The sequence below is a fragment of the Salinicola salarius genome (assembly GCF_003206135.1).
Lineage (GTDB): Bacteria > Pseudomonadota > Gammaproteobacteria > Pseudomonadales > Halomonadaceae > Salinicola > Salinicola salarius.
This window is the reverse complement of record NZ_PZJT01000015.1, coordinates 57,672-114,674: the sequence shown is the minus strand read 5'-3', so window position 1 is coordinate 114,674 and position 57,003 is coordinate 57,672. Positions and strand designations below refer to the sequence as shown.

The window sequence follows — 57,003 nt, the reverse complement described above, 5'->3', positions numbered from 1 at the left end:
CGTCGAGGCGATGATTGACGAGTACATCGACAAGTACAACATGCCACACCGCCTCAAGCGCGCCTATGACGCCTTGACCCGCACCATCGAAGTCGGCCTGAACGAAGCCGAACTGATCGAGCAGATTGGTCAAAGCAAGCGACAACTCGAACAGCTCAACGAAGAGATTCAGGCACTACGGCAACGCCAGGAAAAGGGCTTCGATACAGCGGCCTACAAAGACAAGCTGGAGCGGGAGGGGCGAGCACTGCCTCAGCAGACAGTAGATAAGCTCGTTGAATTACAGGGAAGCTTTATTCCGCTTCTTCAGGGCTTGAAAAAAGAATTTTCCGATGATAAAGCAAAGCCGCATGTTGCCAAAGAAAAGCTTCAAGAGGCGGAAAAAAACCTAAAGTTCGAGCATGACAAGCTAATTAACGAGTACGAAAAGCTTTTTGTTACAACCCAAGAAGCCATTCGTAACGACCTACACAATGAGTATCAACGTTATATTTCCGATTTATTCGAAGGTGTTGAAAGCTTAAATCTTCCGATATTAGAGGGAGTTAAACAATCTGCTTCAAACATCTCACTCAACCTATCACTAGAGCAGAAGGATGTAAAGGAAGACCGTAGAAGGGTAAGTGTCAGCAAATGGTACAACCCCTTTAGCTGGGGAAAAACAGAGTTACGTAGTTTCGGGGAGTATGTCGATCTAAACGAGGCATGGACAGAACGGGCCACCCGAGTTAACGGGTCATTTAATGACCTTATTGAGAAAGCTAGCGAACATATTGAAGAAAGCAACAACCGTCTTATCGAACAATTCACGGCATTCATGACTCGTAAGTTTTCTCATAAGTTTGATGAATTATTGAAGGATTTACAGAGGAAAACAAATGATCGTGAAGCGCGCGAACGTGCCTTCATGGCGGCTAAAGAGCAACATGCTTGGCTTGTAGATTTTAGAACCCGGCTTGACAAGACCTTGTCCATATCGACTGAGGGCGAGGAATAACAATGGATTCGCTAGAGCTAGAAAAGGCCAGAAAATCCTACCTTGATTCACTCCAAGATTCTCGGGTGACACCTGAACTGCTGCGGGAGATGCTAGTCGAGCTAGAGAAGAAAGTACCTGCGCTATACCAACCAGGGAGCGGCGAAAATGGCGTAGACCCAGATCCTCTGAACTGGAGTGCCGAATACTTTAGCCGGCATCGGACTCTGGCTAGGCAGAACTTCTCTCGCGAGCGGATAGAGCACTTGCTAGACGTTCGAGCACACCTACGTGCACAGAAGGTAAAAGGCTTTGTACCCAAAACTGAGGTATACGATTCTCGAACAGAAAGCGCTGATGGCATGGCTTCACACTATATCCCATCCGACAACCTGCAGAAATTTGTCAAGGAAGGAGAGCTAAACACCATCCGAGCTGCACTGATGATGGAGTTGCACGATAACAGTCAAACTAGCGCTGATTTAAGGAACGCAATAGACTGGACCAAGAAGAAAGTTCCCGAGTTATTTAAAGTCTATACACAAAAGGCTTTTGCCCGAAAAATAGATACTGATAAAAGCCAATGGTCAAGCGACTATTACAACAAGCAAGTGGTTTACCTGGAGCATAATTTCTCCGAAAAGCGCTTTCTACATGTCATTGATGTACGCGAACGACTACGCCAACAGAACGTGGAAGGCTTCGTCCCCTTGCCTCCAAAGCCACGCACCAGTCAACCACAGAGCAGCCAGTCTCCCCCCGGTGGTGACTCACCCTCCCGGCCTGAGCACAATCCGGTATTCAAGACCGCGCTGATGGTGGGGGGTGCCGTCGCCGCCCTGGCGATACTCCTGATTGCCCTGATGAAATGAATTTAGGTGGACAGAACCGATGAGCGATACCCCTTCAAAACCACTGGCCGTTCGAGAGCTTCAGGAAAATGCTGCCCTTTCCCTGGCAGCTTCCCAAACCCTGATCAACCGTAGCTACCTGGCGGAACTTGGGCAGTACCCGGTGCAAGCGACGGAGACGTCCGAGGCGCCGTTCAGCCGCGCCGCCGATATGCGGCTCTTCCATATCGAACGCATCGTTCAGGCCAACAAGCAGTCCGTACTGGAGAGCACGACGGCGGCCTATACCGCACTGGGAGCCGCCGGATATACGGTTTTCATGCTGCTGAATTCCGATGGCCAGCAAACCGAGCTTTACCTCGGTACTCGTGGCGAGCCGGGCAAAATGCTGGGCCTTAATTCAGGCGAATTGTTGCGCGAAACCTTCAAGGGGCATTTCCCAGGTAGTGCTTTGCGCCCTCTGCCTTTGAAAGAGACCAATCAGTTGCTCGATGCGGTGCAGGAGCAGCGGGATAACCCTTCCGCCTGCGTCACATCCGTGACAGGCGTTCCCGCGCTTTCCACCGATAACCGCGAACACTTCATGCAGGGACTGGAGCGTTTCATTGATGCCGCCGAAGGCCGCGCCTATCAAGCGCTTATCCTGGCCGAACCGATTTCCTCGCAAAATCTCGATCTGATTCGCGCAGGTTATGAGCAGGTGGCGACGCAGCTTTCCCCACTGCTAAAGCAGCAGTTGTCGTTCGGCGAACAGGAAAGCGATAGCGTCGGCCTGAACATCAGCAAGAGCCTGAGCGAATCGTTGGGCACAAGCCTGGGGCTGACCGAGACCAAGGGCACGACGGAGACTAAGGGAACATCCACAACGGAAACGACTGGCAGTTCCGTGTCTTTAAGCTCGCAAACGGCGCTCTCAAAGGGAGCTGCGGCGATATTGCCCGCGGCAGGAGCCAGTCTGGGAGCGGCTGGTGGACCTCTCGGCGTCATGATTGGCACCCAACTGGGAAATACAGTGGCGGGGTTGCTCAACGAACAAAAAACCACGGGGACGAACCATTCGACGGCCTATGGCACGAACGAGAGCCATAGTACCAACCAAAGCACCGCCACCTCCCAAACCACCTCGTCCACTCAGACCACGGGCGTTACCGATAGTCGTTCGCTAAACAAGACATTCGGGTCGAGCAAGCAGGTTTCGATTGAGGCCACCGATAAGAGTATCGAGCAGCTACTGCGTAGAATCGACCACCATCTGGAGCGTATCGACGAAGCCAAGACCTACGGTGGATGGAACTCCGCAGCCTACTTCATTGGCGATAGCCAGGCGTCTTCTGAATCGTTGGCCAGTATTTTTTTGGGGTTGATTCGGGGCAGCAAATCTAGCCATGAAGATTTCGCCTTGAGTACCTGGAACTCAAAGGACAAGAAAAACATCATCGACTGGCTGGCAACCTTCCGTCATCCCCAGCTCAAGACGAACTTCTCGAAACAGATTCCTATCACCTACCTGACGCCCGCCACGTTGGTATCAGGCAAGGAGCTGGCGATTCAACTGAGCTTGCCGCGCAGCTCTACTTCAACGGTTTCAGTGGTAACGACAGAAACCTTTGGTCGCAAGGTTCAGCGCCTGGACGACACGCCAGACGATACCGATGCGGAGAGAAGCCTGACCTTGGGGAAACTGCGCCATCTGTGGGAAAACCTGCCCCAGAACATCTCGCTGAACCTCGACCACCTGAGCAGCCATGTTTTCGTCAGTGGCTCTACCGGCTCAGGCAAAAGCAATACGCTCTACGGCATGCTGGGGCAGATCAGCGCGGCCGATATCCCTTTCCTGGTCATCGAACCGGCCAAGGGCGAGTACAAGAATGTCTTCGGTCATGTACCTGGCGTTCGCGTGTTCGGTACCAACCCACACTATACCGAACTGCTCAAGATCAACCCGTTCCGCTTCCCTTCCGGCATCCATGTGCTGGAGCACATCGATCGTTTGGTCGAGATCTTCAATATCTGCTGGCCCATGTATGCGGCCATGCCCGTAGTGCTCAAAGATGCGGTGCTAACAGCCTATCGAGATTGCGGTTGGAACCTTGATGACTCCACCAACCGTCATGGTCACGACGTTTTCCCCACCTTTATCGATCTGCTTCATACGTTGGAACGAGTCATCGAGGATTCGGCTTATTCACAAGAACTCAAGGGCAACTACATTGGCTCGCTTTCCACACGTGTCAAGTCTCTCACCAACGGGATGAACGGGCAGATTTTCACTAATGACGAGGTTGGCGACGAAGCGATGTTCGACAGTCGCGTCATTGTCGATCTCAGCCGTGTCGGTTCTTCCGAAACCAAGGCGCTCATCATGGGGCTTTTGGTCATGCGCTTGAGTGAATATCGCATGACGCAGGGAGGCATGAACCAACCGTTGCGCCATGTAACGGTACTGGAGGAGGCCCACAACATACTTCGCCACAGCCCGGACAGTGGTAGCGAAGGGGCAGGCGTTGCCGCCAAGGCTGTTGAAATGCTGACCAATGCCATTGCCGAGATGCGCACTTATGGCGAAGGTTTCATTATTGTCGACCAATCACCTAACGCCGTTGATATCGCCGCCATTCGTAATACCAATACAAAAATCATCCTGCGCCTGCCCGAAGAGGCTGACCGGCGCTTGATAGGCAAATCCGTAGCCTTGCGTGACGAACAGCTCGACGAGATCGCCAAACTGCCCAAGGGCGTTGCCGTTGTCTATCAGAATGACTGGTTGGAGCCGGTGCTCTGCCAAGTCAACAAGTTTTCTGGAGATGAAGCGCTTTATCGTAAACCGCAAGAAGCAACACAATTCAACCGTAAGCGTTTTAATAAGGAAGCATTGAAGCTCATCCTCAGAGAACGTATCCAGAGTGATATCAACCTTCCTATCATAGAGCAAGGACTGGCTGACCCAGCATTGGACCATCACGTAGGGAAACAGCTAAGAACAGAGTTAGACGAGTATAAAAACAATACGAAGAGCACAAAAGAAACACTCGAGAGCTTCTCTCTAGCTGCCCGAAAAGTGGTACACCTGCTGGAATGTCATAACCTGATAAGCCAGATCACCAAGCACCCACTTCCTCCAGGCCGGCTTGCTGATAAACTCGACAGCATGGTAAGCACACTTGTTGGTGACATACCAACTGAGCTACGCCTCTCAATTCAACAATGTCTTCTAAACGACACGGTTCAACAGAACCATAAGTGTAGAAAAATGTATGCTGAATGGCGCAACCATATCGAACACAGGGGCTTCTGATGGAATTCAGCACATCATTTTTGCCTAAAGAAACACCATTTACCTCTCCCTCTTCCATGGAGGCTGGTGAACTACCCAGCTTAGAGGATTTGAACAAACCCATAACCTTTTTCTCTTCTGAGGGGAATGTCGATACGTCAGACCTGGATGAAAAAATAGTCCTCTCGCCTTCTTATACGGAAGTGACAACCCAATATTTTTCCGCAGAAGGAAGATATTTACCAGAAACGGGAGGCAAATGGAGCGGGGAAAGAGGAAACTCTGACTGGATGCCTGATGGCGACATCATTCCCAAAAAACACAATCCAGAAGGAATGACATGGCAGCAGATCATGGATAAGCTTGGTTTTGGTGCCATTCCTTTTGAAGAGGGAGAACCAGATTTTGAGTCAGTTAGTGAAGCGACCGTAGAGATAGATGACTTTACACCTGACAGGAATGCCAACTTCACTCAGGCTGACGAGGCCTGTGCCAAGCAGTGGACGGAGAAAGATGAAAATGGCAAGGTCTGGACTCCAGCGGACGTAAAAGCCTATCGTAAAGAGAACAGCTTAAGCTGGCATGAACGCAGCGACCAGAAAACCATGGATCTTGTACCCTCAATAGTTCATGGAAACATTCCACACTCTGGCGGCATTTCAGAAGCAAAGAAGGGGATTGCATAAATGACTAAAGATGCCAACACCATTACTCTTGATGATCCTATATTTGGAAAAATGGCGTACAAGCACTCTTGGTATAGGAAACAAAGAACCCACTGGTGGAAGAACGCTGGCCTGGATGTTCAAATTACAGCTCATGCCTATAGCGGAGAAGGCATTTCTGACCAGCAACGAGCAGCCTTCTCCGAATATCAAAAAATAATCGAAGATGTTATTAAAACATCAATCCCTAATGTTGTCGAACATATAAAAACCAATTACAACAAAACCTATACCAAAGAAGAAATCTTCGACGCACTCACACCACGCAATGTCTTATTCATGGAGAATGGTGACTGGGGAGTCCTGTTTGATGCAGATATCGATATTGAGCATGGAATAGCCATATACAAGGAAAAGGGAACATTTAAAGTCGGCTCTCAGGATGAATTTTTATAAAGTAGCCAGTCGCCATGACTACTTTACATTGTCACTGACTCACTCCACCACCGGATAGCACGCATCGCCCCATAGGGCATGCGGGTTATCCATCATTACTGTAATCACCAGTGGAACAAGCTGGCTCATGAGTTTGACGCAATCGCGTAGCTGATCACGATTGACGGCGCCATTCCAGGTGGCACCTCCATGAATCAGTTGGTTGCGCAAGGTGTAGATACGGTTGAAGACGACGCCGAGCAGTTCAGGGGTATTGCCGTTGGCAAGCGCTTGGTGGGCACGCCGCTTGCCCTCCGTGAAGCGTTTCTGCCATTCGGCCTCGTCTATCTTGCCACTATGGAAATCCCAGAAACTCTGGAAAACATAAGGATTATCCAGCAGCACCCGAATGGCGCCTGGGAATGTCTGCCAGACTAGATTGGAAAGGCATTGGCTGGTGTCGAGATCGCAGAGCTTTTTCAAGAACTCCCTGAATGTCGCCTGTTCGGAAAGACGGTAGCGCTCGTCGATTTCCGTGGCATAGGCGGCATTGAAGGCGATCCACAAGAAAATGAAACGTCCGTCGTCATCCTCGAACTGTTCGGCGCGGTTGAGCCAGCTCAATGCACGATGCAATCGCAGGCTGAGATTCACGGGCTGGCTATCTCGTTCCTGGCGGTGGCGCTGTTTCAGGGTCGCGTATTGCATGTGACGTTCCTTCACGGAGAGTCACACAACGATATCAAACAATAGGCGACAAGGCGGCTTTTCGAGGCTTTGAATGGAGCGATTCGCGCGACACAGCTTGCCGCCCTGTGCTGGCATAGTGGCTATTGAACCGGCAAATAGCGCGTAAAATCTCCCACTCTGACATTCAAGCAGGTAACGAGGAAGCCGAATGAGCCAGGCCAATTCACCTTTGGTCAACTTCTATCGAGGAGAATCTCCAGACCATAAGGGACGCTACATCGAAGTTATCTGGGCAATGTCACCCTTTTGGCTGGAACATACCCATGACTATATTCAGTGGCTGTTTCCGATTCCAGAGGCGGGGCGTTTCAATGGCTTCGCGCCGCTGCTGGGAGAGAGGGAGCGGGCCGCCTTCGCTGCTGACGAAGTACTTCGGGCCAACCAGCACAGCTCGTTAGATGTGATGCTGGCGTTCTTCGGGCTGACTCGCCGGGAGCTCATCATTGAGGCGCTGCCCGAACTCAACATGCGCAAGCATATCTGGCTGAAACGGGGCGGCCACAACCATCTGCGTATCTCGCGGATCATCCGCAGCCTGCACCTCTGCCATCAGCCATCCTTGGCCCAGGCCCTTCAGTCAGCCGTAATCAAGATCGGTACGGAACAGGGCATCGTTTCGGATACATCTATTCAATACTGGGCAAGAGCGCATGAAGCATAGGTAGCACTATCACTTTTCTCCCGGCATACCGGCAATGATGGTAAAGCCATAGAACCCTACGCTTGGTATGCCCTCGACCAGACTATCTCGTCGCTTCGAAGTCATGACCGGCCTTCCCAATGACTGATAATAACTAAAGTAACAGGTCTCAGTCTCATTGCTGTAGGCAGAGGCTTCAAGATGATTCACGATATTATGATGGGTTGTAACAGAGAGATCCTGCCATTTAGGGATCTCGTCTTGCAATTTTTTACTATCAATATGCAGGTAAATAGCCATAGGGAGTTTAACTACTTTCTTTTTCAGCGCCTTTCCCAAACTGGTCGTATCAAGCTCTCGTAGCTGCTTAACGGCCTTCCTCCATGGACGGACCAAGCGCTGCGTTGGAGAACCTTCCTGTTCCATAAAGCGGGCATTGGCTGAAGCCCTGATGACTTTCAGTTCGACAAGAAAGCTCGTGCTTCGATAATCGAAAATGATATCTACTCGCCCCTTGCCATTCTCGCCTTCTGATTCCCTGGCTACCTGAACTTCAGTCGCCACATGACCAACTTCCGATTCGAACTCTCTGATTAGTGCCTTGACCAACAATCCGTATAATTCACGTTCATTGGGAATCCGTGTATTTCCAATAAACTCCCGTGTATCTTCTTCATTGAAAACGTCTCCCAAGGCACTGCATAACCTCACCATCATGTCACGTGTAACGCGTGCCCCTCGCTCCCTATCCGGGTTGCTGTAATACAGCGTCTTGGATTCATATTGGGTGACTTTCACTTATCACTCTCCATATAGGCTTTAAACACTACCACCGACGATCTGAATGGATCGATTCAAGCGACACAGCTTGTCGCCCTGCGCTGGCATAGTGGCTATCGAATCGGCAACCAGAACGGAAAATCATGCCTATCCCTGCCAAGCCAATCCATTTCTCTTGCCCTGCCTGCGAGTGGGAGAAAATCACCCTGCCTTCCAGTGATGTTCTCGTGCCGGGCCGGAGCTGGTTCCGCCAGTGTCCGCAGTGCGAGCATGATCAATTGGACTCCAGGCCGGCAACGCTGAGGGAAAGATGGCAGCTTGGCATCGAGTGGCTTTCTTCATCCCATCATGGTTAGGCCGTATCGGTTGATGGTTGCCTAAAACCCCGAAGACGCTGGAGATCACCATGAATAAACGTTTGTGCCTTTCGTTCCTGTTGTTCTGCGCCATGATTGCGGCAGGCCGCTCAGCCACCGCCGGCACCTACGAGTGGACCTCCGGCTGGGGTATGGGCGTGAGTGAGCACCTGGTGGATGACGGCAATGGCAACGAGTTGAACGTTTCCTGCCCAGACTACGCGGAAGACGGCTATGTCAGTGCCTACGCCACCATTCATGGCAAGTCATATAGTTCGGAGGATGAGGGGTTCGATGTAATCGTCGATGGCGAGACCTACACCAACCCTTTCTATACCGACTGCCACGTTTGCGGTGCCAATTTCCCCGCTTTCTGGGAAGTGCTGCGCAAGGCCAATCGGTTACAGATTTCCGCTGAAGGCAGCAAGGTCACTTTGCCAACCAAGAATATTGCTGCCGTTCTCAAGCCCCTGGACAGTCCCGAAAATAGCTGTCGTTCCGCCTGGTAGCGGTGTTTCCAACGTCTGACCGGCACGTTTCGAACCAGTTTGCCAATGACAGTGCATACGCTTGTCGACCTAACCAAGGAAAAACCTATGCTCAAGAACATTCTCGCCGCTATCGGGCTGGCCGTGGTCGCCAAGGCGGCCTATGAACATTACCGTGAATACAGCGAACTCAAGCGCGAGAGAACGACTCGTGGCGACACATCCGAAGCGGAAATGTGACCAGTGCAAGCTGGAAGCCAAGCTCAAACCACGTCCACTTATCAAATCAAACGATTTGGTTTTTGCTTTTGGCCTTTCTTGCGGCTTCAAGCTTATGGCTTACAGCTTCGGGCGAAGCCCGGTTCAGATCCGATAAACGCTTTTCGTCATGACCTTCGACACCAGCCGCATGCCCCACTTCACCGGTAGCGGGAAGCGGCTGCCGCCGGATTCCAGCGCCCAGCGTTCGTGCTGCGCTTCGTCGATAGACATCTGCTCCAGTACCGCCCGCGAGCGCTTGTCGTCGATCGGCAGCTTGCGCAGATGCGACTCGAGATGGCGACCCACCTGCTCCTCGGTGGCGGCGACGAAGCCGAGACTGACACGGTCGCCGATCGCGCCGGCCAGCGCGCCCAGCCCGAAGGAGGCGGCGTAGAACGCGGGGTTGAGATAGCTGGTGCGGCTGTCGAGTTCCTGCAAGCGCTGGTCGCACCATGCCAGGTGATCGATCTCCTCCGCGGCGGCTTCTTCCATGCGCTCGCGGGTCTCGGTCAATTTCGCCGTCAGGCCCTGGCCCTGATAGAGCGCCTGCGCGCAGACCTCGCCGGTATGGTTGATGCGCATCAACCCCGCGACCTGTCGACGCTGCTCCTCGTCGAGAAAGCTTTCGGGTTGCACGTTGGCCGGGGATGGGCGACTCGGCTGGGCCGCCTTGGGTACCAGCGTGCGCAGCACGGTATCGAACTGATGGATCAGATTGTCGGCACGGGAAATCTGGCGTGTCATCGGAGTCTCCTGGCGGTCTGGCAACTGAACAAGGTCGGTCACTGTCGAGTGGGCCGGCGCGCGTTGCGCCGTTGCCCTCAGCCCGGCGGCCACTGCATCCGGCGCCCGCCCAGCAGATGCATGTGGATATGATAGACCGACTGCCCGCCCGCTTCGTTGCAGTTCATCACCACGCGGTAGCCGTCCTCGGCGAATCCGAGCTGCCTGGCCAGCTTGGCGGCGGTGTACTGCAGCCGACCGATCAGCGCCAGGTCTTCTTCCTCGATGTCGTTGAGGGTGGCGATCGGCTTCTTGGGGATGATCAGAATGTGCGTGGGTGCCTTGGGGTCGATGTCGTTGAAGGCCAGTACCTCGTCGTCTTCGTAGACAATGTCTGCCGGTATCTCGCGATCGATGATCTTGCTGAAAAGTGTCGGCTCCATGAGAACTCCTGATATCGAAATGATGTCCCGGCCTCAGCGAAAGCGTCGCTGGGCCAGCAGCTGTCGTACCTGCGGCGCGAGGATCAGATCCATCGCCAGCGACAGTCGCGCGCCGGGCACGACCAGCGTGTTGGGGCGACTCATGAAGGCATCATGAATCATGGTGACCAGATAGGGGAAGTCGACGGCCGCCGGGTCGCGGAAGCGGATGACCACGAAGGATTCGCCATCGTTGGGTACGTCCTGAAGCTCGAACGGGTTGGAGGTATCGACCGTCGGCACGCGCTGGAAGTTGATGTGCGTACGGGAGAGCTGGGGCTGGATATAGCGCACGTAGTCGTGCATGCGGCCCAGAATCGTGTCGATGACCGCCTCCTGGGAGTAGCCCCGCAGCTTGGTATCGCGATCGATCTTCTGCAGCCATTCGAGATTGATCGTCGGCGCCACGCCGATCAGCATGTCGACGTGGCGGGCGATGTCGACCTCGTGGGTCACCAGGCCACCATGAAGCCCCTCGTAGAGCATCAGGTCGGTGCCGCTGGGGATTGGCTGCCAGTCGGTGAAGGTGCCGACCTGCCAGCCCGCCTCGATCATGCGCTTGTCTTCGGCATGAATGTAGTGGCGGTAGGTCCCTTTGCCGCTCTCGCCGTACTCCTGAAACAGCGCGTCGAGCCGGTCGAGCAGGTTGGCGTTGACCGAGAAGTGAGAAAGCTCGGCCTTGCGCTCCGGCTCGGTCTGCAGAATCTGCGCCAGCTCCGCCCGCGAGTAGCGATGGAAGGCATCGCCGTCGATGAACGCGGCGTGCACGTCCTCGCGGGCGAACATGCGCTCGAACGTTCGCTTGACCGTGGTGGTACCGGCTCCCGACGAGCCGGTTACCGCGATGATCGGAAATTCACGCGACATGCGATGCCTCTCTGTTTCGCCAAACTCGCTTTCGCCAAACCCGCTTTCGCCAAACCCGCTTTCGCCAGATCCGCTCTCGCCAGATCAGCGCGCTGCCGCGGCCATTCGACGTGGCCCCGCAATAGCTCGACAGATCGAGCCGGCGATTGGCCGGTCGTTGGCGCATCGCACGCTGCATGGCGGGTTTCCTTGTCTCTATGACGCCCGATCGTTCAGGACGACTGACGTTCTCGGGCAATGGCGCGATGGGCGATGTCGCGACGATATTCGGCGCCGTCCCAGCGGACCATCTCGAGCCCGGCATAGGCCTGCGACGTCGCCGCGCCGACCGTGTTGCCGAGAGCGGTCACACATAGCACGCGCCCGCCGCTGGTGACGACGCGACCATCGTCGCTCATGCGGGTACCGGCGTGGAACACCTTGCAGCCGGCCGCGTCCGCCGCGTCGAGCCCGGTGACCTCGTCACCCTTGCGATAGCTGCCGGGATAGCCTTTCGCCGCCAGCACCACGCCCACGGCGGCACGGGAATCCCATTCGCACTCGACCTGATCGAGACGCCGTTCCAGCGCGGCCTGGCACAGCGCCACCAGATCGCTCTTCAGCCGCATCAGGATCGGCTGGGTTTCCGGATCGCCGAAACGACAGTTGTACTCGATCACTCTAGGGGCGCCGTCGGCATCGATCATCAGCCCGGCGTAGAGGAAGCCGGTATAGGGGTGGCCTTCGGCGGCCATGCCCCGCACCGTGGGCAGGATCACATCATCCATGATGCGTCGATGAACGCTATCGGTGACCACCGGCGCCGGCGAGTAAGCGCCCATGCCACCGGTGTTGGGCCCGGTATCGCCGTCGCCGGCGCGCTTGTGATCCTGGCTGGTGGCCATCGGCAGCACGTGCTCGCCATCGACCATGACGATGAAGCTGGCCTCCTCGCCCTCGAGGAAATCCTCGATCACGACCCGCGCTCCGGCATCGCCGAAGGCGTTGTCCTCGAGCATGTCACGAATCGCCGCTTCGGCCTCGGCTTCGGCCATCGCCACGACCACGCCCTTGCCCGCGGCCAGCCCGTCGGCCTTGATCACGATCGGAGCGCCCTTCCGCCCGAGGTAGGCCAGCGCGGATTCGACCTCGCTGAACGTCTGGTAGTCGGCGGACGGAATCGCGTGGCGTGCCAGGAAGTCCTTGGTGAATGCCTTGGAGCCCTCGAGCTGCGCGGCGCCCTCGGTCGGGCCGAAGATGGCCAGCCCCGCTGCCTGGAACGCGTCGACGACGCCGGCGACGAGCGGCGCTTCCGGCCCGACGATCGTCAGATCGACGGCGTTGTCACGCGCGAAGACGATCAGCGCTTCGCTGTCCATGACATCGATGGCAACGTTGGTCAGCCCCGGCTCCCGCGCGGTGCCGGCATTGCCCGGTGCCACGAAAACCGTCTCGACCTGCGGTGATTGTGCCGCTTTCCATGCCAGCGCATGTTCGCGCCCGCCCCCGCCAATGATCAGAACCTTCATCGCTAACCTTCTTCTGTCGAGCCTTGATTGGCTGAGTGAGTGGCTGAGTGAGAGAGTGAACGGGCATTATGTCAGAAAGGTGTCCTGCTCGCCGCTGTGTTCGGCATCCCGCTGGCCCTGGGCGGCTATATTCGCGTGCTATGTTCGCGTGCGCCGTTCAGGCAGAATGGCCGCCTGCCCGACTCCCTGTTGCCATGCGCTGAACCGCCATCTCCATGAACCTGATTCTGCTCCAGCCCGAAGATTGGGCGAACAACACTCACGCCTGTCTCCGTGATCCGCGCCGCCTGCACCATCTCCGCGAAGTCCACCGCGCCGCGCCGGGAGACTGCCTGACCGTGGGCGCCCTAAACGGCCTGATCGGCCGCGGCGAGCTGCTGTCGTTGACCGATACCGAAGCACAGTTCCGGGTCACGCTCGATCGCGAGCCGCCGGCGCCGCTGCCTGTTCATCTGCTGCTGGCACTGCCGAGGCCGCGCATGCTGGCGCGAACGCTGGAGCACGTCTCGGCGCTGGGGGTCAAACGCTTGACGCTGATGCATACCCGCCGCGTCGAGAAGAGCTATTGGCAATCTCCCGAGCTGAAGCCGGAAAAGATCCGCCAGCACCTGCTGCTCGGGCTGGAGCAGGCCCGTGATACCCGGCTGCCGGAGATCGCGTTCGAAACCCGTTTCAAGCCGTTCGCGGAAGATCGACTGCCAGCCATGCTCGCGGATCATCGCGGTTTGCTGGCCCACCCCGGGCTGGCTCAGGCCTGCCCGCGCGGCATCAGCGATGCCACATTGCTGGCCATCGGTCCGGAAGGCGGTTTCGTCGATTACGAGGTGGAGAAGTTTCTCGAACTGGGCTTCGAGGGGATCCATCTGGGAGAGCGCATCCTGCGCGTCGAGACGGCCGTGACGGCGCTGCTGTCTCGACTGTTCTGAGCCGGCTGCCGGCCCGATGGCGCGGCGTGACGGCTGGGCCGAGAGCGCCCGCGCGCGTCAGAACATTCATGCACGCGTCAAAAATCCGTGGCCGGCTTCGGTAACTCCTCGGGCAGGCGGCGCTGCCAGTCAGCCAGGTCGCGGATGAGTTCGATATTCAGAAAGCGCCGCAGCGTCGTGCCCAGGTTGGTGAGCAGCTGCGCCGTCGCGGCATCCAGGGTGGGCCTGGCCCCGCTGTTGCCGGCGTCTTGCACCCACAGCAGCAGAGGCACGGCAGGGCCAGCGCTCGAGGCAACCGGTGCCAGCGTCCGCTTCACCCGCCGGTAGAGATCGGCCACGTCGACCTGCGCGGCATCGACCCACAGCACCCAGGCCCGCACAGTCGCCGACGCGGCCTGAGCTTCCAGCGTGACCTGCCAGCGCCGGCCCGCAGGAGCTGGTAGTTGCGCCAGCGCCTGCATCAGCCCCTCGTCGTCCGGTTCGCCGATCACCCCCAGCGGCACGGAACCGGGAGCAGCCCAGGCGCGCAGCCCTGCCGCCTGATCGGTCATGCCGCCTGCACCCGATCACTGGCGTCGAACCCCATCAGGGCGTCATGGGCGCTCAGCGTATCCATCAGCGCTTCCATCAGCGCTTTGGGCCGACGACCGCAACGGCGCTGGGCGATACCGGAAAGCCGTGCGCGAACGTCCATCGCCCAGCCCGCATCTTCCGCACTCAAGCGCACCGCCAGCGCCGCCAGCGTCGAGGCCAGCTGCCAGCGCTGCTCCCGATCTTTCACCAGTCCGCGCTCCTGCATTGCCTGATCGGCCTGCCGGGTCAGCCCGGGCAGGGTCTCGACCATGACCGCCGGGGGCAGGCGCGATGCGATATCGAGCCCCGCCTGGCTGCTGCTCAGCCAGTAACGTCTGGCCAGCCTGCGGCCATCGTCGGCGTCGCGAATTTCGCCGTACCACGCCACCACCGGCAGGCTGTAGGCATCCTGGCGCCGCTGGCTGACGCTCGTTTCCAGCCGCGTCAGGTGAAGAGTGGCGGCACGCCCCTGGTGGCGCAGGGGTTGCGGCTCGACGGCTTCGCCCAGCGTCATCGCCCGGGACAGCGGCAGCCATTCGCCGGCATGACGAATCCGGCGCGCGCCGGTCACGGCCGCCAGCCAGCCGCGCCCGGCGGCCTCGAAACGTTCGAGGTCGGCGACGGCCGGCAGTTGCGCCAGCAGATGCCAGCCCGCGCCGAGATCGTCGGCCCAGCGAAACTGTTCGGCACTGCCCGCGGGGAGCCGGTGTCGCGGCCAGGTCAGCGGTTGGGGCATGCCGTGATGATCCAGCGACACCAGCGGCATTGCCTGTTCGGCGCCACTGACGCTGGAGGTCTTGGACCAGTAGAGCGCGTGGGGCACATCCGCCGCGGACAGCAGGCTCTGCTGGGTGGCGCCCGCCATGAGCCGGGCGAACTCGTCGCTCCCGGCTTGCGTCGAGCGCTTGGCACGGCGCCAGATCTGCTCGAGCAGCGTCATGCCCAGGTTGTGCTGTCTCAAGGTATCGAGCGTCGTGACCAGGGCATCGCGCTGGCGCAGAACGCCGCGCGAAAGCGCCTGCTGTCGCGCCTGCTGCGGAGGCACCGTGGCCGCCGCCTCGCTGACGAAAGGCGAATCGCCGGCCAGTGCCAGCGCCTCGTCGAGCAGGGCGTCGGCATCGACGAGCTCGAGATCTTCCGGCACGCGCTGGCCCCGGGAGACGTAGCAGAGCCTGAGCCGATGGCGAATGACCACGTCCAGCACGTTCCCCAATCGCGCCGCTTCGTCGAGCTTGGTCAGAATACAGCCCCACAGCGGCTCTCCCGCCTCCTGCGAGGCCTGCTGCCAGGCCTCGATGACCTGGGCCAGGGTGTCGCCGTGACTGGCCGCGTTGAGTACCAGCACCCGTCGAGCCGGCGCCGGGCCGGCTCCCAGACGCGCGATCTCGCCCACCAGACGCTGGTCCCGCTGGCTCATGCCCACCGTGTCGATAACCGTGAGCTTCTTGCCGCCGCTGCGTGACAGCAGCGCCCGGCGCGGTTGGGTCAGACGCGTGAGCAGGTCGCCGAGGTTGCCGTTTTCCTCGAGCGCATGGACTTCCGAGCCCAGCAGCCGGGCGTAGATGCGCAGTTGCTCGGCCGCGCCGATACGGTAGCTATCCGTCGTCACCAGCGCGACGTCCTTCGGGCCGTGGCGCATCACGTAGCGGGAGGCCAGCTTGGCGGTGGTGGTGGTCTTGCCGACGCCGGTGGGGCCAACCAGGGCAAACACGCCGCCGCTCTCGAACAGGGCTTCCTCGTCATCCAGCAGCAACAGGCGAGCGCGCAGCTGGCGCACGAGCCAGGCCTTCGCGGCAGGGGACTTCGGTTGTTCGTCGCGCAGCTCTTCCGGCGGATCCTGAATGACCTCGTCGGCGAGCGAAGCGCTGAAACCGGCCTGGATCAGGCGCTGGCGCAATGCGGCCGTCAACGATGCCGAGTCGCTCTGCGAGGAAGCCGTGCCCTCGCGAAGCATGGCGCGCACGTCCTCCAGCAGCTGGCGGTTCAGCGCCTGCAGCGTTTCCAGGGTCGGATTGGGGGCCGGCGCCGGCGCTTCCGCAGCGGGAGCTTCCGCCGCCGGCGACTCGAGGCTGGAGAGCGTCTGCTCATGCTCCTGCTCGGGCATGGCGATGATCTCGACGCCACCCTCGACGGAACGGTTGGAAAGGATCAGTACCTGATCCCCCAGCGCCGCCCTCACCTGACGCATGGCTTCGCGGCTATTGCTGGCAGTAAAACGTTGGACGCCCATGACTTCCTCGATGATTCGAGGCAGTCTGCCGCTCTACCGCTGACCGCCTCTGGAGTTTCGCGCCCACAGTCTGCCAGTCGGCAGATCGCGGGCATGGGTTGGAATGGCCATCAAACCGGCGCCAATTCGAGGGCTGACCGGACAGCCAGACAGCGAGCCCTGCCGGACCCGCACTTGGAGCAGCGCTTGCTTCCGGCTCAGCCTTCCGTGCCGGTTCAGCTCTCGGTCAGGCGCCGGATCAGCGACTGCGTGGGGTAACCGTCCGGAATGACACCGATGCTGCGCTGGTAGTCGCGCAATCCGGCACGGGTATTGGGGCCGACCAGGCCATCCGGCGTGCCGACATCGAAGCCGTGGTCATTGAGCCCCTGCTGCATGCGCCGAATGCGATCGCGTGACAAGGCCGGCTCTTCGCGCGGCCACTCGCCCTGAATGCCTGGCCGTCCGGCCAGTCGATCCGACAGCGTCGCCACCGCCAGCGCGTAGCTGGTGGAGGCGTTGTAGCGCATGATCACGCGGAAGTTGTGGCCGACCAGGAACGCCGGCCCCTTGGCGCCGGCGGGCGCGATGACCGAGGCCTGATCGAAGTCCGGCAGCGGGCTGCCGTCGAGACGCTTTACCCCCTGGGTTTGCCACGCCCGGGCGTCGTGGCGTACCGACAGCTCGGTCTGCGAATAGTCGAAGTCGTCCGGCAATGTGACTTCGACGCCCCAGGGCTGCCCCCGCTGCCATCCGGAAGCCTCGAGATAGTTGGCGGTCGACGCCATCACGTCGGGAATGCTGCCCCAGATATCGCGACGGCCGTCGCCATCTTCATCCACTGCGTAGGCCAGGAAACTGCTCGGGATGAACTGGGTATGACCCATCGCCCCGGCCCAGGAACCCCGCATGCGATCGCGGTCGATATCGCCGTTCTGCAGGATCTTGAGCGCGGCCATCAGCTCGCCGCGCGCGAACGACTGGCGGCGGCCATCGAACCCCAGCGTCGACAGCGCGTCGATGGTCTCGAAGTTGCCGAAGTTGCTGCCGTAATTGCTCTCGATTCCCCAGATGGCGACGATCACCTCCCCCGGTACGCCATACTGCTGCGCCACCTGATCCGCCGTAGCGCGATGTTCGGCAAGACGTTCGCGGCCGGTGGAGACACGCTGCGCCGAGACGGCACTGTCGAGATAGCTCCAGATCTGGCGGGTGAACTCGGGCTGGGAGCGGTCGTACTCGAGGATGCGGGGCTGATAGCTGACCGGGTCGAACGCCTCGGCCAGGGTTGCCTGGTCGATACCTTCGGCGGCGGCCCGCTGCCGGACATTGGCCACCCAGGCGTCGAACGCCGCCGGATCCTTCGGCGTCTCCGGGCTTGCGTTCGCGTCAGCATCAGCGGTGGCCTCGGCACGCTCGGCAGCGTTGTCCGCAGCATCAGCCGAGCCCGAGGAGGCCGACTCCGGGGTGGCGGAAGACGACGATGACGAGGCCTCTCCGGCCACGGCGCCGCTCGCGCTCGCGGCGTTCGACGCAGTATTCGTATCGGCAACGCTCTGACATCCCAGAAGCGCTAGACAAAGACAGAGCGAGAGTGTGGCAGGAGCCTTGACCGGCAGTGAACGCTTCACGAAGCACATCCTTAATGCTGAATATCCTGTATGTCGGCGTGGATACGCCAACCAAATTGCTCCCGCAGTGTAGCGTATCCCGCCGCCCCGGAAACCTCGAACGGTGATCGCCCCGACACCCGGATACACCGAAGGAAGCGCCAGGCTCACGGCCCGAATCCCTCTTTTCGACGCCCTCCGGCGACTCTGCCCAGGTGACCTTCTCCGGTACCGCCCCCTATGGCTAGGGGCATATCGGCGTGGTAAAGTCGGTTCAACGCTGTCGCCCGATTCTCATAAATCATCAATACTTTCAATAATTTCGCGTATCGCAAATTATGATCGGGCGCTTTCTGAAGGGAGGAGAGACACCATGCCGGGCCACATGCCTAGCCAGCTGTCGCTGACATGCGCGACCTGTCGTATTGGTGCCCAGACTCGTATCGGTGCCCGGGCTCTGCCGTCCCGTGCCAGCACGATCACGACCCTGAACCAGACCCCCGCCTGGATGCTGGCGCCTCGCGGCGTGCGCCGCCCCTATCTGACCGATCCGCCCCAGCGTCTCTGATCCGGCGACGAGTCCCGTGGCGCCATGCGCGCCGCTATTGCGGGATCGCCGCTCGCCGTCGTCTCTTGCCCGCGAACACAAGCATGTCACGCGGGGAAGATCCCTACCGCACCGACTCTCTGCCATAGTCTCGCGACCTACGCTCGTGCGGCTGGCAACATCGCTTACACTGGAGCGAGATACGGTCGCGGACCGATCGCGATGAACGCGAGAACGAAGCTCGAACCCACCGGAACGTCGCCCTGCGCCGGACCGATGATCGAGCCTCCCTGATCCAAGAATAGAGCGACGATTTCATGTCACTGCCGCTGATCGTTCTACTGCCGCTACTGGGCAGCCTGGTACCGTTGCTGAGCAACAACCGGCAACGCACGCTCAACGCCTGGTCCACCGCGCTGCTCCCTGCGATCGCGCTGGGCATCGTCATTGCGCATGCGCCTGGAGTGATCTCCGGCGAGGTGTATCACTTCAGCATGAGCTGGGTGCCGCAACTGGGGCTCGATCTGGCGTTCCGGCTTGACGGGCTCTCGCTGCTGTTTTTGCTGCTGATCCTGGGCATCGGGCTGCTGATCATTCTGTATTCCCGCTACTATCTGTCGCCGGACGACAGCATGCCTCGGTTCTACGCCTACCTGATGCTGTTCATGACCTCCATGATCGGCATCGTCATGGCCGACAACCTGCTGCTGCTGTGGGTGTTCTGGGAATTGACCAGCCTGTCGTCGTTTCTGTTGATCGGCTACTGGTACCAGCAGAGCGAGGCACGACGCGGCGCCCGCATGGCCTTGGCCGTCACCGGCATGGGCGGGCTGGCGATGTTGGCCGGTTTCCTGCTGATCGGCCATATCGTCGGGACCTTCGACATGCAGACGGTGCTCGACAGCCGTGATCTGATCCAGGCCGATCCGCGCTATCTGCCGGCACTGCTGCTGGTGCTGCTGGGCGCCTTCACCAAGTCGGCGCAGTTTCCGTTCCATTTCTGGCTGCCCCACGCCATGGCAGCGCCGACGCCGGTCTCGGCATTCCTGCACTCCGCCACGATGGTCAAGGCCGGGGTCTTCCTGCTCGCGCGCATGCATCCGGCACTGGCCGGCTCGCAGCTCTGGCTTTATATCGTCACCCTGACCGGGCTGGTGACGATGATCTACGCCGCCTATTTCGCGCTGCTCAAGTACGATCTCAAGGGCGTGCTGGCATTTTCCACCGTCAGCCATCTGGGCATGATTACCATGCTGTTCGGGCTGGACAGCAAGATGGCGGTGGCGGCCGGGCTGTTTCATATTCTCAACCATGCCATGTTCAAGGCGACGCTGTTCATGTCGGCGGGCATCGTCGATCACGAGACCGGTTCGCGAGACATCCGCAAGCTGAGCGGCCTGCGACGCAGCATGCCGATGACGGCGGCACTGGCCGGTCTCGCCGCGGCTTCCATGGCCGGCGTTCCCCTGCTCAACGGCTTCATATCGAAGGAGATGATGCTGACCGAGACGCTGGAAACCGGGATCCTCGGCGGCCTGGCCTGGCTGATCCCGGTGCTCGCGACCCTTGGCAGCGTGTTGTCGGTGGCCTATTCGCTGCGTTACGTGCGCAACGTCTTCTTCGGCCCGGAAGCGCAGGAGCTGCCCAAGACACCTCACGAAGCGCCTTTCCTGATGCGCCTGCCGATGCTGCTGATGGTCGCGCTGTGCGTCGCGATCGGCCTGCTGCCCGCGTTGATCGTCACCGGGCTGCTCGACGCTGCCGCACAGGTCACGATTCTGCCGCCGAGACCGGAGCTGCACCTGGCGATCTGGCACGGCTTCAATCTGCCCCTGCTGATGAGTGTCATCGCCCTGGCCGGCGGGGTCGGCATCTACGCCGTACGTCGCAAGCTGTTCGCCTTCCAGCGCCAGTTCCCGCAGCGCAACGCCTTGATGATCTTCGAACACAACGTCCGCAGCCTGCTGCAGTGGACCCAGAAAGCGATCGATCGCTTCGAGAACGGCTCGCTGCAGCGCTATATGCTGTGGTTGATCATCGCCGTGCTGTTCCTCACCGGCAGCGGCCTGCTGGACCTTACCCAGTTGCGCGGGCCGCGCCAGCTCCAGGCGCTCGATGGCCTGCTGATCGCGGGCGCGTTGATCACCATTCTGGCGGGCCTGGGCACGGCGGTACTGCATCGCCGACGTCTGGTCTCGCTGATGATGCTGTCGGTGGTGGGGCTGATGGTTTCGCTGGCCTTTGCCCGCTTCTCGGCCCCCGATCTCGCCCTGACCCAGCTGGCGGTCGAGGTGGTGACGGTCATCCTGCTGATGCTGGCGCTGTTCTTCCTGCCCCAGCGCACGCCCAAGGAGTCCAGCGGCGCGCGCGTGGTCCGCGATGTTCTGCTGGCGGCGGGCTTCGGCGGCATCGTCGCGAGCCTCAACTACGCAATGCTGACGCGACCGCTGGACACCATTTCCGGCTTCTTCCTGGAGAACAGTGTCAGTGGCGGCGGCGGCCACAACGTGGTCAACGTCATCCTGGTCGATTTCCGCGGCTTCGATACGCTGGGCGAGATCACGGTGCTGTGCATCGCCGCCATCGGTATCTACAAGCTGCTAAACCGCCTGCGTCTGTTCATGCCCTCGAGCGACAGCGAAGGGCGCCCCTGGTCCCGGGATCTGCATCCCATGCTGCTGGGTACGGTATCGCAGAGTCTGCTGCCGCTGGCGCTGCTGGTGTCGGTGTTCATCTTCCTGCGGGGTCACAACGAACCCGGTGGTGGCTTCATCGCCGGCCTGGTGACGGCCGTGGCCTTGATCCTGCTGTATATCGCCCGCGGGGTCGACTGGACCCAGCAGCGGATGTCGTTCCAGTACCAGCCGATCGCCGTGGTCGGTGTCGCCATCGCCGCGCTGACCGGACTCGGCAGCTGGGCCTTCGGCCACAACTTCCTGACCTCTGCCTTCGGGCACTTCTCGATTCCCTATATCGGCGAGATCGAGCTCGCCACGGCGATGCTGTTCGACCTCGGCGTCTATCTCACCGTCGTCGGCGCCACGCTGATGATTCTGGCCAATCTGGGCAAGTTGACGACACGGCACCGTCCCAGCAAAGAGAATGAAAAGGAGACCGTCTGATGGAAGCGCTCTTTGCCACCGTAACCGGTTTCCTGGCCGCCAGCGGGCTCTACCTGGCGCTGCGTGGCCGCACCTTCCCCGTGGTCGTGGGGCTGACGCTGCTCTCCTACGCGGTCAACCTGTTCCTTTTTTCCACCGGCGGCCTGACAACCAATGGCGCGGCGGTGATTCGTGACGGCGTCGATTATTACGCCGACCCGCTGCCACAGGCCCTGGTGCTGACGGCCATCGTGATCGGCTTCGCCATGACCGCGTTCTCGGTGATCCTGGCGATGCGCGTGCGCGGCGACCTGGGCAGCGATCAGGTCAACGACCAGCGTGGCGAAGAGTCGAAGGAGGACAAGTCGTGATGCATCATCTGATCATCCTTCCGATCCTTCTGCCGCTGTTGAGCGGCCTGCTGATGCTGGTCAAGCGGGACTCGGCCGTACTGCCTCGTCGGGCGATCGCCCTGGTCAGCACGGCGCTGCTGCTGGCGGTCAGTGCCATGCTGGTGGTCCAGAGCGACAGCGGTGACATCACCTACTACGCCCTGGGCGACTGGCAGCCGCCGTTCGGTATCGTGCTGGTACTCGATCGACTCTCCGCGTTGATGGTGTGCCTGACCAGCTTCTTGGCGCTAGGCAGCGTGGCTTACGCCTGTGCCGGCGACGATCGCAAGGGCAGCAATTTTCACGGCCTGTTCCAGCTCCAGTTGATGGGGATCAACGGCGCCTTCCTGACCGGCGACATCTTCAATCTGTTCGTCTTCTTCGAAGTGCTGCTGATCGCCTCCTACTCGCTGCTGATGCACGGCGGCGGCAAGGAGCGCACCCAGGCGGGATTCCATTACGTGGCGCTCAACCTGGCAGGCTCGGCGATGTTTCTGATCGCGCTCGGGGTGCTCTACGGCACGACCGGCACGCTCAACATGGCCGACATGTCTCAGAAGGTGGCCGCGCTCGACCCGGATCGTCTTGGTCTGCTCAAGGCGGGGGCGTTTCTGCTGCTGGTGGTGTTCGGGCTGAAGGCGGCGATTCTGCCGCTCTACTTCTGGTTGCCGCGGGCCTACAGCAGCGCACCAGCGCCCGTCGCCGCCCTGTTCGCGATCATGACCAAGGTAGGGATCTACGCCATTCTGCGGGTCTACACGTTGATCTTCGGTGACAGCGCAGGCGAGCTCGCCAATTTCGTTCAGCCCTGGCTCTGGTGGTTCGCGCTGGCGACGCTGGCCCTCGGCGGGCTGGGCGTCCTATCGGCGCGGGATCTGCGCAATCAGGTAGCCTATCTGCTGCTGATCTCGGTAGGCACGCTGCTGGTCGGCGTCAGCATGAATCGCGAGGCGCCCATTGCCGCCCTGCTCTACTACATGATCCACACCACGCTGGTCAGCGGCGGCCTGTTCCTGCTGTCCGATGCGATCGGTGAACAGCGCGGCAAGGCCGGGGCGCGTATCGTGCCCGGCCGGGGCGTCACCCAGCCGGCGCTGCTGGGCCTGTTCTACTTCGTCGGTGCGGCGACCATCATCGGGCTGCCGCCGTTCTCGGGTGCCATCGGCAAGGCATTGCTGCTCGATTCGGCCCTGCCGAGCGAACAGCCATGGCTGTGGTCGCTGTTGCTGCTGTCGAGCCTCGCCGGTCTCGTCGCCATGGCGCGCAGCGGCTCCACCGTCTTCTGGAAGGCCGGCCGCGGCGACAACGACGGCCCCAGGCTGAAAACGGCGATGCTGGCGGGCCTGATCCTGCTGCTCGGCGCCTCGCCGATACTCTCGATCCTGGCCGGGCCGATCACTCGCTTCACCGATGCCAGTGCTACGCAGCTGCTCGATCAAAGCGCCTACAGCGAGGCGATTCTCTCCCCGAACGTTACCGGAGGTGACTCATGATTCCTCCCATTCGCTGGCTGCCGATGCCGGTGCTGTCTCTGCTGCTGCTGGTCGTCTGGCTGTTGCTGCAGCAGAGCGTGGCGCTCGGGCAATGGATTCTCGGGGGCGTCCTGGCGATCCTGATTCCGGTGATCTGCCGACCGTTCTGGGAGCGCCAGCCGACCATCAAGCGTCCTCTGAAGCTGGTCGGCTACTTCTTTCGGGTACTGGGCGACATCGTGACCGCCAATCTGCAGGTCTCGAAATTGATCCTCGATCCCCGCGGCCGGATGCGCCCCGCCTTCGTGGAATATCCGCTGACGCTGAAGGAGAGCTTCCCGATCACCATCCTGGCCAGCACCATCACCATGACACCGGGTACCGTCTCGGCCCACCTGCGCCTGGATGGCAAGACCCTGCTCATTCATGCGCTGGACGTGGGCGATATCAACGCCCTGATCGACGACATTCACCAGCGCTACGAGCGCCCACTGCTGGAGATCTTCGAATCATGATCGATATGGCTCTGTGGATCGCGCTGGCGCTGTTCTGCGCCGCCGTCGTGCTCAATTTCTATCGTGCCGTGGTCGGGCCGAGCCTGCCGGATCGCATTCTGGCGGTGGATACCATGTACATGAACTCGATCGCTCTGATCGTGCTGTTCGGTATCTGGGTCGACAACAAGGACTACTTCGAGGCGGCGTTGCTGATCGCGATGCTCGGCTTCGTCAGCACCATCGCCGTCTGCAAGTACCTGCTTCGCGGCGACATCATCGAATAGGAGGGATGACGATGCTGAATACGGTCATCGAGGGCGTGATCGCCTTCATGCTGATCGCCGGGGGCGCGTTCGCCTTCATCGGCTCGCTGGGCCTGACGCACCTGAAGGATTTCTACATGCGTCTGCACGGCCCTTCGAAAACGACGACGCTGGGGGTCGGCTGTACCCTGATCGGTTCGCTGATCTATTTCAGCCAGGAAGACGGCCCGATCGTTCAGGAACTGCTGATCACGATCTTCGCGTTCATCACCGCGCCGGTGTCGGCACACATGCTGGCCAAGAGCGCCCTGCACCACAAGCTCAAACCGGATCCTCGCACCCGCGGCAATCCGGTCGAGCTGGAGAGCGAGAAACCCAAGCACACCATCGAGGAAGCTCCCCAGGGCGACTCTCCTCTCCCCTGAAGGCTCCTGAAAGGCACGCACCGCCTTTCCGAGACGGCGCGCGCCGTCGGCGTCACCAGCCGGCGGTGTGCTGTTCGACCAGCCTGGTCAGCATAGTCATGTGCTCCGGACGATCGTTGAGAGCGGGGATATAGCGATAGCGCCCGCCTCCGGCTTCCTGGAAGTAGTGACGATTCTCGGCGTCGATCTCCTCGAGCGTCTCGAGGCAGTCCGCCGCGAAGGCCGGGCTGATGACGTCGACGCATTCGGTCTTGTCCGCGCCCCATGCCTTCAGCGTCTCGTCGGTATAGGGCTTGAGCCATTCTTCACGCCCGAAGCGCGACTGGTAGCTCTGGAACCACTCGCCCTCGCCCAGTCCCAGCTCTTCCGCCAGCAGCCGGCTGGTCTTCTCGCAATGCCTGGCATAGGGATCGCCGTTGTCGACATAGCGCTTGGGGATGCCGTGATAGGACATCAGCAACCGGCCGCGGTCGCCGTTGGCCTCCCAGTGCTGGCGAACGCTGGCAGCGAGAGCCGAGATGTAGTCGGGGTGATCGTGATAGTCGCGCACGAAGCGCAGCTCCGGCAGGTGCGGGCAAGGGTCCAGCGCCTTGGCCAGCCGCTGGAATACGGCAGCGGTAGTGGTGCGCGAGAATTGCGGATAGAGCGGCAGCACCAGGATACGATCGACGCCGGATTCGCGCAGCTTGAGGCCGGCTTCCTCCATGCTCGGCTTGCCGTAGGTCATCGCCAGCTCGACCGGGATAGACTCGCCCATCTGGCTCGCCAGCCGCTCGCGTAGCGCTCGCTGCTGGCGGCGGCCGATCGCCAGCAATGGCGAGCCTTCCTCCTGCCATACCGACGCATAGGCCTTGGCGACCTTGGGCGGGCGGATGCGAAGAATGACGCCATGCAGAATCGGCCACCACAGCCAGCGCGGCGCATCGATGACCCGCGGATCGCCGAGAAACTCGCCAAGGTACTGCCTCACGGCCTTGGGCGTGGGTGCCTCGGGCGTTCCCAGATTGACCAGCAGCACTCCGAAACGGGCCGCCATAAAACCACTCCTTTCCCTGCCGACTTTGGACGAAATTCTACCACTGCCGCGTGAACCGGCCCGATCATCTTATACGATCAATGCCATGTGTATAAGTTATGGATAACCCATGGGCGCGTCCGCCCGCTGATATTGTCGATGATGCGCCACTTTGCCGATACCCTGCGCGACAAAGGGTATCAGGTTCATACAGCAGACCCGAAGACGATGGCAACCAGCAGCAATCTGCTCCAGAAAGCCGAGCGGCCGCCGTATCCGTATCGGAACGACATCACAAGCCAAGTCAACGTGCTGATCGAAGCGCACTTCGGCGATCGTTTCGGCATCCTGGACGGTTTCAACGAGGGGCAGAGAAGCTGGAGAGGAACGAGGGGAAAGGCGTGGATGGCGAACTTCCCTCCGTGTCGAGGCAAGTCACTCTTCGACTCGCCGGAGGGAACTGAATTGGTGAATGAAATGGTTGGCGAATGAAGTGGATTGATGAATGACGTGTCGACTAGCCGACGCTTTCCGGATCAGAAGACCAGCGGCATTCGCGACAGCAGCGAATCATGATAATGCGGCTCGTGGCCAACGATCTCGTCGTTGGCGACCTGTTGAACCAGGTAGGCACGATGGATACCGGCCCGTTTCAATTCGCCGTAGACGTCCTCGAGCGAACGAAACAGCATCGGCTTGCCGCGCCGGGTCAAGGCCTGCGTGGCGCCATCCCCGGGCTCCAGCATGACCTGATAGTAGCGACTGCCGGCATGGGCGATGACCCGAATTTCAAAGTCTTCATGGTGTCGCTGATAGTGTTCAAGCTCCTTGAGCTCCATGGTTCCCTCCTGTGGGTTGAGTATGGAATCGTTACGGCAGGCCGGCACTCCTTGCCGAACCTTTGACTAGCCGCTTCCCGAGTGCCGATGCGGAATCCGCCTCGGCCTTACCGGGACAATCGGCCAATTGAGCCGTATCTTTATTAAGACTATGTTGCACCACGAGAGTTCAGCGCGGGATTTCGTCGCTATTCGTGCGAACGGTCACGACAACGCGCCCGTTCTCGGCCCGCTTGGCCGCACCTTTGAAGCGGCTCCAGAGATCACCGAAATTGTCGATCCGCGCGGTGGGCGATACCCGCAACGCCGTGATGGAAAGCCGGGTGATGGGGAAGAATCGCCATTGATCGAAGCGATCCTTGGCATGAAAGCCGCCCGCCTGCCGTTCCGATTCCGGCAGCAACTGCAGGCTCTCATCGCGGAAGCAGCGCTGGATCCGGCTCAGTTTCGACTGCAAGCGGCTGTCGTCGTTGAACAGAAGAATGAAATCGTCGCCCCCGAGATGGCCCAGGAAGTCGTTCCGCCCCGCCGCATCGCTCAGCACTCTCGCCAGTGTCAGGATCATCTGGTCACCCATTGCGTAGCCGAAACGATCGTTGAACGGCTTGAAATGGTCCAGATCGAGATAACAGGCAACGAAGGGTCTTGCCTGGCCTCGATAATGTTCCAGCGCCGCACGGATCGGCTGATTTCCCGGAAGCTGAGTCAGCGGATTGGCCTGGCGGGCGATCTGGACCTGCTGTTCGGTAAAGAGCTGCAGAAGATTGATGACATGTCCGATGCCGAGATAGCGCCCGCCATCGGTAATGATGAAGTCCTCGTCACGCGTCGAGTCGTCGCGTCCGGTCACCTTGCGCGATACACGCTCGAGCGGTTCCCCCGCCTCGACGCAGAGGGCCCGTCTCTGCATGATCTTGTCGATGGGCTGGCGGCCGTAGAGATCGAAGCCGAAGCGGTTGCCGAGCAAGGCCATCAATTGCCGGCGCCCGAGCAAGCCCACCGGCACTCCCTGCTCGTCGACCACCGCCAGGGCATTGGCCTCCGGCAGACGGCTGAAGCGCTCCGCGGCCTCTCCGATGCTGAGCGTGGCCATCAGCGCCGGCAAGGGTACGCATAGCCGGCGAATTTCCGTGGCTGCCGCCGCCGGACGACGCGATGCCGCCAGGGCGATCAGACGCGAATCCAGTACGTCACGCGATCGATGAGGCGCCGGTTCGGGACGAGCGAACAGCCACCCCTGGCAATAGTCGGCCCCGAGTTCGAGCAGGGTATCGAGCTCCTCCTCTCGTTCGACGCCCTCGGCAACCACGCGGCTTCCCAGGCTGTGCGCGATGTCGATGATCGACCGCACGAAGCGCCTTTTCACGCGGTCGCGATCCACTCCCGCCACGAAGTGGCGATCCAGCTTGACGTAGTCGGGGTTGAGCTGTGACCAGAGCCTGAGTCCGGCATAGCCGTCGCCAAGATCGTCGAGCGCAATGGAGAACCCCATCGACTGATAATGCTCGGCGGCTTCGGCCATCAGTTCTGGATCGATGCCGGGAGACTGCTCGGTAATTTCGATGACGATCTGGGACGGTGTCAGGCCATGATCGGACAGCAGTTGTAACGTCTGGCCGCTGATGTGGGCCGGGTCGATCAGCACTTCCGGACTGACATTGAGAAACAGCAGTTCATCCAGTCCCGTCTCGACCCAGCGCTCGAAGGCCCTCTCGCGACAGACCCGCTCCAGGGAAGCCAGCAGACCGCGGCCGCGGGCCGTCTGGAACATTGCCAGCGGGCTGGAGAAGCGAGAGTCTCGCGGCCCGCGGGACAATGCCTCGTAAGCCAGCACCCGACCGGTGGCGACGGAGACGATAGGCTGAAAGTGCACGTTTAGATCGCGCTGGGCGATCAGGGCTTCGAGAGAGCCGGGGGCAAGAGAAACGGCGGATTGGTCCATGAACGCCATTGAGCCGCAAGGTCATGACAACATGGTGACACAAAACATTACATGGCAAGAGCGCGCCGTTTCAGGGACCGATCGACAGCCTACTGGTAAGCGGAAGGATCGATCGCCTTGCCCAGGGAGTTGCGGTCGATCCACTTTCCTGCCTTGGCTTCCTTGTAGCGGAATACGACCCGATCACCGACGGCTACCGGCAATTCGGCGTCTTCCGTCTGGTAACTGTAAAGCTCGCCGTCGACGGTCAGCCAGTGACGGTAGAGATCCGGCATGCCCAGCCACTCCTTGAACGGCCCTTCCCGTTCGAGCTTTTCCAGTTGGCCGCGTACTTCGATCTTGGGCACACGCTGACGACGACCCCGCTGAAAACCGCCTGCCATGGTTTGACTCCTTGATGTCTTTTCTACGTCGGCGCTGCCGACATGTTTCGGTTGTATCGAACTGGACGTATCAAACTAGATGTATCTAACTGGACGTATCGCGAACTGGACGTTGGACGTACCGATTTATTCGTAGTGCTGACCGTAACTATCCGGCGCCAGATCCTCGAAACGGGTGTACTTGCCGATGAATGCCATATGGACGGTACCGATCGGGCCGTTACGCTGCTTGCCGATAATCAGCTCCGCCAACCCCTTGTTGTCGGGATTGTCGGTATTGTAGACCTCGTCACGATAGACGAAGGCGATGACATCGGCATCCTGCTCGATGGCACCCGACTCACGCAGATCCGACATTACGGGCCGCTTGTTGGGACGCTGCTCCAGTGATCGGTTGAGCTGGGACAGCGACACCACCGGGCAGTTGAACTCCTTCGCGATGCCCTTCAGCGATCGCGAAATCTCGGAGATCTCTGCGGTACGATTCTCGGAAAGCCCCGGCACCTGCATCAGCTGCAGGTAGTCGATCATCACCAGACCGATATTGCCGTGCTCGCGAGCGATTCGGCGCACGCGGGAGCGCAATTCGTTGGGGGACAGCGCCGGAGTGTCGTCGATGAACAGCTGGCGATCCTTGAGCAGGTTGACCGCCGAGGTCAACCGCGGCCAGTCCTCGTCCTCGAGCTGGCCGGTTCGAACGCGTGTCTGATCGATCCTGCCCAGGGAAGAGAGCATGCGCAGCATCAATGACTCGGCGGGCATCTCCATCGAGAAGACGATGACCGGCTTGTCATTGGAGACGACGGCATGTTCGACCAGATTCATGGCGAACGTCGTCTTGCCCATCGACGGGCGCCCGGCGATGATCACCAGGTCCGACGGCTGCAGACCCGATGTCATGTCGTCCAGATCGCGGAACCCGGTAGAGATCCCGGTCATCTGGCCCTTCATGTTGAACAGCTCGTCGATCCGATCGACGGCCTTGGTCAGCAGCTGGCTCATGCCGATGGGGCCACCGAACTTGGGCCGGGACTCGCTGATCTGGAATACCAGCCGTTCGGCTTCGTTGACCAGCTCGTCCGGCAGCCGCCCTTCCGGCGAATAGGCGCTGTCGGCGATCTGGCGCGAGGCCTGGATCAGCTTGCGCAACGTCGCCCGCTCGCGAACGATATCGGCATAGGCGCGGATATTGCTTGCAGAGGGCGTATTGCGTGCCAGTTCCGCCAGATAGGCGAGCCCGCCTACGCTTTCGAGCTGATCGCGGCGTTCGAGCGCTTCCGACAGGGTCACGACATCGAGCGGATGTGCGCTCTCGGCCAGCTCCGCCATCGCATTGAACGTCAACCGGTGCTCGTGGCGGTAGAAGTCGTCTGCCACCAGACGTTCCGACACCGTATCCCAGCTGCTGTTGTCGAGCATCAGCCCGCCCAGTACCGACTGCTCCGCCTCGAGCGAGTGCGGCGGTACCTTCAGCTGCGCGGTTTCCTGATCGTTGTCGACGCGTTGGTTCATGCTTGGCGTTCACCTATGTCATCTTGCGCTGAATGATCGTGCGCTGGACAAGCGGAATTGGTCTAGGCCTATTCTACCTAGGGCCTGTTGCCGTTTCATGCCCGCCTTCAGGTGGCGCGGCAAATGGCGCCATGCGGCGCGGCAACGCAGTTCACGCTGAAATAGCAACAGACCCTGGCCGGTCGCGGCCATCGCCACGCCGGCCGATCACGAAAAAGGCACGCAGGGCGTGAGCCCTGCGTGCCTTGAGCCAGACGTCAATCGACGATAGCAGTCGAGATTTTACTCGGCTACGACCACGACACGAACGCTGGAAGTGACTTCGGCGTGCAGCTGCAGCGCGATGTCGTATTCGCCAGTCTGACGAAGCGGGCCTTCCGGCATGCGAACTTCGCTCTTGGCGACTTCGATACCGGCCTGTGCCATGGCTTCGGCCAGATCGCGCGGACCGATGGAACCGAACAGCTTGCCTTCGTCACCCGCCTTGGCGACCAGAGACAGCTCGATTTCGGCGAGCTGAGCGGCGCGTGTTTCGGCCTGAGCCTTGCGCTCGGCAGCCTGGGCTTCGAGCTCGGCGCGCTGCGCTTCGAACGCTTCGACGTTGTCTTTGGTTGCCGGTACGGCCAGGCCGTAGGGAACCAGGTAATTACGGCCGTAACCGGGCTTGACGGTGACCTTGTCACCCAGATCGCCCAGCTTGCCGATGTTATCGAGCAGAATGACTTCCATTCTCGTGAACCTCTCGTCAATCACTGCGTGTCAGACGACCGCGAAAATCCGCGAAGGTATCTACCAACGCCAACAGCAGTACAATCAGAATCGTGGGCCAGGTGGTCAACAGCAAGGCATAGAAGCCTACCAGCCAGAACCCGCTCATTCCCTTCAAACCGATAAACCCATGTACCAGCGCCACACCGGCGACCAGTAACGGCACCCAAGCCAGCAGGCTGGCAGCGGGGACGGCCAGCACTACACCCAGTACCATCAGCGCGATCAGCAGCAGGAGCTGCTTCCGCGAGAGCCTCAGCGCGTGAAACTCTTCGCGGAACCCGCCCGGATTGTAGAGCCCGGCCTGCCAGCTACGAGCCAATGCCAGGCAGGCAATGCCGGCGAGCAATACCACCAGGCCGGTCGCGCCGCCGATCACCAGCGCTGCCATCATTTCGGTATCGACGCCCTGCGCCGATAGCTGATCCAGCATGCGGGCAACCTCTGACGAGCTTTGGCGAAGCTCCGTCAGCAGCGATCCGGTGCCGCCCGCCGGGAGAAAGATCCCCAGCTGGACCATCACCATGCAGACCACGCTGCCGACGATCAGGGCTTCCGCCCAGCGCATGCGCGATCGCAGTACCGTCGCCATCAGCGTTACCAGCAGAATGCTGGCCAGCGGCACCGCGTCGCCCTGCACCCACCACCAGCCGGCAGGCAGCGCCGCTGCGATCAGTACCGGTGCTGCGGTCGTCATGCCTCGACGCAGCGTGACGAGCCCCGCCACGGCAGCGCTGAACCAGAATAGCCAAGGCACCAGCGCTGTCAGTGCGGCTGCCGCAACGGCCTGCGGCGTACCGCGCATGATCCAACGGGCCAGTACCAGCATGATGCCTCGCTGTGGTTTACCGAAACCTGGGTTTACCGGAACCCGGGTTTACCGATCAAGGATATCGAATCAGGGTTTACTGGTGGCTGTCGGAGTACGGCAGCAGCGCCAGGTAACGCGCCCGCTTGATAGCGGTGGACAGCTGACGCTGGTAGCGTGCCTGGGTACCCGTAATACGGCTCGGAACGATCTTGCCGGTTTCGGTGACGTAGGCCTTCAGCGTATCGATGTCTTTGTAGTCGATGTACTTCACGCCTTCGGCGGTGAAGCGGCAGAACTTACGGCGACGGAAAAAACGTGCCATGAGAGTCTCTCCTTAGCGAAATCGGATCAGTTGGTTTCTGCGGCAGTTTCGGAACGCTCGGGGCGCTCGGAACGCTCACGATCGCCACGCTCGGAGGACTTGTCGTCACGGCGACGGCTCTTTTCTTCAGCCGGCTTCATCATCGGCGAGGCTTCGGTCACGGCCTCTTTGCTGCGCACGATCATGCTGCGGATGATGGCATCGTTGAAGCGGAAGATGTTCTCGATCTCGTCGAGGGTCTCGCCGCTGCATTCGATGTTCATCAGCACGTAATGTGCCTTGTGGATCTTGTTGATCGGGTAAGCCAGGTGACGGCGACCCCAGTCTTCGAGACGATGCACGGTGCCACCGTTTTCGGTCACGAGGCTGGTGTAGCGCTCGACCATGGCGGGAACCTGCTCGCTCTGGTCCGGATGGACCATGAACACGATTTCATAATGACGCATGTTAGCTCCTTTCGGTTTGGCAGCTTCCGCGCGGTGCCGATCATCAATAGAGGGCCACCACGAGAAGCAAGGAGTCGATACCGGATTGCGGTACTCGACCGCATCTATATCCGAATATTCAGACCAATTGGCGCTCTATCCCGGCGCTTCCGAGCCGTCAGGCGAGCCTGGCGCATCAGGCATCTCCGGAACAGAACCGCATTCCATGAGCATAGCCTGCCCATAGAACCGCGCAATTGTAGAGACAGGGGCCACCGGGTGCAAGTTTAACCGGCGGCAACGAGCCCGCGCTGGCGGACGGCTTCGAACAGGCAAATCCCGGTGGCAACCGAAACATTGAGACTGGAAACCCCACCCTGCATCGGCAATTTGACCAGGCCGTCGCAGGCTTCGCGAGTCAGGCGGCGCAGGCCCTTGCCTTCCGCGCCCATCACCAGCGCACAGGGCACGGTGAAATCGGCGTCATAGACGAGCGCATCGGCCTCGCCGGCGGTGCCGGTGATCCAGACGCCCTGCTGCTTGAGCTTCTCCATGCAGCGCGCCAGGTTGGTGACCTGAAACACCGGCACGAGTTCGGCCGCGCCACAGGCCACCTTGCGTACGGTGGCGTTCAGCGGTGCAGACTTGTCCTTGGGCACGATCACGCCATTGACGCCGGCAGCATCAGCACTGCGCAGGCAAGCGCCCAGATTGTGCGGGTCAGTGACGCCATCGAGAATCAGCAGCAGCGGGGGCTTGTCCGCCAGCCACTGCTCGAGACGCCACCATAAGGTAGTTTCGCTCTCCGCGACCAGCGGTTCGCAGAACCCGATCACCCCCTGATGGGCGGCCTGGTTGGAAATCCCGTCCAGTGTTTCTCGCGTCATTCGCTTCAAATCACAGCCCGCCGCGTGAGCCAGCTGTAAAAGGGCTTCCAGGCGGTGCTCGGCGTGCCCCTGCTGAATCCACAGCACCTTGGGCGGCTGGCCCCGTTCGAACGACGCCCGAACGGCATGTACGCCATAGACCGGCTCCAGCCCGTCTGGCGTGCGGGGACGTTCCCCCGTTCTGGCCGATTGACGCCGGTTCGCTGAACGACTCATGGCATCACCCACCCTGGACCATCCGGTGCGCCTCTAACGATCGACTTGCTCATCGCTTGCCTCGACGCTGACGCGGGCCACGAGACCGGCGCTTGGGCGCACCGCCCTCTTCGTTGCCGGTAGAGGCGCCCTGACGCTCGCTTTTGCCGGGGCGATTCTTGCCCGACGACTTCCTGGCCGGGGCAGCGCTGTCGCCGGCTCCGCCACCGGGCTTGTGGCTGCGTGGCGTGCGGTGGTGACGCGGTGTCGCGTCGGCCAGATCGAAATCGATCTTGCGGTCGTCGAGGTCCACCCGCGCCACGCGAACGGTCACGCCATCGCCCAGTCGATAGGCCACGCCGCTGCGCTCGCCCTTGAGGCGGTGTTTCTCGGCTTCGTAGTGATAGTAGTCGGATGGCAGGGAGGTGACGTGCACCAGCCCTTCCACGTAGACGTCGTCGAGGCGCACGAAAATTCCGAACTGCGTTACCGAGGCGATTGTACCTTCGTAGACCTCGCCGACCTTGTCCGAGAGGAACTCGCACTTCAGCCAGTCGGTCACGTCACGGGTCGCCTCGTCGGCGCGGCGCTCGGTCATCGAGCAGTGCTCGCCTAGCTCGATCATCTGCTCGAAGGTATACGGGCACCAGGTGGAGGGTTTTTCCACTGGCGCACCCTCGGCACGCAGCACGGTCTGGGTCTGACGCGGTCCCCGGATGACGGAACGGATCGCACGATGGACCAGCAGATCGGGATAGCGGCGGATCGGCGAGGTGAAATGCGCATAGGCCTGATAGGCGAGCCCGAAGTGCCCGTCGTTCTGCGGCGAATAGACGGCCTGGCTCATCGAACGCAGCATCACGGTCTGGATGATGTCGAAATCCGGGCGATCCTGGATCACCTCTCGCAGCGCCTGATAGTCCTTGGGCGTCGGCTCGTCGCCGCCACCCAGGGTCAGGCCCAGCTCACCCAGGAACACGCGCAGGTTCTCCAGTCGCTCCGAGGCTGGCGACTGGTGAACACGATAGAGCGCGGGCAGGTCATGCTTGTCGAGGAAGCGAGCCGTGGCCACGTTGGCGGCCAGCATGCACTCCTCGATCAGCTTATGGGCGTCGTTGCGGGTGCGCGGAACGATCTTCTCGATCTTGCGCTCGTCGTTGAAGACGATCTGCGTTTCGGTGGTATCGAAGTCGATGGCGCCACGCACTTCCCGCGCCTTGCGCAGCACCTTGTAGAGCGCGTGCAAATTCTCGAGCGAAGGCACCAGCTCGCGATACTGCTCGCGTAGCGCCACTCCCTCTTCGCTGTCCGGCTCCTCCAGCATGGTGCCGACCTGGTTATAGGTCAGTCGCGCATGAGACTGGATCACCGCCTCGTAGAACTTGTAGCGGCTGATCGTGCCGTTCTGCGAAATGTTCATCTCGCAGACCATGGTCAGGCGATCGACGTGCGGATTGAGCGAACAGAGCCCGTTGGAAAGCAGCTCCGGCAGCATCGGCACGACCTGGCCGGGGAAGTAGACGGAATTGCCGCGAATGTGGGCCTCGTTATCCAGCGCACTGCCGCCACGGACGTAATGGGAAACATCGGCAATCGCCACGACCAGTTTCCAGCTCCCGGATTTCGTCTTCCAGGCACAGACGGCGTCGTCGAAATCCTTGGCGTCTTCGCCGTCGATGGTCACCAGCGGCATCTCGCGCAGGTCGATGCGCGCCACCTTGTCCTCTTCCTTCACTTCGGCCGACATGCCAGCGATCTGATGCTCCACTTCCGGCGGGAACTCTGCCGGGATATCGTGGGAACGAATCGCGATATCGATCTCGAGACCGGGGTCCATCCTCTCCCCCAGGATCTCCACCACCTCGCCGACCGGCTGCTTGCGGGTTTCCGGCTGCTGGGTGATGCGCACCGACACGATCTGGCCGTCTCTTGCCCCACCGCTGACGCTGTGCGGGATGATCACTTCCTGGCTGATGCGGGAATTTTCCGGTATCAGCACGGCGAATTCCGAAGTGTTCTGACGGAACACGCCAACCAGCGTCTGGGTATTGCGCGCCAGCACTTCGGCGATGGTGCCTTCGGCGCGGCCACGACGATCCTGACCGCTGATGCGTGCCAGCACTACGTCGCCATCGAAGACGCGGCGCATCTGGCGCGGCGGCAACACCAGGTCGGGCTTGACGCCATCATGGCGAATCAGAAAGCCCATGCCGTCCCGGTGGCCCTGCACCCGGCCCTTGATCAGATCGAGCTTGTCGATCAAGGCATAGGCGCCCTTGCGATCCCTGAGGATCTGACCGTCGCGCTCCATGGCGGCCAGGCGCCGACGCACGGCTTCCAGCTGGTTCTCGTCCTCGAGCCCCAGCATGGCGCTCATGTTTTCATGAGTAATCGGCTTGCCGTACTCCTCCAGACGCGACAGCAGGTATTCGCGACTGGGCACGGGGTTATCGTATTTCTGGGTTTCGCGAGCCGCGTGCGGATCATCGTTCAACGTCCAATGAGTCATGCAACCATCATCCTTGCGTTGAGCCAGCGGGGCCTGGGTTGTAGAGAATAGTCACGCGGCGGGCGGCCTGGGCCGTTCGATTTTTTGGGATTCATGCCCCAAGTATAGCGGCCACGTCTGCTCGACCCAACCATGCACTGTCCAACGTGACCAATTGCCGTGCCGACGGCGCGTATCGCCGCAACACCAGGTGATGCCGGAGCGAAACAGATACCGCACACGAGAGGCTTGCATTCGGACACAGAGTCGGTATTATGCATCGCGCCTTGGCCCAGATGGCGGAATTGGTAGACGCGCTAGCTTCAGGTGCTAGTGTCCTTACGGACGTGGAGGTTCAAGTCCTCTTCTGGGCACCATCGCTTACGGTGGGGATTTCGGGAATGAAAATTCGCGAAAGCCATGCATTCAAGGCCGGATAAGCCCGGATGGCGGAATTGGTAGACGCGCTAGCTTCAGGTGCTAGTGTCCTTACGGACGTGGAGGTTCAAGTCCTCTTCCGGGCACCATCCAGACTGCAGTATCAGATTTGCATGACACGCCCAGGTGGCGGAATTGGTAGACGCGCTAGCTTCAGGTGCTAGTGTCCTTACGGACGTGGAGGTTCAAGTCCTCTCCTGGGCACCATGTGTCATGTGATCGTTTCCTCGCGACACTCTGCTTCATCCTCTTGTCATTGTTTCTGCCTCTCCCGTTCTCTAGCTTTTCCCGTTTTTCAACGCCCTCCTGTTTCATCAACACCTTTCTGTTTCATCAACGCTCGGCATCAAGACGCAGGCTCGACGACGCCCACGGACGTTACTGATAACGCCCCGGACGTGTCGAAACGGCCTCCAGCCCCCAACCGGCGGTCTCTACGCGCCCTTCCATTCGACGCTCGACGGAGTCGGCCAGTTGCGGGAAGAAATCGAGCCCGGTACGCGCCTCGAGTTCGTCGATGGTGATCAGGAAACGGTCCAGCGGCTCGTTGCCGGCCACGTTCTGGGGCATGAAAAACGCCAGCGCCCGCGGCGTTTGATCGGGAACGACCACTATCTTGTAGAAGCCCACGGGGATCTGGGTAAAGCCCACCCGATGCAGCAGTTGATCATCGAAGACTGGCCCGGTAATGACCCACACGCGACCGAAACGCGGCACGAAGTCATCGATGACGGCTTCTTCCAGGCGTTGCCACAGCTGCCGATTGAGCTTGGGCCGTTGCGGGGTGATGTTGGTCATCAGGAAGCTGGCCAGCTGCGCATCGCGGCCATGAACGACCGACATCGCATAATTCGGCGCCAGATGCCCCCGATCGTAGCCACTATGGGTGTAGTCATCACTGCTGATCGGCCACAGGCTACGCCAGTCGGACTCGAAGCGATCGGGCCGCGGCTGGCTATGGGTATCATCGACACGATTCAGGACATAGCCCGCCCACAGCGCCTCGCCCCGCACGTCCGACCACCCCACCAGGAAGCCGTCGTTGCGCAGCACGCGGTTCCAGCCCCGCCAGTCGTTCCACTGCCACTCGGGCACGCCCATCCAGCTTAGCCGGTCGCGAACATCGCCTTCCTGCCAGTACCACAGCCCGCTGATGACGACGACAAAAACGAGCCCTATCCGAGACGAGCGAGCCAACTGCCCCAGCAGTCCTCGCCTTCGACGACGCGCCACCGGAACTCAGAGGCCGACGGAGAACATGGCATCGAGATCGTGGCGCGAATGCACCTGCATGGCATTGAGTGTCTCGGTATCGCGAATCCCCTCGACGCCCATCAGGCGCTCGGTCACCAGCGTGGCCAGGGACTCGAAATCCCGCGTGCGGGCGATGGCGATCAGGTCATAGCGACCGCAGGTCGAATAGACTTCGCTGATTCCCTCCAGGTCGGCCAGCTGTTCGGCGACACCGCGAATCCGGCCCTTTTCGACATTGATCAGAATGACGGCGTTCTGCATTTCCCTCTCCCACCGAATCAGGCCCGCAACCGGCAGACCCATAACCAGAATGATAGCGATCGGGCGAGTATATCAGCTCTGCGACTGGGCATGCCGCACGGGCGTATTCACGCCGATTCTCGCGTCGGCTCGGGAATCGGCCATTGATAGCGGCGCACGATATCGCCTTCTTCCGTCGATTCGAGCTTGATGGGAAATCCCCACAATTGGTGCAGATAGCGCATGACCGGAAACAGGCTCTGCCCCAGCGGACGCCGACGATCCTGCACATGGCGCAGCGTCAGCGATCGATCGCCACGAATGTCGGCTTCCCAGACCTGGATGTTGGGCTCGCGAGCGGATAGCGCGTACTGCACGCTCAACGCCTCGCGGATCCGGCGATAGCCACGGTCGTCGTGAATCGCCTCGATCTGGAGGCTGTCGTCGCGGTCATCATCGACCAGGCTGAAGAGCTTGAGATCGCGAATCACCTTGGGCGACAGGAACTGCTGAATGAACGATTCGTCCTTGAAGTTCTGCATCGCGAAATGCAGCGTCTCCAGCCAGTCGCTGCCGGCGATGTCGGGGAACCACTCGCGGTCTTCTTCGGTCGGTGCCCGGCAGATGCGCTGGATATCGCTGAACATCGCGAATCCCAGCGCATACGGATTGATGCCGTTGAAATAAGGGCTGTCGAAACCCGGCTGGGTGATGACCGAGGTATGCGACTGCAGGAACTCGAGCATGATGCCCTCGTCGATCAGGCCGTCGTCATAAAGGCGGTTCATCAAGGTGTAGTGCCAGAACGTCGCCCAGCCCTCATTCATTACCTGGGTCTGACGCTGCGGATAGAAATACTGGGCAAGCTTGCGCACGATACGCACGATCTCGCGCTGCCACGGCTCCAGCAGCGGCGCATTCTTCTCGAGGAAATAGAGCAGGTTCTCCTGCGGCTCGCTGGGATAGCGACCGTGACGATGGAGCCCCAGCGGATCGTTCTCGTGATCATGCAGCGGCTCCTGGGCCAGCTCGCTCACTACCGGCGGAATCGTGCTCCAGAGTCGGTTGACCTGCGTCTGCAGATACGCCTCCCGCTCCTCCTGGCGACGCGCTTCTTCATCGGCCGAAATCGGCGAAGGCCGCTTGTAGCGATCGACGCCGTAGTTCTGCAGGGCATGACAGGCATCGAGCAACTGCTCGACGGCCTCGACTCCGTGACGCTCTTCACACTTGGCGACATAACTGCGCGCAAAGACCAGATAATCGACGATCGCCGAGGCATCGGTCCAGGTTCGGAACAGATAGTTGCCCTTGAAGAACGAATTGTGCCCGTAGCAGGCGTGCGCGATGACCAGCACCTGCATCATCAGCGAATTCTCTTCCATCAGATAGGCGATGCAGGGATCGGAATTGATCACCAGTTCGTAGGCCAGCCCCATCTGGCCACGACGGTAGGCCTGCTCCACCGACAGGAACTGCTTGCCGAACGACCAGTGGTGATAGCCGATCGGCATGCCCACGCTGGCGTAGGCATCCATCATCTGCTCGGAGGTAATGATCTCTATCTGGTTGGGGTAGGTGTCCAACCGATACTCCCTGGCCAACTCGGCGATGGCACGCTCGTAGGACTCGAGCGCCTCGAAGTTCCAATCCGAACCGGTGGCTATGGGCTTGCGTCGCGTCATCGTGGTTTCCTCGCTGCGTCCGTCCCATCCTGCTGCCCGCGATATCGATGTCAGCCTTGCGCACGCTGCCGAAAGAGCTCGCGGAAGACCGGATAGATATCTTCCGCCTGAACGATCTGCTGCATGGCGAAGCGCTCGGGATAGGCCGCCCGCACCGTGTCGTAGGCCTCCCACAGCGCCTGGTGGGCATGAGGCGTGATCTCCACGTAGGTGAAGTACTGCAACTTGCACATCAACGATTCATTGAGCAGCTCGAGACAGGTCGACGAGTCGTCATCCCAGTTGTCGCCGTCGCTGGCCTGGGCCACGTAGAGATTCCACTGTTCGGGCGCGTAGCGCGCCTCGATGATGCTGTTGACCAGCGTCAGGGCACTGGAGACGATCGTGCCGCCAGTCTCCCGCGAATAGAAGAACTCCTCTTCGTCGACCTCCTTGGCCACGGTGTGGTGGCGCACGAACACCAGCTCGACCTTCTCGTAATTGCGTTCGAGAAACAGATAGAGCAGCAGGAAGAAGCGCTTGCCGATATCCTTGTGCGCCTGGGTCATCGAGCCGGAGACGTCCATGATGCAGAACATCACGGCCTGGTTCGATGGCATCGGCTGATGCGTGAGGTGGTTGTAGCGCAGGTCGTAGGTATCCAGGAACGGAATCGACGCGATCCGCTTCTCCAGCCGGGTGATTTCGGATTTCAGCTCATCGATACGCGCCGGATTGCGCAACACCGGGTCCTTGCGCTCTTCGATGTCGAGCGCCTCCTGGGCCTCGCGCAGCGCTCGTTTCAATGGCGCCCGCATGCCGATACGCCGGGCCTGGGCCTCGCGCATCGAACGTACGATATTGATGCGCGCCGGCACGCCCTCCTTGGAGATGCCTGCCCTTACCGGCCGGGTCTCTTCCAGAACCTGCAGCTGCTTGCGCTCCAGATGCGGCAGCTCCAGGCCATCGAAGACGAAATCGAGAAACTCTTCTCGTGACAGCGAGAACACGAACTCGTCCATGCCCTCGCCCTGATTCCCTGCCTGACCCTCGCCACTGCCGCCACCACCGCCTCCGCCCCCGGGGCGGCGCAATCGATCTCCCTCGGCAAACTCCTTGTTTCCCGGACTCACAACCGTACGCCGGCCACCCGGCCCATGTTGAAACGAAGGCTCGGAGATATCCTTGGTGGGAATCGAGACTTTTTCGCCGCGCTCCATATCGGTGATCGAGCGCCGATTCACCGACTCTTCCACGGCGCGCTTGATGTGGGAACGATAGCGCTGCAAGAACCGTTGACGATTGACCGCACTCTTGTGGCGTGCGTTGGGGCGTCGATCGATGAAGTAACTCATGGCACCTCCCGCAGACTGGCTGCGATAGCGGCCATCCGAGAATGGCCTTCAGCCTCGGGGAGCGCGGCCCGACTCGCAGCCGCCGCTCCTGCTGACATCAACTAACCACGCGCTAGTGCGACTTGCGCACCCGCAGATACCATTCGGAGAGCAGGCGCACCTGCTTTTCGGTGTAGCCGCGCTGCACCATGCGATCGACGAAATCCTCGTGCTTGCGCTGATCCGACGCCGACGCCTTGGCATTGAACGAGATGACCGGCAGCAACTCCTCGGTATTGGCGAACATCTTGTGCTCGATCACGCCGCGGAGCTTCTCGTAGGACTGCCAGCTCGGGTTCATGCCGTTGTTGTGGGCGCGGGCGCGCAGCACGAAATTGACGACCTCGTGGCGGAAGTCCTTGGGGTTGGAGATCCCGGCGGGCTTCTCGATCTTCTCGAGATCCTCGTTGAGCGACTGCCGGTCGAACAGCTCGCCGGTCTCCGGATCGCGATACTCCTGGTCCTGGATCCAGAAGTCGGCGTAGGTCACGTAGCGGTCGAAGATGTTCTGGCCGTACTCGGTATAGGACTCGAGATACGCAGTCTGGATCTCCTTGCCGATGAAATCGACGTAGCGTGGCGCCAGGTACTCCTTGATGAACCGCAGGTAGCGCTCGTGGACCTCCTTGGGCAACTGTTCGCGTTCCAGCGCCTGCTCCAGCACGTAAAGCAGATGCACCGGGTTGGCGGCGATCTCGTGGGCATCGAAGTTGAACACCTTGGAGAGGATCTTGAAGGCGAAACGCGTGGAGAGTCCGTTCATGCCTTCATCGACCCCGGCCGCGTCACGGTACTCCTGGATCGACTTGGCCTTGGGATCGGTATCCTTCAGGTTCTCGCCATCGTAGACCCGCATCTTCGAATAGATGCTTGAGTTTTCCGGCTCCTTGAGCCGCGACAGCACCGAAAACTGCGCCAGCATGCGCAGCGTATCCGGCGCGCAGGGGGCTTCGTTGAGCGACGAATGCTCCAGCAGCTTCTGATAGATCTTGATCTCTTCGGAAACGCGCAGGCAGTAAGGCACCTTGACGATATAGACGCGGTCGAGAAATGCCTCGTTGTTGCGGTTGTTACGGAACTGCTGCCACTCGCTCTCGTTGGAGTGAGCCATGATAATGCCATCGAAGGGAATCGCCCCCATGCCCTCGGTAGGGTTGTAGTTCCCCTCCTGAGTGGCCGTGAGCAGCGGATGCAGCACCTTGATCGGCGCCTTGAACATCTCGACGAACTCCATCAGCCCCTGGTTGGCCTTGCACAGGCCGCCGGAGAAGCTGTAGGCATCCGGATCGTCCTGGGAATAGAGCTCCAGCTGGCGGATATCGACCTTGCCCACCAGAGACGAGATATCCTGATTGTTCTCGTCGCCCGGCTCGGTCTTGGACACCGCAATCTGATTGAGTCGCGACGGATGCAGACGCACCACGCGGAACTGCGACAGATCGCCGCCGTACTCCTTGAGGCGCTTGGCGGCCCAGGGCGACATCGGCCCCCGCAGATGGCGCTGCGGAATGTTGTATTCCTTCTCGAGCAACTCGCCATCCTCTTCCGGCGAGAACAGCCCGAGCGGCGACTCGTAGACCGGCGAATCCTTGATCGCGTAGAACGGCACACGCTCCATGAGCAGCTTGAGGCGCTCGGCCAGCGACGACTTGCCGCCACCGACCGGGCCCAGCAGGTAGAGAATCTGCTTGCGCTCCTCGAGCCCCTGAGCCGCATGCCGGAAGTAGGCAACGATCTGTTCGATCGCCTCTTCCATGCCATAGAACTCGGCAAAGGCGGGATAGCGGCGAATGACCTTGTTGGAAAAAATACGGGAAAGGCGAGGATCCTTGGCCGTGTCGATCGCTTCCGGTTCCCCGATGGCACTCAGCATCCGCTCGGCGGCGTTGGCGTAGACACGGGGATCCTTCCGGCACAGCTCTAGATATTCCTGCAGGCTCATTTCTTCCTGTTGAACCTGTTCGTAACGGCTCTGCACGTGATCGAAGATGCTCATGGAAGCCTCCTGGTCATGACCCCCAACCGCGCAGGACGGATGCCCTGCCAGCCGGGCTAGCTGACTAACAGCATAGACAGACATAGACAGATGCACGAAGCGTCGGGCAGACCCGTTTCGCGAGTCTTTTCAACGCAGCGTCGGAACACACGCTTTAGAACACGCTACCACGATCCGGTTTCGATGCACGGGGAATTTTGCGCCGATAAAACGCGCCGCATCGCGCGGTTTTCGGTAACTCACAGAAAAATCACGACAAAATTCTTTTGCGAATCGAGCAAGGAGAAAAAGACGGGAAAACCGGCGCCCGAGCCCTCAGGGCGCCGGCCTGCATCAGGGCGCGTCGAAAGCGGCCCGGGCGTCGGCCAATAGCTGGTCGAGCAGCTCTGACGTGGTATTCCAGGAGCACACGAATCGCGCACCGCCAGCGCCAATGAAGGTGTAGAAGGTCCAGCCCTTGGCGCGCAATTGCGAAATGACCGGCTCGGGCAGGCTGACGAAGACGCTGTTGGCCTGCGTCGGAAACATCAGCGAAGCACCGGGTAGCGCGGCCAGCCCGTCGGCGAGATAACGCGCCATGGCATTGGCATGATCGGCATTGCTTTTCCAGGCGCCGGACTCGAGCAGCCCCAGCCAAGGGGCGGCGATGAAGCGCATCTTGGATGCCAGCTGTCCCGCCTGCTTGCAGCGGTAGGCGAAGTCCTCGGCCAGTTCCTTGTTGAAGAACAGGATCGCCTCGCCCATCGGCAAGCCGTTCTTGGTACCGGAGAAACAGAGCACGTCGACACCGGCCTGCCAGGTCAGCTCTGCCGGAGACGCCTCCAAGGCACTGCAGGCATTGGCGAAGCGCGCCCCGTCCATGTGGACACGCAGGTCGTACTTGTCCGCGACGGTGCGGATCGCCAGCAGCTCCTCGCGGGAGTAGACGGTGCCCACCTCGGTGGCCTGGGTGATCGAGACGACCCGCGGCTTGGGATAGTGAATGTCGTTACGCTTCACCACCAGCCGCTCGATGCCTTCGGGCGTCAGCTTGCCATCTTCGCCGGGGCTGGTCAGCAGCTTGGAGCCGTTGGAAAAGAACTCCGGCCCGCCGCACTCGTCGGTCTCGATATGAGCCAGTTCGTGACAGATCACGCTGTGATAGCTCTGGCCCAGCGCCGCCAGCGACAGCGAGTTGGCGGCGGTGCCGTTGAAGACGAAGAAGACGTCACAGTCGTAATCGAACAGTTCGCGGAAGCGGTCTGCGGCGCGGTGGGTCCAGGCATCGTTGCCGTAAGCGAGATCATCGCTGGCATTCGCCCGGATCAAGTAATCGAGGGCTTCCGGGCAGATGCCGGAGGTGTTATCGCTCGCCAGATAGCGAGGGCTACAATCGGATGTCATCTGGGGGTCCTTGTACGATCCCTCCATCGAGAAAAAGCGACCAAGGCCGATCACGGCACGAGAGTCTGCGTTTTCTGAGGGTCAGGCATGGCGGTCACGAGACACGGCAGCCTGAATAACAAGAAGCGCGACCCGGGGAGCGACGGGGTCGCCGTCGCACGGCTCGCGCTCACTGGTGAAATTCCAGTTTAACACCTGTCTTCCACGCTCGGCAGCGCACGAGCACTCGCCACTCACGCTGACTCAACGCAACCGGCCCCAGCTCATAGACTCGCCGCCAGTCGCACGCCCTGCTCGATGGCACGCTTGGCATCGAGCTCAGCAGCCAGATCGGCACCGCCGATTCGATGAGCCCTCACGCCGCTTGCGACCAGCGCCTCATGAAGTGTCTGCTGCGACTCCTGACCCGCACAGACCACGATATTGTCGACCGCCAATAGCCTGGCCTCCCCGTTGACGCTGACATGCAATCCATCATCGTCAATATGCTGATAGACGCAGCCCGACAACGTTTCGACCCGGCGCGCCCGCAGCGCGGCACGATGAACCCAGCCGGTGGTCACGCCAAGCCCTTCGCCCGGCTTGCCGGCCTTGCGCTGTAGCAGCGTGATCTGGCGCGGCACCGCTGGCGGCACCCGCGGCTTCAGCCCGCCAGCGGTAGCCACCGACAGGTCAACGCCCCACTCGTCGCACCAGCGCTCGACGTCCTCGGCAGGCGAGTCCGCATGGGCCAGCAGTTCGGCCACATCGAAACCGATCCCGCCGGCACCGATGATCGCCACTCGTCGCCCCACGCGCTCGGGATGCTGGATCGCCACGGGATAGGGCAGCACGCTGGGGTGATCGATGCCTTCGATCTCGAGCTCGCGAGGCTTGACGCCAGTAGCGATGACAACCTCGTCGAAGCCCCGCAATTGCTGAACATCGGCCTGGATATCGAGACACAATTCCACGCCGCGCAGCGTCAGCTGAGTGGTGAAATAGCGCAAAGTCTCGGCGAACTCCTCCTTTCCCGGGATCCGCTGCGCCAACCGGAACTGGCCGCCAATCTTTGAATCACGCTCGAACAGCGTCACTCGATGCCCACGCTCGGCGCAGGCAACGGCGGCAGCCAGCCCGGCCGGGCCGGCCCCCACCACGGCGATCCGTCTGGGCGTATCGGTCGGTGTCAGCGTCAGCTCGGTTTCGTGGCAAGCGCGCGGATTGACCAGACAGGAAGTCAGCTTGCCCTTGAAGGTGTGATCGAGACAGGCCTGATTGCAGGCGATGCAGGTGTTGATCTCGTCGACCCGGCCCTGTTCGGCCTTGCTCATCCACGCCGGATCGGCCAGGAAGGGACGCGCCATCGACACCAGATCGGCATGCCCTTCGGCCAGCACCGCCTCCGCCACCGCCGGCATGTTGATACGATTGGTCGCGATCAGCGGTATCGAAATCGCCTCGCGTACCGCCCGGCTGACGGGAACGAACGCCGCACGCGGCACACTGGTGACGATGGTCGGCACCCGCGCCTCATGCCAACCGATGCCGCTGTTGATCATGTCCGCCCCGGCGCCTTCTATCGCCTGCGCCAGCGCCACGATCTCCTCACGGGTGCTACCCTCCTCGACCAGATCGATCATCGACAGTCGAAAGATCAGCAGGAAATCCGTGCCGCAGGCTTCGCGAATCCGTCGCACGATCTCGATCGCGAAGCGCCGGCGTCCCGCGCTATCGCCGCCCCAGGCGTCATCGCGATGGTTGGTACGGCGGCAAAGGAACTGATTGATCAGGTAACCTTCCGAACCCATGATCTCGACGCCGTCGTACCCGGCGGCCTGGGCCAGCCTGGCGCAGCGGACGAAGTCGTCGATCTGCCGCTCGATCTCGTCGCCCTTCAGCGCACGTGGCGTGAAACGGTTGATCGGCGCGGCGATCGCCGAGGGCGCCACCAGATCCGGCGAATAGGCGTAGCGGCCCGCATGCAGTATCTGCAGGCAGACATGAGCGCCGTGGGCGTGAACCGCATCCACGACGGGACGATGCCGCTCGACCTCGGCGCGATCGGTGAGCTTGGCGGCGCCCTGGAAGACCGCCCCTTCCGCATTGGGCGCGATGCCGCCGGTAACGATCAAGCCGACACCATGACGCGCCCGTTCCGCATAGAACGCCGCCAGACGCTCGAAGCCGTTCGGCGCTTCTTCCAGATTGGTATGCATCGACCCCATCACCACGCGATTGCGCAGTATCAACGAGCCGACTTGCAGAGGGCGAAAGAGATGGGGAAAACGCGTCACGGTTGGATCCACTCATGTCGGGGCGCTTACCGCCGATAGCGGCTTTCAAACGCACGTATGAACATCAGTGTAACGAAAACGCCGACGGGAACCATTCCACCAAAGCGGTATCAAGGTGCGGCCGAGGACGAGCAGCGCTGAGCCGAACGGAACAAGACAAGGCAAAACAAGACAGATCGATAAAATACGAGCGAGGCTGGGGCACGAAGACTGTCGAATGGCGTGAAAACATCGAATGAGTCACGCGTCGGCTTGACGACATCGCAACAGCGGGGAAAACGGCGAGGAGATGATCGGAACAGAAGACGTCGATGGCGGACCGGACGGGACTCGAACCCGCGACCTCCGGCGTGACAGGCCGGCATTCTAACCAGCTGAACTACCGGTCCGCTGTGGTGGGTGGTACAGGACTCGAACCTGTGACCCCCAGCATGTGAGGCTGGTGCTCTAACCAGCTGAGCTAACCACCCAGACGTCAAACAATTCGATACAACAAGCACCAGCAATGCGAAGTATGGCGGACCGGACGGGACTCGAACCCGCGACCTCCGGCGTGACAGGCCGGCATTCTAACCAGCTGAACTACCGGTCCACTCGATGCATCGGGGGTATGAGTCGAAACGCAGACCAACGATACCAACTACGCGACTAGCGGGTGACATTGCATGCCTTTGGGGCTTGTCAATGTCGATGGAAATGGCGGACCGGACGGGACTCGAACCCGCGACCTCCGGCGTGACAGGCCGGCATTCTAACCAACTGAACTACCGGTCCGCATTTTCCAATTGCTTTTTGCAACGGTTCTTGCAACACGTGATCCCGAGCATTACGAAAACGTAATGGTGGGTGGTACAGGGTTCGAACCTGTGACCCCCAGCTTGTAAGGCTGGTGCTCTCCCAACTGAGCTAACCACCCGTGGTCACGTGGCGCTGCATTCTACCTGTGACCGGTCGAAAGTCAACAGCTTTTCACGACACTATTTTCCATCCGGATCATTCACTTGCGCTCAGCCGCCGCGCCACGTGGCCGACAGCCTCGTCGATCAATGTCGACTGCGTCTGCGCGTGGCGTTTGGGCGGCTTCCAATCGTGGTCTCCGCCCCCCAGGAAGTGGCACTCCGTCTGTGCCGGCAGATCGTATCCCTCGACCTCGTCACGTCGTCCGAACGGGTCGCGCGTCCCCTGGAGCAACAGCAGCGGGCAACGAATCTCCGGCCAGTGATCGAGTCGCAGGCGCGCGGGCTTGCCGGGGGGATGAAACGGATAACCACACAGGACCAGCCCCGCCACCTCGACTTGCGTGGCCAGCAGGCTGGCGATCCTGCCTCCCATGGACTTGCCGCCAACCCACAGCGGTGTCTCGCCATCCAGCGCCAGCAACGCCCGACGCCATTCGGCCAGCTCCGCCACCAGTCTTTCGATCCTGGGCGGCGGCCGTCGCTTGCCCTCCTTGCGCATGGTCGCCATGTAATCGAACTCCAGCGCCACGACCTGAATGCCGCGTGTGGCCAACTGCTGGCGCAACCGGACCAGAAACGGGGAATCGTGCCCGGCCCCTGCCCCGTGACAGAGCATCAGGCGCGCATGCCTCGCCTCTCCTTCGACGACGAATCCGCCCAGGGCGGTCTCATGGTGCGCGCCGTCGCCCGCTGCCAGCGCTGCACGTAATGCTTCGCTATCCTGAGTCTCGAGTGATGGAACTGCGGTCGTTCCGGTCATCGTACCCCCTTGTCGATCGGTTCCGGCAGATCATGCCGTTTCGGCCGGTGCCAGCGAGGAATCGGTGAGGCCTCGCGGCAAGCCCGACGATGCCCCAGCATTCCCATGCGGCCTCTTTTTTGCGTAGGATGACAAAACCTGATCGATCGGTCAGGTTTTCTGGTCGTGCTCATTTCGCATGACAGGTTTGTCAGGATACGTCGTTCAACGACGCATTCCTTGATGACAACAAGCCAACGACAACAAGCTAACGACAACAATCAGGACATCCCCATGACGCTGAACGTTCTCGTCATCGGCGCCGGTATGGGCGGGCTCACCGCCGCCCTGGCGCTCCAGAAGGCAGGCCATCAGGTCGAGGTCATCGACCGCGTCGCCGAGCTTCGCCCGGTGGGCGCAGCCATCTCGGTCTGGTCCAACGGCGTCAAGGTGCTCAAGGCCCTGGGATTGGGCGATGCCGTCGAGCAGGCCAGCGGGCGCATGAACGACATGGCCTATTTCACCAAGGACGGCCAGCCCCTGACCCATTTCAGCCTGCAGCCGCTCTACGACCAGGTGGGACAGCGTGCCTGCCCCATCGCGCGGGCGTCGCTCCAGCAGCTGCTGCTGGATGCCGTGGGACCCAGCAACGTCACGCTCGGTCTGGCCTGTACCGATTACCGCTGCGACGACAGCGGCGTGGAAGCCACCCTCTCCGACGGTTCGACGCGCCGGGCCGACCTGATCGTGATCGCCGACGGCACGCACTCCCGATTGCGCGAACGGGCGCTTGGCCATGCCGTGAAGCGTCGCTACTGCGGCTACGTCAACTGGAACGTACGGGTCGCCGCCACGCCCGATCTCGCCCCGCTCGACCAGTGGGTGCAGTACGTCGGCGACCATCAGCGCGTCTCGATGATGCCGATGAGCGGCGAAGGCGCCTCGCCCGAGTTCTATTGTTTCTTCGACGTCCCGCTGCCCGCCGGCACGACCAACGACCCCGCCAGCTATCGTGACGAGCTCGCACGGCATTTCGCCGGCTGGGCACCGCCGGTTCAGCGGCTGATCGAACGCCTCGACCCCGCCGCGATGGCCCGCGTGGAGATTCACGACATCGAACCGCTGGAGACGTTGATCGGCGAACGTGCCGCCATTCTCGGCGACGCGGCGCACGGCATGGCGCCGGATCTGGGCCAGGGGGGCTGTCAGGCGATGGAAGACGCCTGGGTATTGGCTCGCGCCCTCGATGATGCCGATGGCGACATTCCCGCCGCCCTGCAAGCCTACGACCGTGCCCGCGTCCAGCGCGTCGGCAGTATCGTCACGCGCGCACGCCAGCGTGCCGACACGACCCATGGCGCCGATCCCGCCAAGACACGCGCCTGGTACGCCGAACTGGCCGAAGAGGACGGCACCCACATCATGGGCGGAATGAGCAAGACGATACTTGGCGGCCCGCTGGCATGAATGCACAAGGCCCGCCGGNNCCGGCGGGCCTTGTGGGCACCGTGTTCGCTCAGGCTTCGCGGGCGAGCAGATCGAAGGCATCGATCCGCGTTTCCTGCATCTGACGCTGCTTCGCCTCCAGCCCCTCGAAATCGAACAGATCGCGATCCGCGAGCTGCGAGGGCGCGACGTTGGTCACCGCCTTGAACATGGTCTCGAGCCGCCCGGGATGCTTGACCTCCCACTCCGCCAGCATCTCCTTGACCACCTGACGCTGCAGGTTGGGCTGCGAGCCGCACAGGTTGCAGGGAATGATCGGGAACGCCAGCTGGCGCGCGAACTCGGCGATATCGGCTTCGCGGCAGTAGGCCATCGGGCGGATGACGATGTTCTTGCCATCGTCCGACAGCAGCTTGGGCGGCATCGCCTTGAGCGAACCGCCGAAGAACATGTTGAGGAACAGCGTCTCCAGAATGTCCTCGCGGTGGTGCCCGAGAGCCACCTTGGTCGCCCCGATCTCCTCGGCGAAGCCGTAGAGCGAGCCGCGACGCAGCCGCGAACAGAGCGCACAGGTGGTCTTGCCCTCCGGCGTCTTCTCCTTGACCACCGAATAGGTATCGCGCTCGAGGATGTGGTAGTTCACCCCCTTGGCATCCAGATATTCGGGCAGCACGTGCTCGGGGAAACCCGGCTGCTTCTGATCGAGATTGACCGCGACCAGTTCGAAATTGACCGGCGCGTTACGCTGCAGATTCATCAGAATCTCCAGCATGGTGTAAGAGTCCTTGCCGCCGGAAAGGCACACCATCACCTTGTCGCCCTCGTGGATCATCCCGTAATCGATGATCGCGTTGCCGACCTGACGGCGCAGGCGCTTCTGCAGCTTGTTGAACTCGTACTTCTGGGTAACGGTAGATGCTTGCATGGGTCGAACGACACATATGGGTATGAAGGCGCGCTCATGCTATCACTGCGCCCGGCGACTTGCGATGCGCCCTCGCTAACTTGTCGTCAGTGCGCCCTTCTTCAGGCGTATGTACATCAAGGCCGTGGTTGTCGCATCACCGAGGGCGGTGTGGCGACCCATCACCGGCACATTGAGCGCCTCGGCGACCGACTCGAAATTTACCGTCGGCTCCAGCTGCGGGCGCGTCCGATGCATCTCGCGCAGATAGAGCCGTGCCACGTCAAGGCATGCATTGGGTAGGCTGAAGCCGAACAGCGGCCGAAGCTGACGGTCGATCACCGCCCGGTCGTAATCGATGCACCAACCCAACAGCGGGCGATTGCCGATGAAATCGAGGAACTTTTCCAGCGCCTCCCCCAGCTCGTCACCATCATTCAAGTCGACCCCGCGCATGCGATGGATCTTGATGGAATCACCGCGCAGGCTGGCCGGCGGCTGAAGGCGCAGATCCAGCGAGCCGCTGGTCAGCACGCGCTCGCCCTGAATGCGTACCGCAGCGATCGAAACCAGTTCGGCGGTCCTGGTATCGAGGCCGGTGGTCTCGCAGTCGATGGCCACCATCTCGTCACCGGTGTAGGGACTGAACAGCCAGCCATAGCGGCCATCCGCCTGGCGGCGGCGATCGGCCACACGGCGTAGCGAACGTATCATCACAGTCCTCGTCAGTATTCGAGATGAAAACGGTGCGTCAGACGTTGCTGGAAATCCTTGACGATATGCAGCGCCTGGCGCAACAGGTCGCGCTCCAGCGACGACAGGGACTGAACCACGACCAGATTGGGTTCGTCGCTGTTCTGCCGTCCGTCGAGTTGGGCCAGCTGTTGCTTGAGGCGCAGTTCGATGAACAGCGCCAGCGCCTCGCCGAGATCCGCGGCAAAGTCCGCTTCCAGCCGTCCCTGTTCGGCAAGCGCCGCCAGCCGAGCCAGGGTCGATGTCTCGTTGATGCGACATTCCAGCGCCAGGGTGCGCACCCCGTGCACGATCGGGAAGATACCGCCTTTCTTGATGTCGATACCGTGCCTGGGCGTCTTGAGCGTGCCGAACAGGGTCAACGGCGCGGCGAAATGCAGCGCGGCCCGAGCAAAGTAGGAAAGCAGCAATTCATCGTGGGAGCAGCTGGCGAAGAGATGTTCGCGCACGCGATCCAGCAAACGAGTATCGCCGGCGACGCCACGGGCATCGAGCATGATGGCGAGATTCATCAGCGACGCGCCGTCACGGCGTTCGACCCAGCGCGCGATCGTCCTTCGCCAGCCGCTCTCGCTATCTACCCAGGCAGGGTTCGAGACCATGATATTGCCCGGACAGGGCGGGTAGCCCAGCGTATACAGTGTCTCGGTGAAACGCTGCATGGCGATTTCGCGATCGGGCCAATCGCTGTCGTCGGTGACGATCAGCGCATTATCCTGATCGGTCTTGAGGATCTGCTCACCGCGTCCTTCACTGCCCATTACCAATAGACAGCTCTGAGCGCGGTAGCGGGGAGCGACGAGAAGCTGATAGGCCTTGTCGACGATACGCCCGTTGAGCGCCGCCAGCAGATCCATGACGAAGCGGAGCTTGATCCCCTGGGCCATCAGCGCCTGGACCAGCTCCGGCAACCGTGCGCTGGCGCGAGCCAGGGCCTCGAGATCGTCGGCCTGCTCGAGCTCGAGACTGACCATGTAGGAACGGCTCGAGAAATGGCTGAGCACATCGGTCAACTCCACCACGCCAACCGGCCGGTCCTGCTCGACCACCACCACCCTGGCTACCTGATGCCGGGTCATCTGCACCAGCGCTTCGAACAGATACTGATCGGGAGCGGCGGAAACCAGCTCGAAGTGAGCAATGGTGACCACCGGACGCGCCTGCGTCGCGCCTTCCATCACTAACGCATTGAGCAGATCGGTCTTGGTCACCACCCCGAAGCGACCGTCCTTGCCGACCAGCAAGCTGTCGGCATGGCTCTCGTTGAGCCGGTTGACCGCCGCGGCAATACTGGTGGTCGCCTCGACGATCAACGGCGCTCGCATGCAGGCGCTGACCCGAGCCAGCATGAAACCCGCCATGTTCACGCCACTTTCGGCGCGACGCTCGGCTAGCAGGCGGGTCTTCTGCGCCAGCCCGCGCTGGAAGAAGTCGGCGAAAGCCGGGTAATCGTCGCAAAGGTGCTCGAAGAGTGTCTTGGGCATCGCATAGCAGAGGCTTTCCTGCTCCACCTTGAAGCGATATCGGCTGGACCCTTTGAGAATGCTGATAGCACCGAACAGGTCGCCAGCCGTGTAATGGGCAATGCGCGCCTGATCGCTCGGCGCGTGGGGGTCGAGCTCCGCGACCTCTCCCTTGTGGATGATGTACACGAACTCGCCGGGCTGGCCGGCGTCGAGAATGATCTCGCCGCGATTGAAGTAGAGCAGATCGACGCCACGAACGACACGCTCACGCCCGCTATCGTCGAGTAGCGTGAAAGGCGGCTGGGAAAGGTCCATGTCGACCATCAGCCGGCCCCCGTCATCGCAATGGCACTCTTGCCGAGCACCCTGCCGCGAGCGGGCTCGAGGAAGGCATGCTCGAACTGTCGTATCGTTTCAGCCACGAGAATTCACCCTTGAAAAGCCCATGCAGCGATGCGCAGGCAGAGACGCAATCTACGGCGCTCTGCATACTCTCCCGATATCCTTCCGACACTCTACATTTAGCGATTTGTTTGCCAGCTCATTATAACTTAACGAACCTCACATTTTTTATTGATCGTGAATTGTCACTTTTATAGCAAAGTAGAATATCTACACTCAGCCGGAATCAACGCCCCGCACTTTCGGCTAGACCATGGTCTTATAGACCTCAATCAAAAATCATTAAACAGCGGTTTCATATCCAATCAACTACATATAAGTCATTAGTCAATCGTTTCCACGATACTAAGGTAGAAGATTTAAGACCTTGTTTTCGTTAATCAATATTGCTATTGAGCACTATAGGGAGATTGCAAGTCGATAACGTATCCCGTCGACGAGCCAAGGCGTGAATAAAGGCGACTTTAGTCTCCATAAAACGAGTGATCGAAAAGCGCCTGTCGATCGAATCTTCCCGCGGAAAATTCGTACGCATGTGAATCACTCATGATAAACGTAGTTTGTAGTCGAGCGGCTGCCCCGCCGGCGGGCATAAACTCGGAACACTTCCCAGCTTCAATGACGCGGAGAACGATAATATGGCAGATGACAAATCCAACGCTGCTGCCTATTGGAAGGCGAATCTTCGCCTGATAACCGGCTGCCTGATCGTCTGGGCGCTGGCGTCCTATGGCTGCGCCATCCTGTTACGACCCTTGCTGGCTGGCATATCCATCGGTGGCACTGACCTGGGTTTCTGGTTCGCGCAACAGGGATCCATTCTGATCTTCATCGGCTTGATCTTCTTCTATGCCTGGAAGATGAACCGGCTGGACAAACAATTCGGTCTCGGGGAGTAAGCCTGCATGAGTCAATTTGCCATCAACGTTCTCTTCGTCGGCGGCTCCTTTGCCGTCTACATCGGCATTGCGATCTGGGCCAAGGCCGGTTCGACCAAGGACTTCTACGTCGCAGGCGGCGGGGTACACCCCATCACCAACGGCATGGCGATCGGCGCCGACTGGATGTCCGCCGCCTCGTTCATTTCCATGGCGGGCATCATCGCCTCGGCAGGCTATGGCGCCTCCACCTTCCTGATGGGCTGGACCGGAGGCTATGTCCTGCTGGCTCTGCTGCTGGCTCCTTACTTGCGCAAGTTCGGCAAGTTCACCGTTCCCGAGTTCATCGGCGATCGCTTCTACAGCAGGTCGGCCCGAATGGTCGCGGTGGTCTGCCTGATCATCGCCTCGCTCACCTACGTCATCGGTCAGATGGCCGGTGCCGGCGTAGCCTTCTCGCGCTTCCTGGAAGTCGACGCGACCACCGGCCTCATCATCGCCGCCATTGTCGTGTTCTTCTATTCGGTCCTGGGGGGCATGAAGGGCATCACCTATACCCAGGTGGCTCAGTACATCGTGCTGATCATCGCCTACACCATCCCGGCGGTGTTCATTTCGCTGCAACTGACCGACAACCCGATACCGCCGCTCGGCCTGTTCTCCGATCACAGCGTCTCCGGCGAGCCGCTGTTGGCCAAGCTCAACGAAGTCGTCACCGCACTGGGCTTCAGTGAATACACGGCGATGGTCGACAACAAGCTGAACATGGTGCTGTTCACGCTATCGCTGATGATTGGCACCGCGGGGCTGCCGCACGTCATCATGCGCTTTTTCACCGTTCCCAAGGTCGCCGACGCACGCTGGTCCGCCGGCTGGGCGCTGGTGTTCATCGGCCTGCTCTATCTGACCGCGCCTGCCGTGGCCTCGATGGCCCGCCTCAATCTGGTGACCACCATCTACCCGGACATGGCCGGCCAGGTCGAGAACTACGAGGACGCCGCCGCCAATCCCATCGCGTACGCGGACCGTCCCGACTGGATTCGCACTTGGGAAGAGACAGGATTGATAACCTTCGACGACAAGAACAACGACGGGAACATTCAACTCTACAACGGCGCCGCCGACTTCTCCGACCGCGGGTGGCAAGGTAACGAACTGGAGGTCAGCAACGACATTCTGGTGCTGGCCAATCCCGAAATCGCCAATCTGCCCGGCTGGGTGGTCGGTCTGATCGCTGCGGGGGGCCTGGCTGCAGCGCTGTCCACGGCGGCAGGTCTGTTACTGGCGATTTCCTCGGCGATCAGTCATGACCTGATCAAAGGGGCGATCAATCCGAGGATCACCGAAAGGGGCGAACTGCGGGCAGCCCGCATTTCGATGTCCGTGGCGATCGTGGTCGCGACGTACCTCGGCGTCAATCCTCCCGGATTCGCCGCCCAGGTCGTGGCGCTGGCCTTCGGTATCGCCGCCGCCTCGCTGTTCCCCGCGCTGATGATGGGAATCTTCTCCAAGCGGATCAACAACAAGGGAGCGATCGCCGGCATGCTCTCGGGCCTGATCTTCACCCTGGTGTACATCTTCGTCTACAAGGGCTGGTTCTTCATTCCCGATACTAACAACCTGCCGGACACCGAAGCCAACTGGGTAATGGGCATTTCGCCGCTGTCCATCGGCTCCGTAGGCGCCATCCTTAACTTCGCCGTGGCCTACATGGTTTCCAGCGTCACCGAGGAGCCGCCGCAGGAAATTCAGGATCTGGTGGAGAGCGTGCGCTATCCCAAGGGGGCTGGTGCCGCGATCGATCACTAAGCGACAATGCTTCCTGAAGAGTCAGGCTAACTGGCACCACTCGAATCGGGCTTCCCAGCGGGAAGCCCGATTCTTTGAGCAAGGAATCACCATGATATGGCATTTGGTCGCGGCAGCCTCCGCCGGCCTGGGCGCCGCCGGCGCGGCGCTACTGTTACGTTCTCTCAGCGGCAAACGTCTGCCGCGCTGGATCATCCCGGCCTGCGCGGGGCTGGGCCTACTGGCCTACCAGATCAACTACGAATACGGCTGGTATGAATACAAGCGCCAGCAGTTGCCCGAATCAGCGAAAGTGGTATCGACCGAGAAGAGCCGGATGTTATGGCGCCCATGGACCTACCTCT

Annotated in this window: 51 protein-coding genes, 8 tRNA genes and 1 pseudogene (1 of these 60 cut by a window edge); 24 read left to right on the top strand and 36 right to left on the bottom strand. The window is 60.8% G+C overall.

What is annotated here, in order from left to right; translation table 11 throughout:
• The 5 genes and pseudogenes from DOM32_RS14335 to DOM32_RS14315 all read left to right on the top strand — a co-directional run.
• Positions 1-997: pseudogene (locus DOM32_RS14335) on the top strand (hypothetical protein); the annotation flags it as partial.
• Positions 998-999: 2 nt separating this feature from the next.
• Positions 1,000-1,848, top strand: coding sequence for a hypothetical protein (locus tag DOM32_RS14330; RefSeq protein ID WP_208625385.1), 849 nt, complete (start codon positions 1,000-1,002; stop codon positions 1,846-1,848).
• A 19-nt stretch (positions 1,849-1,867) separates the two neighbouring features.
• Positions 1,868-5,122, top strand: a complete 3,255-nt coding sequence (locus DOM32_RS14325) for an ATP-binding protein (RefSeq protein ID WP_110635570.1) — start codon at positions 1,868-1,870, stop codon at positions 5,120-5,122.
• A complete protein-coding gene (locus tag DOM32_RS14320; RefSeq protein ID WP_157957082.1) occupies positions 5,122-5,787 on the top strand; it encodes an HNH endonuclease in 666 nt (221 codons plus the stop codon). Before DOM32_RS14325 ends, DOM32_RS14320 begins: the two co-directional genes overlap by 1 nt.
• On the top strand, positions 5,788-6,222 hold the full coding sequence (locus DOM32_RS14315) for a DUF6985 domain-containing protein (protein WP_110635564.1): 435 nt from the start codon (positions 5,788-5,790) through the stop codon (positions 6,220-6,222).
• 39 nt (positions 6,223-6,261) lie between these two features.
• Here the strand turns inward: DOM32_RS14315 and DOM32_RS14310 are convergent, their stop codons facing one another.
• Positions 6,262-6,909 (bottom strand): HEPN domain-containing protein, encoded by a 648-nt coding sequence (locus DOM32_RS14310; RefSeq protein WP_110635561.1) that lies wholly within the window; start codon positions 6,907-6,909, stop codon positions 6,262-6,264.
• Positions 6,910-7,099: 190 nt separating this feature from the next.
• Between DOM32_RS14310 and DOM32_RS14305 the strand changes: the two genes are divergently transcribed.
• A complete protein-coding gene (locus tag DOM32_RS14305; protein ID WP_071231372.1) occupies positions 7,100-7,612 on the top strand; it encodes an opioid growth factor receptor-related protein in 513 nt (170 codons plus the stop codon).
• A 9-nt stretch (positions 7,613-7,621) separates the two neighbouring features.
• Here DOM32_RS14305 and DOM32_RS14300 read toward each other — a convergent pair whose 3' ends face one another.
• On the bottom strand, positions 7,622-8,389 hold the full coding sequence (locus DOM32_RS14300) for a hypothetical protein (RefSeq protein ID WP_110635558.1): 768 nt from the start codon (positions 8,387-8,389) through the stop codon (positions 7,622-7,624).
• 388 nt (positions 8,390-8,777) lie between these two features.
• Between DOM32_RS14300 and DOM32_RS14295 the strand changes: the two genes are divergently transcribed.
• Positions 8,778-9,236 (top strand): hypothetical protein, encoded by a 459-nt coding sequence (locus DOM32_RS14295; protein ID WP_071231370.1) that lies wholly within the window; start codon positions 8,778-8,780, stop codon positions 9,234-9,236.
• An 87-nt stretch (positions 9,237-9,323) separates the two neighbouring features.
• Entirely contained in the window at positions 9,324-9,455 is a 132-nt protein-coding gene (locus DOM32_RS18285; protein WP_277354971.1) for a hypothetical protein, read from the top strand.
• 123 nt (positions 9,456-9,578) lie between these two features.
• On the opposite strand, the gene coq7 is transcribed toward DOM32_RS18285, so the two are convergent.
• The 4 genes from coq7 to purD all read right to left on the bottom strand — a co-directional run bounded on the left by coq7 (position 9,579) and on the right by purD (position 13,056).
• The gene (gene coq7, locus DOM32_RS14290; protein WP_110635555.1) at positions 9,579-10,220 is read right to left on the bottom strand and encodes a 2-polyprenyl-3-methyl-6-methoxy-1,4-benzoquinone monooxygenase; all 642 of its coding nucleotides are present in this window, start codon (positions 10,218-10,220) and stop codon (positions 9,579-9,581) included.
• A gap of 77 nt (positions 10,221-10,297) precedes the next feature.
• A complete protein-coding gene (locus DOM32_RS14285) occupies positions 10,298-10,642 on the bottom strand; it encodes a histidine triad nucleotide-binding protein (RefSeq protein ID WP_110635552.1) in 345 nt (114 codons plus the stop codon).
• A gap of 33 nt (positions 10,643-10,675) precedes the next feature.
• Positions 10,676-11,548, bottom strand: a complete 873-nt coding sequence (locus DOM32_RS14280; RefSeq protein ID WP_071231367.1) for a phosphoribulokinase — start codon at positions 11,546-11,548, stop codon at positions 10,676-10,678.
• Between the two features lie 212 nt (positions 11,549-11,760).
• Positions 11,761-13,056, bottom strand: coding sequence for a phosphoribosylamine--glycine ligase (purD, locus tag DOM32_RS14275; protein ID WP_110635549.1), 1,296 nt, complete (start codon positions 13,054-13,056; stop codon positions 11,761-11,763).
• 215 nt (positions 13,057-13,271) lie between these two features.
• Here purD and DOM32_RS14270 point away from each other — a divergent pair, with 215 nt between their 5' ends.
• Positions 13,272-13,982: a 16S rRNA (uracil(1498)-N(3))-methyltransferase gene (locus DOM32_RS14270; protein ID WP_110635546.1), complete on the top strand. Its 711-nt coding sequence runs from the start codon at positions 13,272-13,274 to the stop codon at positions 13,980-13,982.
• Positions 13,983-14,059: 77 nt separating this feature from the next.
• Here DOM32_RS14270 and DOM32_RS14265 read toward each other — a convergent pair whose 3' ends face one another.
• From DOM32_RS14265 to DOM32_RS14255, 3 genes are all read right to left on the bottom strand, one after another.
• The gene (locus tag DOM32_RS14265) at positions 14,060-14,533 is read right to left on the bottom strand and encodes a hypothetical protein (protein WP_110635543.1); all 474 of its coding nucleotides are present in this window, start codon (positions 14,531-14,533) and stop codon (positions 14,060-14,062) included.
• The gene (flhF, locus tag DOM32_RS14260) at positions 14,530-16,785 is read right to left on the bottom strand and encodes a flagellar biosynthesis GTPase FlhF (RefSeq protein ID WP_110635540.1); all 2,256 of its coding nucleotides are present in this window, start codon (positions 16,783-16,785) and stop codon (positions 14,530-14,532) included. Before flhF ends, DOM32_RS14265 begins: the two co-directional genes overlap by 4 nt.
• A 215-nt stretch (positions 16,786-17,000) precedes the next feature.
• Positions 17,001-18,395, bottom strand: a complete 1,395-nt coding sequence (locus tag DOM32_RS14255) for a lytic murein transglycosylase (protein WP_244179936.1) — start codon at positions 18,393-18,395, stop codon at positions 17,001-17,003.
• Positions 18,396-18,747: 352 nt separating this feature from the next.
• Between DOM32_RS14255 and DOM32_RS14250 the strand changes: the two genes are divergently transcribed.
• The 7 genes from DOM32_RS14250 to DOM32_RS14220 all read left to right on the top strand — a co-directional run bounded on the left by DOM32_RS14250 (position 18,748) and on the right by DOM32_RS14220 (position 25,071).
• Positions 18,748-18,942 carry a hypothetical protein gene (locus DOM32_RS14250; protein WP_071231361.1) on the top strand — a complete coding sequence of 65 codons (195 nt, stop codon included), beginning with the start codon at positions 18,748-18,750 and terminating at the stop codon, positions 18,940-18,942.
• 296 nt (positions 18,943-19,238) lie between these two features.
• On the top strand, positions 19,239-22,043 hold the full coding sequence (locus DOM32_RS14245) for a monovalent cation/H+ antiporter subunit A (RefSeq protein ID WP_071231360.1): 2,805 nt from the start codon (positions 19,239-19,241) through the stop codon (positions 22,041-22,043).
• The gene (locus DOM32_RS14240) at positions 22,043-22,393 is read left to right on the top strand and encodes a Na+/H+ antiporter subunit C (protein WP_087718253.1); all 351 of its coding nucleotides are present in this window, start codon (positions 22,043-22,045) and stop codon (positions 22,391-22,393) included. Before DOM32_RS14245 ends, DOM32_RS14240 begins: the two co-directional genes overlap by 1 nt.
• Positions 22,390-23,907, top strand: a complete 1,518-nt coding sequence (locus DOM32_RS14235; RefSeq protein ID WP_110635534.1) for a monovalent cation/H+ antiporter subunit D — start codon at positions 22,390-22,392, stop codon at positions 23,905-23,907. Before DOM32_RS14240 ends, DOM32_RS14235 begins: the two co-directional genes overlap by 4 nt.
• On the top strand, positions 23,904-24,401 hold the full coding sequence (locus tag DOM32_RS14230; RefSeq protein WP_071231357.1) for a Na+/H+ antiporter subunit E: 498 nt from the start codon (positions 23,904-23,906) through the stop codon (positions 24,399-24,401). The genes DOM32_RS14235 and DOM32_RS14230 overlap by 4 nt, the downstream gene beginning before the upstream one ends.
• A complete protein-coding gene (locus DOM32_RS14225) occupies positions 24,398-24,667 on the top strand; it encodes a K+/H+ antiporter subunit F (RefSeq protein ID WP_071231356.1) in 270 nt (89 codons plus the stop codon). The genes DOM32_RS14230 and DOM32_RS14225 overlap by 4 nt, the downstream gene beginning before the upstream one ends.
• A gap of 5 nt (positions 24,668-24,672) precedes the next feature.
• A complete protein-coding gene (locus DOM32_RS14220; protein ID WP_170835863.1) occupies positions 24,673-25,071 on the top strand; it encodes a Na+/H+ antiporter subunit G in 399 nt (132 codons plus the stop codon).
• 52 nt (positions 25,072-25,123) lie between these two features.
• On the opposite strand, the gene hemH is transcribed toward DOM32_RS14220, so the two are convergent.
• A complete protein-coding gene (hemH, locus tag DOM32_RS14215) occupies positions 25,124-26,107 on the bottom strand; it encodes a ferrochelatase (RefSeq protein WP_071231355.1) in 984 nt (327 codons plus the stop codon).
• A gap of 138 nt (positions 26,108-26,245) precedes the next feature.
• Here hemH and DOM32_RS14210 point away from each other — a divergent pair, with 138 nt between their 5' ends.
• Positions 26,246-26,578, top strand: a complete 333-nt coding sequence (locus tag DOM32_RS14210; protein ID WP_110635531.1) for a hypothetical protein — start codon at positions 26,246-26,248, stop codon at positions 26,576-26,578.
• A 44-nt stretch (positions 26,579-26,622) separates the two neighbouring features.
• Here the strand turns inward: DOM32_RS14210 and DOM32_RS14205 are convergent, their stop codons facing one another.
• From DOM32_RS14205 to rnr, 10 genes are all read right to left on the bottom strand, one after another.
• Positions 26,623-26,925: a DUF6482 family protein gene (locus DOM32_RS14205; RefSeq protein ID WP_110635527.1), complete on the bottom strand. Its 303-nt coding sequence runs from the start codon at positions 26,923-26,925 to the stop codon at positions 26,623-26,625.
• Positions 26,926-27,094: 169 nt separating this feature from the next.
• A complete protein-coding gene (locus DOM32_RS14200) occupies positions 27,095-28,876 on the bottom strand; it encodes a bifunctional diguanylate cyclase/phosphodiesterase (RefSeq protein ID WP_110635525.1) in 1,782 nt (593 codons plus the stop codon).
• 80 nt (positions 28,877-28,956) lie between these two features.
• A complete protein-coding gene (locus tag DOM32_RS14195) occupies positions 28,957-29,250 on the bottom strand; it encodes a hypothetical protein (protein WP_087718258.1) in 294 nt (97 codons plus the stop codon).
• Positions 29,251-29,376: 126 nt separating this feature from the next.
• Positions 29,377-30,762: a replicative DNA helicase gene (gene dnaB / locus DOM32_RS14190; protein ID WP_071231350.1), complete on the bottom strand. Its 1,386-nt coding sequence runs from the start codon at positions 30,760-30,762 to the stop codon at positions 29,377-29,379.
• 282 nt (positions 30,763-31,044) lie between these two features.
• Positions 31,045-31,491 (bottom strand): 50S ribosomal protein L9, encoded by a 447-nt coding sequence (gene rplI / locus DOM32_RS14185; RefSeq protein WP_071231349.1) that lies wholly within the window; start codon positions 31,489-31,491, stop codon positions 31,045-31,047.
• A 16-nt stretch (positions 31,492-31,507) separates the two neighbouring features.
• Positions 31,508-32,359, bottom strand: a complete 852-nt coding sequence (locus DOM32_RS14180) for a hypothetical protein (RefSeq protein ID WP_071231348.1) — start codon at positions 32,357-32,359, stop codon at positions 31,508-31,510.
• Positions 32,360-32,435: 76 nt separating this feature from the next.
• Entirely contained in the window at positions 32,436-32,663 is a 228-nt protein-coding gene (gene rpsR / locus DOM32_RS14175) for a 30S ribosomal protein S18 (RefSeq protein ID WP_035472385.1), read from the bottom strand.
• Positions 32,664-32,689: 26 nt separating this feature from the next.
• Positions 32,690-33,109, bottom strand: a complete 420-nt coding sequence (gene rpsF, locus DOM32_RS14170; protein WP_071231347.1) for a 30S ribosomal protein S6 — start codon at positions 33,107-33,109, stop codon at positions 32,690-32,692.
• Between the two features lie 266 nt (positions 33,110-33,375).
• A complete protein-coding gene (rlmB, locus tag DOM32_RS14165; RefSeq protein ID WP_110635522.1) occupies positions 33,376-34,191 on the bottom strand; it encodes a 23S rRNA (guanosine(2251)-2'-O)-methyltransferase RlmB in 816 nt (271 codons plus the stop codon).
• A gap of 49 nt (positions 34,192-34,240) precedes the next feature.
• Positions 34,241-36,679: a ribonuclease R gene (gene rnr, locus DOM32_RS14160; RefSeq protein WP_110635519.1), complete on the bottom strand. Its 2,439-nt coding sequence runs from the start codon at positions 36,677-36,679 to the stop codon at positions 34,241-34,243.
• A 269-nt stretch (positions 36,680-36,948) separates the two neighbouring features.
• On the opposite strand from rnr, the gene DOM32_RS14155 reads away from it, so the two are divergent.
• From DOM32_RS14155 to DOM32_RS14145, 3 genes are all read left to right on the top strand, one after another.
• A tRNA-Leu gene (locus DOM32_RS14155) sits at positions 36,949-37,035 on the top strand.
• A gap of 63 nt (positions 37,036-37,098) precedes the next feature.
• A tRNA-Leu gene (locus DOM32_RS14150) sits at positions 37,099-37,185 on the top strand.
• A gap of 31 nt (positions 37,186-37,216) precedes the next feature.
• Positions 37,217-37,303, top strand: a tRNA-Leu gene (locus DOM32_RS14145).
• Positions 37,304-37,474: 171 nt separating this feature from the next.
• Here DOM32_RS14145 and DOM32_RS14140 read toward each other — a convergent pair.
• The 13 genes from DOM32_RS14140 to DOM32_RS14080 form a co-directional block, all read right to left on the bottom strand.
• Positions 37,475-38,293 (bottom strand): DNA/RNA non-specific endonuclease, encoded by an 819-nt coding sequence (locus DOM32_RS14140; RefSeq protein WP_244179935.1) that lies wholly within the window; start codon positions 38,291-38,293, stop codon positions 37,475-37,477.
• A 42-nt stretch (positions 38,294-38,335) separates the two neighbouring features.
• Complete coding sequence (locus DOM32_RS14135) at positions 38,336-38,611, bottom strand: Lrp/AsnC family transcriptional regulator (RefSeq protein ID WP_110635513.1); 276 nt, start codon at positions 38,609-38,611, stop codon at positions 38,336-38,338.
• 107 nt (positions 38,612-38,718) lie between these two features.
• Positions 38,719-40,275, bottom strand: a complete 1,557-nt coding sequence (locus DOM32_RS14130) for a SpoVR family protein (protein ID WP_071231343.1) — start codon at positions 40,273-40,275, stop codon at positions 38,719-38,721.
• Positions 40,276-40,325: 50 nt separating this feature from the next.
• Complete coding sequence (locus tag DOM32_RS14125) at positions 40,326-41,609, bottom strand: YeaH/YhbH family protein (protein ID WP_110635509.1); 1,284 nt, start codon at positions 41,607-41,609, stop codon at positions 40,326-40,328.
• Between the two features lie 112 nt (positions 41,610-41,721).
• The gene (locus DOM32_RS14120; RefSeq protein WP_071231341.1) at positions 41,722-43,644 is read right to left on the bottom strand and encodes a PrkA family serine protein kinase; all 1,923 of its coding nucleotides are present in this window, start codon (positions 43,642-43,644) and stop codon (positions 41,722-41,724) included.
• Between the two features lie 333 nt (positions 43,645-43,977).
• The gene (locus DOM32_RS14115) at positions 43,978-45,027 is read right to left on the bottom strand and encodes a threonine aldolase family protein (protein WP_110635506.1); all 1,050 of its coding nucleotides are present in this window, start codon (positions 45,025-45,027) and stop codon (positions 43,978-43,980) included.
• A gap of 263 nt (positions 45,028-45,290) precedes the next feature.
• Complete coding sequence (locus DOM32_RS14110) at positions 45,291-47,303, bottom strand: NADPH-dependent 2,4-dienoyl-CoA reductase (RefSeq protein WP_110635503.1); 2,013 nt, start codon at positions 47,301-47,303, stop codon at positions 45,291-45,293.
• Positions 47,304-47,615: 312 nt separating this feature from the next.
• Positions 47,616-47,692 (bottom strand) — tRNA-Asp (locus DOM32_RS14105).
• Positions 47,693-47,696: 4 nt separating this feature from the next.
• Positions 47,697-47,773 (bottom strand) — tRNA-Val (locus tag DOM32_RS14100).
• A gap of 45 nt (positions 47,774-47,818) precedes the next feature.
• Positions 47,819-47,895: transfer RNA gene (locus DOM32_RS14095), tRNA-Asp, on the bottom strand.
• Between the two features lie 105 nt (positions 47,896-48,000).
• A tRNA-Asp gene (locus DOM32_RS14090) sits at positions 48,001-48,077 on the bottom strand.
• 66 nt (positions 48,078-48,143) lie between these two features.
• Positions 48,144-48,219, bottom strand: a tRNA-Val gene (locus tag DOM32_RS14085).
• 77 nt (positions 48,220-48,296) lie between these two features.
• Positions 48,297-49,022: an alpha/beta family hydrolase gene (locus tag DOM32_RS14080; RefSeq protein ID WP_110635500.1), complete on the bottom strand. Its 726-nt coding sequence runs from the start codon at positions 49,020-49,022 to the stop codon at positions 48,297-48,299.
• A gap of 273 nt (positions 49,023-49,295) precedes the next feature.
• On the opposite strand from DOM32_RS14080, the gene hpxO reads away from it, so the two are divergent.
• Positions 49,296-50,468 (top strand): FAD-dependent urate hydroxylase HpxO, encoded by a 1,173-nt coding sequence (hpxO, locus tag DOM32_RS14075; RefSeq protein WP_208625384.1) that lies wholly within the window; start codon positions 49,296-49,298, stop codon positions 50,466-50,468.
• Between the two features lie 49 nt (positions 50,469-50,517).
• On the opposite strand, the gene ttcA is transcribed toward hpxO, so the two are convergent.
• The 3 genes from ttcA to DOM32_RS14060 form a co-directional block, all read right to left on the bottom strand.
• Entirely contained in the window at positions 50,518-51,372 is an 855-nt protein-coding gene (ttcA, locus tag DOM32_RS14070) for a tRNA 2-thiocytidine(32) synthetase TtcA (protein WP_110635497.1), read from the bottom strand.
• A gap of 75 nt (positions 51,373-51,447) precedes the next feature.
• Positions 51,448-52,065 carry a 3'-5' exonuclease gene (locus DOM32_RS14065; protein ID WP_110635494.1) on the bottom strand — a complete coding sequence of 206 codons (618 nt, stop codon included), beginning with the start codon at positions 52,063-52,065 and terminating at the stop codon, positions 51,448-51,450.
• A gap of 11 nt (positions 52,066-52,076) precedes the next feature.
• Positions 52,077-53,894, bottom strand: a complete 1,818-nt coding sequence (locus DOM32_RS14060) for a putative nucleotidyltransferase substrate binding domain-containing protein (RefSeq protein WP_110635490.1) — start codon at positions 53,892-53,894, stop codon at positions 52,077-52,079.
• 716 nt (positions 53,895-54,610) lie between these two features.
• On the opposite strand from DOM32_RS14060, the gene DOM32_RS14055 reads away from it, so the two are divergent.
• The 3 genes from DOM32_RS14055 to DOM32_RS14045 all read left to right on the top strand — a co-directional run.
• Complete coding sequence (locus DOM32_RS14055; protein WP_071231497.1) at positions 54,611-54,871, top strand: DUF4212 domain-containing protein; 261 nt, start codon at positions 54,611-54,613, stop codon at positions 54,869-54,871.
• A 6-nt stretch (positions 54,872-54,877) separates the two neighbouring features.
• On the top strand, positions 54,878-56,659 hold the full coding sequence (locus DOM32_RS14050; protein WP_110635487.1) for a sodium:solute symporter family protein: 1,782 nt from the start codon (positions 54,878-54,880) through the stop codon (positions 56,657-56,659).
• A 91-nt stretch (positions 56,660-56,750) separates the two neighbouring features.
• Positions 56,751-57,003 carry the beginning of a hypothetical protein gene (locus DOM32_RS14045; RefSeq protein ID WP_110635484.1) on the top strand. Its footprint extends 263 nt past the window's final position, so 253 of the gene's 516 nt are visible here — the first part of the coding sequence; it begins with the start codon at positions 56,751-56,753; its stop codon lies beyond the right edge, outside the window.

Bases quoted from the DNA above. Each gene is read 5' to 3' on its own strand.
- DOM32_RS14330 (WP_208625385.1), top strand. From the start codon at position 1,000: ATGGATTCGCTAGAGCTAGAAAAGGCCAGAAAATCCTACCTTGATTCA.
- DOM32_RS14325 (WP_110635570.1), top strand. From the start codon at position 1,868: ATGAGCGATACCCCTTCAAAACCACTGGCCGTTCGAGAGCTTCAGGAA.
- DOM32_RS14320 (WP_157957082.1), top strand. From the start codon at position 5,122: ATGGAATTCAGCACATCATTTTTGCCTAAAGAAACACCATTTACCTCT.
- DOM32_RS14315 (WP_110635564.1), top strand. From the start codon at position 5,788: ATGACTAAAGATGCCAACACCATTACTCTTGATGATCCTATATTTGGA.
- DOM32_RS14310 (WP_110635561.1), bottom strand. From the start codon at position 6,909: ATGCAATACGCGACCCTGAAACAGCGCCACCGCCAGGAACGAGATAGC.
- DOM32_RS14305 (WP_071231372.1), top strand. From the start codon at position 7,100: ATGAGCCAGGCCAATTCACCTTTGGTCAACTTCTATCGAGGAGAATCT.
- DOM32_RS14295 (WP_071231370.1), top strand. From the start codon at position 8,778: ATGAATAAACGTTTGTGCCTTTCGTTCCTGTTGTTCTGCGCCATGATT.
- DOM32_RS18285 (WP_277354971.1), top strand. From the start codon at position 9,324: ATGCTCAAGAACATTCTCGCCGCTATCGGGCTGGCCGTGGTCGCCAAG.
- coq7 (WP_110635555.1), bottom strand. From the start codon at position 10,220: ATGACACGCCAGATTTCCCGTGCCGACAATCTGATCCATCAGTTCGAT.
- DOM32_RS14285 (WP_110635552.1), bottom strand. From the start codon at position 10,642: ATGGAGCCGACACTTTTCAGCAAGATCATCGATCGCGAGATACCGGCA.
- DOM32_RS14280 (WP_071231367.1), bottom strand. From the start codon at position 11,548: ATGTCGCGTGAATTTCCGATCATCGCGGTAACCGGCTCGTCGGGAGCC.
- purD (WP_110635549.1), bottom strand. From the start codon at position 13,056: ATGAAGGTTCTGATCATTGGCGGGGGCGGGCGCGAACATGCGCTGGCA.
- DOM32_RS14270 (WP_110635546.1), top strand. From the start codon at position 13,272: ATGAACCTGATTCTGCTCCAGCCCGAAGATTGGGCGAACAACACTCAC.
- DOM32_RS14265 (WP_110635543.1), bottom strand. From the start codon at position 14,533: ATGACCGATCAGGCGGCAGGGCTGCGCGCCTGGGCTGCTCCCGGTTCC.
- flhF (WP_110635540.1), bottom strand. From the start codon at position 16,785: ATGGGCGTCCAACGTTTTACTGCCAGCAATAGCCGCGAAGCCATGCGT.
- DOM32_RS14250 (WP_071231361.1), top strand. From the start codon at position 18,748: ATGCCGGGCCACATGCCTAGCCAGCTGTCGCTGACATGCGCGACCTGT.
- DOM32_RS14245 (WP_071231360.1), top strand. From the start codon at position 19,239: ATGTCACTGCCGCTGATCGTTCTACTGCCGCTACTGGGCAGCCTGGTA.
- DOM32_RS14240 (WP_087718253.1), top strand. From the start codon at position 22,043: ATGGAAGCGCTCTTTGCCACCGTAACCGGTTTCCTGGCCGCCAGCGGG.
- DOM32_RS14230 (WP_071231357.1), top strand. From the start codon at position 23,904: ATGATTCCTCCCATTCGCTGGCTGCCGATGCCGGTGCTGTCTCTGCTG.
- DOM32_RS14225 (WP_071231356.1), top strand. From the start codon at position 24,398: ATGATCGATATGGCTCTGTGGATCGCGCTGGCGCTGTTCTGCGCCGCC.
- DOM32_RS14220 (WP_170835863.1), top strand. From the start codon at position 24,673: ATGACGATGCTGAATACGGTCATCGAGGGCGTGATCGCCTTCATGCTG.
- hemH (WP_071231355.1), bottom strand. From the start codon at position 26,107: ATGGCGGCCCGTTTCGGAGTGCTGCTGGTCAATCTGGGAACGCCCGAG.
- DOM32_RS14210 (WP_110635531.1), top strand. From the start codon at position 26,246: ATGATGCGCCACTTTGCCGATACCCTGCGCGACAAAGGGTATCAGGTT.
- DOM32_RS14205 (WP_110635527.1), bottom strand. From the start codon at position 26,925: ATGGAGCTCAAGGAGCTTGAACACTATCAGCGACACCATGAAGACTTT.
- DOM32_RS14200 (WP_110635525.1), bottom strand. From the start codon at position 28,876: ATGGCGTTCATGGACCAATCCGCCGTTTCTCTTGCCCCCGGCTCTCTC.
- DOM32_RS14195 (WP_087718258.1), bottom strand. From the start codon at position 29,250: ATGGCAGGCGGTTTTCAGCGGGGTCGTCGTCAGCGTGTGCCCAAGATC.
- dnaB (WP_071231350.1), bottom strand. From the start codon at position 30,762: ATGAACCAACGCGTCGACAACGATCAGGAAACCGCGCAGCTGAAGGTA.
- rplI (WP_071231349.1), bottom strand. From the start codon at position 31,491: ATGGAAGTCATTCTGCTCGATAACATCGGCAAGCTGGGCGATCTGGGT.
- DOM32_RS14180 (WP_071231348.1), bottom strand. From the start codon at position 32,359: ATGCTGGTACTGGCCCGTTGGATCATGCGCGGTACGCCGCAGGCCGTT.
- rpsR (WP_035472385.1), bottom strand. From the start codon at position 32,663: ATGGCACGTTTTTTCCGTCGCCGTAAGTTCTGCCGCTTCACCGCCGAA.
- rpsF (WP_071231347.1), bottom strand. From the start codon at position 33,109: ATGCGTCATTATGAAATCGTGTTCATGGTCCATCCGGACCAGAGCGAG.
- rlmB (WP_110635522.1), bottom strand. From the start codon at position 34,191: ATGAGTCGTTCAGCGAACCGGCGTCAATCGGCCAGAACGGGGGAACGT.
- rnr (WP_110635519.1), bottom strand. From the start codon at position 36,679: ATGACTCATTGGACGTTGAACGATGATCCGCACGCGGCTCGCGAAACC.
- DOM32_RS14135 (WP_110635513.1), bottom strand. From the start codon at position 38,611: ATGCAGAACGCCGTCATTCTGATCAATGTCGAAAAGGGCCGGATTCGC.
- DOM32_RS14130 (WP_071231343.1), bottom strand. From the start codon at position 40,275: ATGACGCGACGCAAGCCCATAGCCACCGGTTCGGATTGGAACTTCGAG.
- DOM32_RS14125 (WP_110635509.1), bottom strand. From the start codon at position 41,609: ATGAGTTACTTCATCGATCGACGCCCCAACGCACGCCACAAGAGTGCG.
- DOM32_RS14120 (WP_071231341.1), bottom strand. From the start codon at position 43,644: ATGAGCATCTTCGATCACGTGCAGAGCCGTTACGAACAGGTTCAACAG.
- DOM32_RS14115 (WP_110635506.1), bottom strand. From the start codon at position 45,027: ATGACATCCGATTGTAGCCCTCGCTATCTGGCGAGCGATAACACCTCC.
- DOM32_RS14080 (WP_110635500.1), bottom strand. From the start codon at position 49,022: ATGACCGGAACGACCGCAGTTCCATCACTCGAGACTCAGGATAGCGAA.
- hpxO (WP_208625384.1), top strand. From the start codon at position 49,296: ATGACGCTGAACGTTCTCGTCATCGGCGCCGGTATGGGCGGGCTCACC.
- ttcA (WP_110635497.1), bottom strand. From the start codon at position 51,372: ATGCAAGCATCTACCGTTACCCAGAAGTACGAGTTCAACAAGCTGCAG.
- DOM32_RS14065 (WP_110635494.1), bottom strand. From the start codon at position 52,065: ATGATACGTTCGCTACGCCGTGTGGCCGATCGCCGCCGCCAGGCGGAT.
- DOM32_RS14060 (WP_110635490.1), bottom strand. From the start codon at position 53,894: ATGGTCGACATGGACCTTTCCCAGCCGCCTTTCACGCTACTCGACGAT.
- DOM32_RS14055 (WP_071231497.1), top strand. From the start codon at position 54,611: ATGGCAGATGACAAATCCAACGCTGCTGCCTATTGGAAGGCGAATCTT.
- DOM32_RS14050 (WP_110635487.1), top strand. From the start codon at position 54,878: ATGAGTCAATTTGCCATCAACGTTCTCTTCGTCGGCGGCTCCTTTGCC.